Genomic DNA, 57,671 nt, shown 5'->3' with positions numbered 1-57,671 from the left:
CAATCCATAACAGCCCGGAGCCTGAAAAACCCGCCCAATGCTGCCCGAGCATGCCCAGCCATTGCCCCAACACCCCGCCGGAAACGCCCGGCAGGTATTTTTCAACGCCATACAAGCGGCTCCACTCCAGCGCACACGACGCACCCAGCAGCAGCACAATGCCAACACATACACGCCAGTGGATAACGGTGGCTGCGCCATGTTTACGGAAAACACGGATGACGGCTTTTGCCCACAGAATACACCCGACCAATGGCAGCCACCAGACAGAATAGCCAAAAAAGTAATACAGCAGGTCGGAAACCCAGGCACCGGCCACACCAACGCTGTTGGCAGTATCCACCCCCTGAATGCCTGAAGTAGACCACGATGCATCCTGCAAAGAATGGGTTGCCAGCATTAAAACGACCAGCACGCCCAACAGACCAGTCACTAACAGAACCAGTTCTTCTGTGAAGCGAAAAGCCGGCCCTGCAGCCGGCAATTCCTGTTTTTTCCCTTTTGCGCGGGATGATCCTACCTGATAAGAAGCCATTCAATCTCGGTCAGTTGTGAATATGAACTACACGCCATTGCTGTATATTCATACAGTTTATCATACTTCTGCTCACCTATTCTAATTTAAGACAGCGACAATTTATCACTTGTTTCATGGCGCAGGCACAGACTCCCGTTTTCCAGCACTTCAAAGTAACCGTTATTCTCCAGCTCCCGCATCACACGGCTGACCATTTCCCGCGATGCGCCCACCATCTTGGCAATATCCTGCCGGGACAGCTTGCCACTGATAATCAGTTCTCCATCGCGCTCCTGCGCCACATCCCGCAGCACATGCTCAACCCGCTGGTACACATCCAGCAAAGCCAGCGACTGAATCTTTTTGTCGGCCTGCCTCAAACGCGCCACCAGTCCCTGCAACACACCGTCAGCCACTGAGCCTGAAGGCGGTAAATGGCGCTTGAACTCTTCCCGTGGCAAGGCCAGCACATCAGACTGCGTTTCAAACCGGATCGTTGCAGATGCCGGATAACCGTCAATGATGCTCATTTCCCCCAGATAATCTCCTGGGCCAAGGGTTGCCAGAATCACTTCACGATCGCGCTCATCTGAGGAGATAACCCGTGCTTCTCCTGTCATGATGATGTAAAAAGCCTGACATGCCTGCCCCTGCCTAAACAGCAACTGGCCCTTACGGAAACGTTGTTTCACAATGACAGACGCGATGTCCTGCGCAGCTTCATCGGGCAGCATTGAGAAGAAGGGAACACGCCGTAATAACTCGAGCTTAGATACCATAGCCATGTGTCAATTCCTTCACTGCAGAAAAATGAGGTTTACAAAATGCTTATTTTTCGCATTCACAAACAAAATAACATAGGTTAGGTCGCTTATGGCTCTTAACCCGCGGGTGCCCTCATAAATAATAGACCAGTGCATTATAAATAAGAGTTTAAACTCATGTTGTAAAACCATGGCACTGTACTTTCAATGATATAAGGCCTCAAACCTCATTTTCAACATGAATTCCATCGCGCCATCTTGGAAACAAACCTGTCAACCGGCATACTTTGAAAATAACAGGCACAATTCTGTCTTAACTTTTACAAACAATGCATATCAATTTTGATAATTAAAAATACCATGGCGCAACACGCAAAAATCCTGATTCTCGGCTCTGGCCCTGCCGGCTATACAGCAGCAATATACGCTGCACGAGCCAACCTTTCACCCGTGCTGGTTACTGGGCTGGCACAAGGCGGCCAGCTCATGACCACCACCGAAGTAGATAACTGGCCTGCAGATGTCATGGGCGTCCAGGGCCCGGACCTGATGCAAAGGTTCCTTGAACATGCCGAGCGTTTCAAAACCCAGATTATTTTTGACCACATTCACACGGTAGACCTGCAACACCGCCCGTTTACCCTCAAAGGTGATGGCGACACATACACATGCGACACGCTGATCATTGCCACCGGCGCATCTGCCCGTTATCTCGGCCTGCCCTCGGAAGAGGCATTCAAAGGCAAAGGTGTCTCAGCATGTGCGACCTGCGACGGTTTTTTCTACCGTGAGCAAGATGTATGCGTAGTAGGCGGGGGCAACAGCGCCGTGGAAGAGGCACTGTACCTCTCCAATATCGCCAAGCTGGTGACCGTGATTCACCGCAGAGACAAATTCCGTGCCGAAGCCATCATGGTTGACAAACTGATGGACAAAGTCAAGGAAGGCAAAATCAAACTCATGCTCAATGCCGAACTGGACGAAGTCCTGGGCGACCAGACAGGCGTCACCGGAGTTCGGGTGCGCAACAAAGACAGCGGGCAAACGCAGGACCTGAAAGTTCAGGGCTGTTTCGTTGCCATTGGGCACCACCCCAATACAGAAATATTTGCCAACCAGCTTGAAATGAAAAACGGCTACATCACGACCCGTGGTGGCGGCGAAGGTCATGCCACCATGACATCCGTTCCGGGCGTTTTTGCTGCCGGTGATGTACAGGATCAGGTCTACCGCCAGGCCATTACCAGTGCAGCCACAGGCTGTATGGCCGCTCTGGACGCACAGCGCTACCTGGAAGAAAACGGGCTGGATAACTGATTTTTGACCTTTGCTGCGGTGTGGCACACATACCGCACTGCAAAGGTAAAACCATTGCCTTTGATTTTTTTTGTAAAACACATTATAATCTGCTGTTTTGCAAGTTTATCGTTTATTCATTCATTTAAAGATTTCGGAGAGTGCTCATGGCACGCGTCTGTCAAGTTACGGGCAAACGCCCACAAGTGGGGCATAAAGTTTCCCACGCAAACAATAAAACCAAACGTCGTTTTCTGCCCAATCTGCAGTACCGTCGCTTCTGGCTTGAGACTGAAAACCGCTGGGTGCGCCTGCGCGTCAGCAATGCAGCTCTGCGCTTAATCGACAAAGTCGGTGTAGAGCAGGTTGTGGCTGATCTGCGCGCTCGTGGTGAAATTTAATTCATAGGAGAATTCATCATGGCGGCCAAAGGTACAAGAGAAAAAATCAAACTGGAATCCACTGCTGGAACCGGTCATTTCTATACCACAACCAAAAACAAAAAGACCACGCCTGACAAGCTTGAGATCAGCAAATTTGATCCCAAAGCCCGTAAGCACGTGATCTATAAAGAAATCAAGCTGAAATAAGCTTACCCTTGAACGGGCGTGCCATCCTTTTGCCGGATGGCGTGTTCGTTCAACTGCATTGTTCAGCTTAAGAAGCAAAAGCCGCCGAAATACGTTTCAGGCGGCTTTTTCTGTTGGCCTTTCCTTTCGGTTTTCGGTTCTGCCGTCATATTCCCGGGTTGTCAGATTACTATGGTGCACAAAGTTATCAGCACAACACACAACCCCTCGCTACAATGGTATATTTACCAGTTTTTACACTGATACACATAACACTCAAGCATTCATGACACGCCAGATCTTTGTTACCACAGCCCTTCCCTATGCCAACGGCAAATTCCACATTGGCCATATCATGGAGTACATCCAGGCCGACATCTGGGTTCGCGCCCAGCGCATGTGCGGGCATCAGGTCTATTTTATGGGCGCAGACGATGTGCATGGTGCGCCCATCATGCTGGCAGCCAGCAAAGAAGGCAAAACACCCCAGCAGTTTGTCGCGGAAATTGCCGCTGGCCGTAAACAGTATCTGGATGGCTTTTTCATCGAGCACGACCACTGGTACAGTACCGACAGCCCTGAAAATACCGAACTGGCCTGCGAAATCTATAAACAGCTCAAGACCAGCGGGCTGGTTTACAGCAAAGACATCGAACAGTTCTATGATCCGGTAAAAGGCATGTTCCTGCCGGACCGTTATATCAAAGGAGAGTGCCCGGTTTGCGGCGCCAAAGACCAGTATGGCGACTCCTGTGAGGTATGCAGCTCTGTCTACTCTCCAACCGAGTTGAAAAACCCTTACTCTGCCCTTTCGGGCGTCAGGCCGGAACTGCGGTCTTCAGAACACTTTTTTGTCAAACTCTCCGATCCCAAGGTGGTCGAGTTCCTGCAACAGTGGACACAGGATGGCCGCCTGCAACCTGAGGTCGCCAAAAAAGCCAGCGAATGGTTTGAAGCCGGCCTGGCCGACTGGGATGTTTCCCGTGACGCACCCTATTTCGGCATCGAAATCCCCGATGCGCCAGGTAAATATTTTTATGTATGGCTGGACGCACCCGTCGGTTATCTGGCTGCCTTAAAAAACTTTTTCACCAGCGGCAAAGCCAAACAAAGCTATGGCGAAACACGCAGCTTTGAAGACTATATGGCAGACCCGGCGGTTGAACAATATCACTTTATCGGCAAAGATATCATTTATTTCCATACCCTGTTCTGGCCGGCCATGCTGAAATTTTCCGGCCGCAAGACACCGGATTCCATATTTGCGCACGGCTTCATTACCACAGCCAGCGGCGACAAAATGAGCAAAAGCCGAGGCACCGGCATTGATCCGCTCAAATACCTCAATCTGGGCCTGGATGCCCAGTGGCTGCGCTACTATATTGCGGCCAAACTCAATGCCAAGGTCGAAGACGTTGCATTCACGCCGGAAGATTTTTTTGCACGCATTAACGCCGACCTGATTGGCAAATACATCAACATCGCCAGCCGCGCCTCAGGATTTATCACCAAACGATTTGACGGACAACTGACCGCAGAGCTGGATGCAGAAAGTACCCAGCTCCTGCAACAGTTGCAACAGGTCAGTGGTCAAATCGCTGAGCTTTATGACAGCCGCGAATTTGGCCGTGCTTTGCGCGACATCATGGCACTGGCCGACCGTGTCAACGAATACGTGGATGCCAACAAACCATGGGAACTGGCGAAACAGGAAGGGCAGGAACAGCGCCTGCAGGAAGTTTGCACCACCTGCGTTGAAGCATTCCGTCTGCTGACCATCTACCTGAAGCCGGTATTGCCCGCACTGGCCACCCAGGTGGAAAGCTACCTGCAAGTCGCCCCGCTGAAATTTGCCGACAGCGCCAGACTTCTGGGCGCACACCGGATTGCAGCCTACAACCACCTGATGCAACGAGTTGATGCCAAAAAACTGGACGCCCTGTTTGAGCCTGCGCCTGCAGCGCCTTCTGCATCAGCATCTGCCCCAGCACCCACATCCGCCAGCAGCACTGAAAACGAAGCACTGCCCGGCGGTGAAGCCCTGGCGCCAACCATTACGATTGACGATTTCGCCAAAATGGACCTGCGCATTGCCAAAATTGTCGACTGCAAAAACGTGGAAGGCTCCAGAAAACTGTTGCAATTGAGCCTGGACGTGGGTGAAGCCCGCCTGCGCAACGTGTTTTCCGGCATCGCTTCGGCATACAAGCCAGAACAACTGATCGGCAAACTGACCGTGCTTGTCGCTAACCTGGCACCAAGGCAAATGCAGTTTGGCATCAGCGAGGGCATGGTCCTGTCGGCATCACACGCTGACAGAAAAGCCAATCCGGGGCTTTATCTGCTTGAGCCATGGGAAGGCGCCACTCCCGGTATGCGCATCCATTGATGGCTGATTAATACGGAGCCCACTTTTCTTCCCTGCCATGCAAATGAACCTGTATGGCAGGCTTTATACATATAGGATCATTCCCCCTTTTAGCCCCAGCGCACATGCCAAAACCAGGGGTATGAGAAAATAGCCCCATACAGTTGTCTCAAAAATCAGGCCCTCTGTGCCTGCATATGATCATTCTTGCCGCCCTGCCATCATGTTTACACCCAGCCAAAACGATGTGCGTCACTTCTTTTGTGAAACATACCGGAAACTGACACACCATATTCCATTAACACCCATGGAAGCCCTGGCTGCACAATGGGTGGAACAGCATCCTGAGTACCATGCCGATCTGGCTGATGAAAACGCAGCGCTGGCAGCCGTTTTTACAGTTGAAGAAGGCCGAGTGAACCCCTTCCTGCACCTGTCCATGCACCTGAGCATTACCGAGCAGATCAGCATCGACCAGCCCATTGGCATTCGTGATGCCGCAGAAAAACTCAGCCAAAAATTAGGCAGCCTGCATGAAGCGCACCATGAAATCATGGAGTGCCTGGGCAAGATGATCTGGGAGTCACAGCGCAGCGGCCTGCCTCCCGACGGGCACAGTTATATCGACTGCGTACGGCAAAGAGCCACCAGGCGCCCTTGAGGCTTCCCCTGAAACCAAAGGGGCATCCACCTTCGCTGGCTGGCTTTTTAGCATGACAACTCCTGCTGTAACGCATTTCCCGGTATGATCTGGCATACAACCCCGAATGCTTGGATCGCATTCGGGAAGAAAAAACAGAACATCGTATATGGAAAAAAAACATTTTGTTCTTCCCGTTACGCTTGAGGGCTATGGCGTATGTCTCCAACCTTTAAGTCTGGAGCACCAGCAGGCGCTGGCGGCGGCAGCTGCCGATGGCCAGTTGTGGAACATCAGAATCACCTCTGTTCCCGAGCCTGACGATACCAAGGGCTATATTGAACGGGCACTCACCATGCGCGAACAGGGCAACCGTTTTGCTTTTGCCGTCATCAACCAAAGCACCGTCGAGCTTGTAGGCACAACCGGGTACCATGACATTGTTCCTGAACTCAAACGCCTGGAAATCGGCTATACCTGGTATGCCAAACGCATGCAGAAAACGTTCCTCAACACTGCATGCAAATTCCTGTTGCTCACACATGCTTTTGAAACCCTGCATGCCAATGTCGTTGGCTTTCGCACCGATATTTTCAACCATGCATCCAGAAGAGCCATTGAGCGCTTGGGTGCCAAGCTGGACGGTGTTTTACGAGGCCACGCCATGCGGCGCGACGGTACCATTCGCGATACGGTCATGTACAGCATCACCGCAGGCGAGTGGCCGGAGGTCAAAGCGCATTTCCGGGATCTCATGAGCAGATAATGGGGCAATTACCAGTATGGTTATTCTGGCAGCAGCCATTTTGTCATAATGGTGCGAATAGACCTTTTTGTATACATCCACTTTCATGTTTGATTGCTTTTGCTTTATCTGAGTTTGTGTAGAACGGCCCCATGCGCACTTATATACAACGCCTATTCGCCAATCTGCCCAAAATGACCCGGCACCTGAATCAATTGGCTCAGCTATGCATCATGGTGGTCGTCAGCATAGGCAGCCACCATGCCATGGCGCAGGAAAGTGCGCCGAACACCCCGCCGCCAGCGTCTGTAACACCGGAAAATGCGGCAGAGGCCTCAGATCAAACAGATGCATCGCCAGCAGCAGAACAGTCCGAAGACGAGCAGACCACAACGGATCAAGATCAGGATCAAAACCAGTCCAATATCGACTGGGCAGACTCTGCAACATCAGACAAGCCCAATTTCGATATCACCGTTGAATCCAGCAATAAAGAAATCCAGTCCATGCTGGAAAAATACCTGGAGCTTTATCGCTACCGCATGCTTTCCGACCTGACTTCGCTGGAATTGCGCCGCCTGCTCGAGCATACCGAAAACAACATCCGCTCTCTGACCAGTACCTTGGGCTATTTTTCACCTGAAATCAAAATTACCGTCATTCCGGCAGACCAGCGCGATCCCGCAAGTGAATTGCCCTTAATTCAAATCCAGGCAGAGCCAGGCCCGATTACAACGGTGAAAGAAATGCGCCTGCAGTTTGAAGGCGATATACAGAACCGCCAGACCGATCTGCTGATTTCATCGCAGCGCCGCCGGCTGCAATGGAGCTGGGCCATGCGCGAGGATGACCCTTTTACACAAAGTAACTGGTCCAGTGCCAAATCCAATATGTTGCAGCGCCTGACGTCGCAATACTATCCGGCCGGCAAAATCAGTGCCAGCCAGGCTGCCATCAACCCGCAGGACAACACGGCCGCACTCTCAGTCACACTGGATTCCGGCCCGCGGTTTTATCTGGGAGAACACTATATCCTGGGGCTTGAGCGCTACAGCGAGCGCATGGTGCGCAATTTCACCCGCCTGCACGCCGGAGACGACTTCCTGCTGGACAACCTGACCAAAGCGCAGCGGCGGCTGGCTGAAAGTGGTTACTTTGATGGCGTCTTTTTGTACGTTGATCCGACCGACCCCAATCCTGAGGCCGCCAAAATCAACATCATTGTGCGCGAAGCGTACTACCAGTCCATGACCATCGGGCCGGGCTACAGCACCGACAATGGGCCGCGCCTGACTTTTGAATACCGCAACAACGAAGTCCCCCTGCTGGGCTGGCAATCTGTCACTGCGCTGAAAGTAGACCAGGACAACCAGAAGGCAGAAACGACCCTGTCGGCCATTCCCGATGATGATTACTGGCGCCTGGTAGCCTACGGCAAACTCGAACACCTGGAAAACAGCGACGAAAAAACCACCAGTGCCCAGGCCCGCTTCGGAAACTCATTTACCAGCGACCCGATCGACAAAAGCTACTTTGTTCAGTATGACAAGGCACGCACAGAAAACCTGAACGGCATCAATGACCTCCAGTCAGTCACCCTCAACGGGGCCTGGACCTTAAGAAACTTCAACAACTTCATTATGCCTACACGTGGCTGGGGGCTGGGGGTTGAGCTGGGCGTTGGCAGTACGTTTGGCTCGGAAACCAACCCGTTTATCCGTGTCCGCACCCGCATGTTGGGTTATCTTCCGATGGAAAGCTGGCGTAATGGGCGATTTGAATTGCGCGGTGAATTCGGCGGGGTCTTCATTAAAGAAGGGGCGCTGATTCCTTCCACGCTGATGTTTCGTACCGGCGGCGATACCACCGTGCGTGGTTATGCTTTTCGCTACATCGGCGTCAACGAAGAAAACCGTGTCACTTCCTCCGGTAAATACATGGTCATTGGTAGCGTAGAATATCAGCGCCCGATTTTTATCAATGACCGCCCTACCGCATTTGACTGGGCTGTCTTTGTCGATACAGGTGCGGTCAGTAACCGCATGCAGGATCTTAACCTGTACACCGGCGTAGGAGCAGGCGTGCGCTGGCGCAGCCCGGTCGGGCCACTTAAATTTGACCTCGCTTACGGCTTGAAAACAGAACAGATTCGGCTGCACTTTAACGTAGGATTTGTTTTCTAAGGGCACGATCAGCCTCCTGCTATGAAAGGCCTCTCGACACTTTAAAATGATTTTGACCACCTTTTTGACAGAGTACCCCATCCCTTCCACCCTATGACTTCTATGCCATAATTTATCCAGCCTGAGTTCAGACCCAACCGACTGAACCTTGGCAAAAAACAAATTTTGAAAAACAGATGAGCCAGCCATCCGAACGCCACACAGAACCCAGCCTGCAGCACAGCACTGCTGCCCAGGCCGCATCGGCTCACGCACCTGTGGCACGCTCATCTGCCTCCACCTCCGCCCCATCAGGGCCTCCTGCGGGCAAAAAGAAACGACGCTGGCTGCGCTGGATTGGCGGTTTTTTTCTGATATTGCTGATTCTGATCGTGCTGGCCCTGGCTGCACTATGGATCTGGAGCGGGCGTGAAGGCTCGCTCGCCCAGGCCATTACCCTGGCGCAACGCTATGTTCCTGTCGTCGGCCAATCCTTGCAGGCAGACAATGTACAGGGGTCGATCCGCCACGGCGGGCACATCAGCCATTTGCGCTGGCAACAGGAAGCCATTGATATTCAACTGACCGAACTCGATCTGGCTTGGCAATCTTCTGCATTGTTTACAGGCAAACTGCTGGTCAACCATATTACAGCCGACAAGCTGCAAGTCATTACCCATCCGGTAGAAAAAACAGAACCCTCATCCCCCTCTGCCCCCCCTGCTGATGTTGGTTTGCCCATCCAAATTGAGTTGGGCGAACTGAAAGTCAATACCTTTATTTTTGGAGAAGAAGCGCAGGGACTGGTTGTTTCCAATATTGCCGTCAATTACCGTTTTGACGGCAACGCCCACCACCTGGGACTCGACAGCCTGCATTTTGCGCAAGGCAACTACCAGGCACAAGTCACCTTGAGCGCAGCCAACCCCAAACTGGACGCCCAGTTGCTGGGTCAGTTGATATCTGCCGTACCTGGCAGCGAACAACAGGCACAGGTCAATGCAGCAGTCAAAATCAATGGCCTGTTGACAGAGCTGCATATCCAAGCAGATGCCCAGGCCACGGTCATTCCTGCGGTATCGGCCGAAAGTCCGGAGGCCAATTCAGAGGCAGCTTCAACAGAAAGCCAGGCAGAAGAAACCCCTGAAAATGGCACACAGGCACAAACGCAAACAGCCCTGCCTGCATCTGACAACCAGCCGGCCAGTGAACAAAATGCAATCCATTTGCAGGCCACAGTCACCCCCTGGCAGCCCATGATTTTGCCGCAGGCTGATCTGACGTTGCATACATTTGATGCCAGCGCTTTCTGGCCGCAAGCGCCACATACAGCCCTGTCAGGTGCTGCCCATGTCACCACCACGCGCAACGAAACCACGCAACAGGATATCTGGCAACTACAGGCCCAGATCAACAACAGCGTTCCAGGCGTATTGGACCAGGGGCTGCTGCCGGTTTCCGGGTTGGATGCCCAAGCTGCATGGCAGGGGCAGACCATCACAATCGATCAACTGCATATCGGCATTGGCCAGGGCGCCATCACGGCACAAGGCCAGCTCCAGCTCCCGGCACAGGAAAACACCGCCATTCCGGAAAACGCTTCTGAGGCACAACCCGAAAGTACCGCATCCACCCCTCTGACATGGCAAATCCAGGCTGACATCAGCCCCATTCCGCTGCAGTCTATTCACAGCCAGTTAGGCTCAGAGCAGATTTATGGCACCTTGCAAGCCAGGCAGCAGCCCCAGGACATCACATTTGATGCTGCGCTCAAACTTGCCGAAGCCACGATCAACGGGCAAGGCACATATATTCTGCAAAACCATGCCGCCAATGGCAAACTGGATTTGACAGCCCCCGGCCTGCTTTTACATGCACAGGCCGACCAGTTGAACGCTACGTCAGGTGCCGCACAGGCTACCCTGGAACTCAGCGATGCACAGAAAACACTGGCCTGGGTACAGGCCACCATCCCGTTACTGCCGGAAAGCGTTCATGCCTTGGATGCCAAAGGCAATGCCAATGTGCAGTTCAAAGCTGAAAACGGCTGGCAGAATCCACTGCTGGATGCACAGATCAATGTCGCTGATCTGCTGTTATCACAAAAAGGCCCCCAACCCAGAGCCACAACAAAAGAGCTGGTGCACCTGCAAGACACCCTCCTGAGCCTGAAGGGAAACCTCAGCCAGGCCACACTGGAAGCACAAATTACCGCCGCACTTGAACAACAGCAGGTACAGCTTCAACTGCAGGCCCAGGGCGGACAGCAGAACAACCAGATCATTATTCATGTCAATGAACTGGGGGCCGGGCTGGCCAAACTCGTACCACGTCAAAACGCATCGCCACAAGTCAAACCGCTGTTGAGTTTGAACAGCGCGCAACCTTTCCAGGTCAGTTGGCAGACAGATAACCAGCGCCTTGAAGTCAGCCCGGGTACACTGGACATTCAGATTGCAGAGCATACCGATATCACACCTTCGCTGGCCTGGGAAAAAAGCTCCTGGCAGGCCGGTGAAATCATCTCCAGCGGCAAACTGGCGGCATTCCCCGTGACATGGCTGACATCGCTGGCACCAACCGGGCTGTCGGACCTCAACCTGAGCGGTGACCTGATGTTTGAAGGCTCCTGGCAAATCCGCATGGGCAGTGCACTGGACTTTTCCATAGAAATTGCCCGCAGCGGTGGCGACCTGACCCTGGAGCCCGACAGCAATGCCTTCTTCACGACCAGTACCGAAAGGCTGCAAGCGGGCATCAGAGATGCACGCATCAAACTCTACAATGAAGGACGCAATGTCCATGCTGAATTGATCTGGGACAGTGAAAACGCCAGCGTGATTCAACTGAAAGCCACCACGGTCATGCAGCAGGTCAACGGCCAGTGGGGCATCTCTGAGGACGCCCCCCTTTCCGGCGAGGCCGTCATTCAGTTGCAACAAATCGGCATTGCCTCCGCCCTGGCCCCCACGGGCTGGCGTTTTAGCGGTGCTGCAATCTTAGATTCACAGTTCAGCGGCACGCTCTCACGCCCGCAACTCAAGGGCCGCCTGACCGCCATGGGTATTTCGCTGCGCTCTGTCCTTGATGGGGTGGAGTTTACCGATGGCACCGTACAGATGACTTTTGATGGCGACCATGTGAAACTGAATGAATTTTCCATCCAAGGCGGTGGAACAGACGGCGGCATTGTCAAAGCCCAGGGTGAGTTTGACTGGTCAGGCCAAACACCATTGGCCAGCCTCAAAATTGTGATTGATAAGCTGCGTGCCAGTATCCGAAATGACCGCCAGTTGACAGCGTCCGGCCAGGTCAATATTGACCTGAAAGACAACCAGTTGAACGTCACTGGCAATGTCGGTGTCGACCAGGCACTGATCATTCTGGGCGACAGCGGCGCCCCCGCTCTTGATGACGATGTCGTCATCATTGACCCTCGGGCACAGGCGCAGCGCACTGAAAGCAAAGATACCGATGACTCGCGCACTGCCGCTACGCCCGGCATTGTTCCGCACATCGCACTCACCTTCAATATGGGACGCAATTTCAGGGTACAGGGCTATGGCCTGCAAACCTATTTGCGGGGAGAACTGGCCGTTGGCAACCAGGGCTTTACGCCCCGCCTGATTGGCGACATTGAAACCTTCAATGGCCGTTTCCGTGCTTATGCGCAGAACCTGAACATTGAAACCGGTATCATCCGTTTTTCAGGCACTTATAACAACCCGACACTGAATATACTGGCCATACGCCCCAACCTCTCAGAAACCGTTGGCGTCAAAGTCACCGGCACCGCCATGCAGCCCAGCATCCAGTTGTATTCTGCTTCGGGTCTGCCGGACAGTGAAATCCTGTCATGGCTGGTACTGGGCCGCCCGGCCTCTGCCGATGGCAAAGAAGCGGCTATTTTGCAGCAGGCTGCGCTGGCACTGCTCAGCGGTGGCGGTGGCACAGGCGTCACCGAACAATTGGCCAATACGCTTGGGCTGGATGAAATCTCATTTGGCAGCAGCAACAGCACAGCCAGCAGCGGCAGCGAAGATGACACGCTGGCCAATGCCACAATTACACTGAGCAAACGCCTGTCGGACAATTTTTATGTCTCATACGAGCACAGCCTGACAGGAGCCATGGGCACTTTCTACGCGTTTTATGAAATATCGCGCCGGCTGACATTGCGCGGTGAAAGCGGTGAAAATACCGCAGTCGACCTCATTTACACGTTCCGCTTTGACGGCAAATAAGCGCCGGGGTAGCCTCCTTACTTTTGCCGCCCCGAAAGTCCGATGCCCATGAAAATGGCGCCAATGCCAATCAGGTGATACAAGTGCAGTTGCTCGTGTAAAAACAGAACCGAAAGCAGTGCGCCAAATACCGGCATCAGGTGAATGAACACGCCGGCTCTCGCTGCCCCCACACGCGCCACCCCGATGTTATACAACACATAAGCCAGCACAGAAGGGAATATGCCGACATAGGCCAAAGCAGCAATCGAGCCCATGTTCCAATGCGGCCTGGCACCGGTTGACCACTCCCACAGGAAAAACGGCAATAAGACAACGACGGCAATCACAATCTGAATGGCAGTCAACCCCACCCGGTCAACCTGCGGCGGAATCACCCGCAGCCACAGGGTATAAAACGCCCAGCAGACCATGGCCGAAAAAATAATCAGATCGCCCCGGGAAAAAGACAGCGACAGCAAATTATCCCAGCGGCCATGCACAATGATAATCAGCACCCCAGTAAATGACAGCAACAACCCGCACAGTTGAATCACGCGCAAACGGTGCCCATAGAACAGCGCCCCGAAAAACACAATCAGAATCGGAATGAAAGAATTCAGCAAAATGCCATTGGTTGCCGTTGTTGTCTGCAAACCGGCATAGACCAGTGAGTTGAACGCCGTGACCCCGGCCAGCGCCACACCCAGCACACGCCAGCGATACTGCCAGTACAAAGGCATGTCTTTTCGCATTGCTTTCCAGGCAAACGGCAGCAGAAAAACCAGTGCAATGACCCAACGGCCAAATGCCAACGACACCGGTGGCATCGACTCGCGCACCGCACGTGCCACCACAAAATTGCCCGCCCAGAACAAGGGCGGCAGCACAAGAATCATCAGGCCGACATAATCAAAATGCTTGTCGGCATCAGGGTTGTTATGGTTCATAAGGTGAAGATGGTGCCACGGTCACAGATGAAATGCAACCTCATCACACTGCCATGGCTGCGTCAGAGACATATTGACAACGGCCCCACCCGCTTGTACTCTTGACACGGTATCAAGGTCTAATTGCACGAAATTGGCGGGGTATCGCCTTTATTCAACAACTTACACTAAAATGGTCAATGAACCGCGGCTGCATGATCAGGCTTGATAATGGCTTTGCAGCCCATTGGTCATATTACGGGAGAAGCGCACGGATGTCTCAGTTGCAAGACCTGACTCAACGGGTTGAACACCTGCTATTACGATACGAAGAACTGCAACGCACCAACCGGCTCCTTGAGCAGCAGGTTGCTGATCTGCAGCAGGAGCGTCATCAACTGGAGCTTCGCCTGAATGCTGCGCGTACGCGCATTGATACGCTGTTGTCTCGTATCCCTGCTGCAGAAGGTACCGACCGCTCGGTGGCCGAATTTCCGCAGATATCTGGAGAATAAGCATGAGACAAATTGAAGTGCGTATTATGGGACAAAGCTATCTGCTGGGTTGCGCCGAAGGGGCAGAACAGGAATTGCTGGAAGCCGTTGCCAAAGTTGACCGCGAAATGTGCACCATCCGCGATGGCGGTAAATTGCGTGCACGCGAACGCATTGCCGTGCTTGCCGCCCTGAATCTGGCTGTCATGCTCAGCCAGAAAAGCAACGCCCCTGATGAAATGGCGCTGACACTCCCACTGGAGCCTGCAACAGCCCCTGAACCCAACGCAGAATATGAAGCCTTGATTCATCGCATTGACCAGGTACTGGGCCGTGACGGGCATCTGATCTGAGGTAGATTCGGCGCCACTCTCCCTTTGCATCCTCACGGCAACTGCACAAATGGCACAACCATGATCTCAAATAAACAGATGCTCTGCCCCTCAATCATCGCAGAGCCCGTTATAATGGCACAGATCATCAGGGCCCCTATCCTGCCATGTTTTTTATGTTGATATGCGGTTCTGTCTTATCTGATCAGATTTTTTATTTTTCATGACATCCGTAACTCCTGCCCCATCAACCATCCCTGGCAACCTGTATGTCATTGCGGCCCCCAGCGGGGCTGGAAAATCCAGCCTGGTTAAAGCACTGCTAGAACTGGACTCAGGCTTGACCCTTTCGGTTTCTCATACCACGCGGCCACCCCGGGGACAGGAAAAAAATGGCCGTGAATACTGGTTTGTTGAACACCAAACCTTCCAGGAAATGATCCAGCGGGAAGAATTTGTCGAGTGGGCCAATGTTCATGAAAACTGTTATGGAACATCCCGCCATGAAATTGAAACCCGTCTCAAAGAAGGACGTGATGTTATTTTGGAAATTGACTGGCAGGGTGCGTTGCAGATCAGAAAAATATTCCCTGCTGCCGTCCTGATTTTTATTCTGCCCCCATCCATGGATGAATTGCGTGCCAGACTTGAACGGCGTGGAGAAGACAGCCCGCAAGTCATTCAAACCCGGCTCAATAACGCCCGTATTGAGATGTCCAAGGCGAAAGAGTTTGATTTTGTTATAATAAACAGTCTTTTTGAAACCGCGTTATTTGATCTGAAAACGGTTGTGCACTCGCAGCGCCTGCGCTACATGTGCCAGAAACACCGTTATGCCGAAGTATTCCGGCAGTTGGAAATCAATTAACACGCCTGAATTTTCACTTTTCCATTGCATATCAAGGTAAAAACATGGCCCGTATTACTGTTGAAGACAGCATCAAAAAAATCCCGAACCGTTTCCAACTGGTGCTTGCAGCAACTTACCGTGCCCGCATGCTTTCTCAGGGACATGCACCCAAAATCGAAAGCAAAAACAAGCCTGAAGTTACAGCTTTACGCGAAATTGCTGCCGGTGAAGTTGGAGTTGAAATGCTGAAAAAAGCACCAACCTGATCATAGAGCCCATACGGCATTCGCACCTGCAGTGATGCCGTTGTACGCTCAGAGAATGCGGTGTTTCCTTATCCATAAAATGGCGTCATTTAAGGCGCCATTTTATTTAAAGCTATCTGACTTTGCATAAAGCTTGCTGCCTGGAGGAACGTTAATACTGATGGACTGGTCATGGTCAACCATTTACCTGCTGACAGAATGGCTGATTCGCATCTCCATGCTGATCTATGTACCCCAGCAACGCACCCCCAATGCAGCACGTGCGTGGCTGCTGCTGATTTTCTTTTTGCCGGTACCGGGCCTGCTTTTATACGCCTGGATTGGCCGTATCTATGTCCCCCAACAGCGACTACAGCTTGCCCGTGAGGCTGAACTGCACATACAGGAAGCAGGGGAACAACTGATTCACAGCACCCCCGGCGGTTTTACGCCCTACCGCTCACCGGATCCCCAGTTACAGCATCATATCGATCTGGCAACCGCTTTGGGAGAATTTCCCGCAACAGAAAACAACCGGATTGAAGTCCTCTCAGGCTATGACATCCTGCTTGATCGTCTGTTGCAGGATATTGAAGCGGCACAACATTCAATCCATCTGCTGTATTACATCTACGGCAATGATCAAACCGCCCAGCGCTTTACCGATGCCTTGTGCGCAGCCGCTCGCCGTGGCATCAGTGTCCGCATTCTGCTCGATGCCGTAGGGGCACGGCATGGCCTGAAGCACCAGGCACCCCAACTGCGTGCTGCCGGCGCTGAAGTGTATGGCGCGTTGCCGGTCAGCCTGTGGCGCAAAAATGTGGCCCGCTTTGATTTGCGCAACCACCGCAAAATCGCGGTAATAGACGGGCAGATTGCCCATATGGGCTCACAGAATCTGGTCGACCCGTCGTTTGTTCCAGGCTTTCCCAATGAAGAGCTGAATGTGCGCGTAACCGGTCCGGTGGTTTCCCAATTACAGGCGGTATTTCTGGCTGACTGGTATACCGAAACCCGTCAGGCGCTTGACGACAGCCAGACACAGAACCTGTTTACCCTGCTCAAGCCTGAAACGCCTGCATCCGGCAGCGCAGCCCAGGTTGTTCCCAGTGGTCCTGGGTATGGACATGAAAATAACCGTGATGTCATGATGGCTTTTATCTATGCCGTTCAGAAATCCATCTGTATCGTCACTCCCTATTTCATCCCTGATGAGCCTTTCTTAACCGCATTGATCGTGGCTGCACGACGCGGCGTACAGGTACAACTCATTTTCCCGCAGCACTCCAACCATTTGATCACCAACCTGGCGCAACAATCCTATTTTGACCAGTTACTACAGGCCAATGTTGAGATTTACCTTTACCGCCCGGGGCTGCTACATGCCAAACATATGACTTTTGATGACCAGGTCGCGCTGATTGGCTCTCCCAACATTGATGTGCGCTCATTCGCCCTGAATGCAGAAATCAGCCTGGTTATTTATGACCGCCAACTGACCAACCAGGTTAAAACCATACAAAATACCTACATTGAGCACAGTTCGCGCCTGAATTTTGCTGACTGGCAGCGCCGCCCGCGCATCCGGAAAATAGCCTGCAATCTGGCCCGGCTGGCAGACGCTGTGTTGTAGTACACGGAATAAAGCGTTGCGTGAATGTGTCAAATATTTCAGTTTATACGAGCGAAAATCTTTAAAACAATAGATACTTATACTAGTCAAGCCTAAAAAATAAGGATAAGGATTGGATTTGCGGGCATCATCAGAACAACCCTCCTCCGTCAATAACGATATTTCAGCCGCTGCTTTTGCTGTTCTGGTGCAAAAAGTAGGCTATTTAAGTGCCGCTGATGCAGGCCTGTTACGCTCTGCCTACAACTTTGCTGATCGCGTGCACCAGGGGCAGTTCCGCTCAAGTGGTGAACCTTATGTCACCCACCCCATTGCAGTAGCCGGCATTTGCGCCGAATGGAAACTCGATGTCAATACCCTGATGGCTGCCCTGCTGCACGACAGCATTGAAGACTGCGGCATCAGTAAAGAAGAGATCATGGAGCGGTTCGGCATTGCCACTGCAGACATCGTCGATGGTGTCACTAAGCTGGACAAAATGCAGTTCAATACCCGCGAGGAAGGGCAAGCAGAATCCTTCCGCAAAATGCTGCTGGCCATGTCACGGGACGTACGCGTCATTCTGGTCAAACTTGCTGACCGGCTGCATAACATGCGCACACTGGGCGGACTGCGGCCAGACAAGCAGCGCCGTATTGGCAGAGAGACCATGGATATTTATGCCCCCATTGCCAACCGGCTGGGCATCAACCGCTTGTACCGTGAACTGCAGGACCTGTCCCTGAAAAGCATCTGGCCCTGGCGCTCCAAAACACTGGAAAAAGCGGTCAACAATGCATTCAGCATGCGCAGCGACATGATGCAGCGCATCAGCGCCGAGATCAGCCAGATGCTGAAAAACGCCAACCTGCCGGTACAGATTATTGGCTGGAAAAAAAACCTTTACTCTCTGTACCGCAAAATGGACGACAAGCAGCAAAGCTTTGCCCAGGTGACAGACCAGTTCAACTTTCGCATCATCGCTAAATCGGTCGAACAATGTTACGCTGTCATGGGTGCGCTACACCAGCTTTACCGCCCTTTAACCAGCCGCTTTAAAGACTACATTGCCATTCCCAAAGTCAACGGCTACCAATCGCTGCATACCACACTGATCGGCCCGGCAAGTGCCGTCATCGAATTTCAGATCCGGACCGACTTCATGGATCATGTTGCGGAATGGGGTGTCACCACCCATTGGCTGTATAAGGCTACCCACAGTGATGGTAATGACGAATACGCCAATGCCAAGTGGATGCAATCGCTGCTGGATATTCAAAGCGAGACACGCGATGCCAATGAATTTCTGGAAAACGTCAAAGTTGACCTGCATCCAGATGCCATTTATGTCTTCACACCGCAATCCCGCATCACAACGCTGCCACAAGGCGCAACCACCGTCGATTTTGCCTACGCCATCCACAGTGATGTAGGAGACCATTGCATTGCAGCCAAGGTCAATGGCGAACAGGTGCCTTTGCGTACCGTGCTCAGCAATGGCGATGTGGTTGAAATCATCACATCCCCTGTCTCACATCCCAACCCGGCATGGCTGACGTTTGTACGTACTGGCCGGGCCAGAGCCAAAATCCGTGCACATCTCAAAACACTGGCCCAGGATGCCGCCGTCAATATCGGCGAAAAAATGCTGGCGCAGTCATTGCGTGCAGAAGGCTACCCGGCGCTGCCCCCCAATGACAACGAGAATACAGCCATTTGGGAAAAACTGGCACGCATTACCGGCAACACATCACGCAACGAACTGCTTTCAGACATTGGTTTAGGCAAACGCGTCTCCCACCTTGTAGCCAAACACCTGGTCACGCTGCTAACCGAAAAAGGTGCCCGGCCAGACATGGTGCTGCTGAGCATGGGCCGCTATTCCGGCAGCGAAGACGCCATTCAGCAATCCTCTTTGTTGCTGGACGGCACAGAAGACATCTCGATCCAATATGCCCGCTGCTGCTTTCCAATTCCGGGGGATGAAATTGTCGGCTATCTGGGACATGGAGAAGGCCTGACCATCCACACCGCTGACTGCAGCATTGCGCACCAGCTCCACCAAAGAGACAGCGAGCGCTGGTTAAATGTTGCCTGGGCCGATGAAACCAAACGCATGTTTGAAGTGGGGGTATGGGTTACGGTCAAAACGCGCCAAGGCTTGCTGGTGCGCATCAGCGCCTTGCTGGCCGCCATTGGCGCTGACATTGTACGCATTGACATGGGCGAAGGGCCACTGGATGCACCGGACACATTCCGCATGGTGCTGAGTGTCCGTAACCGTATCCATCTGGCTTCTGCACTCAAAACACTGCGGCGCGAAGCCCTGGTGCTTAAAGCCGGGCGCATTAAACCCCCGGCCCTGGCTGCCTGACCCCTTAAAATCCGTACACAACACACAAAACTATATGCATGACAGTCAGCTGGTTGTCGTTATCTGATATGTGTTTAATTTGATGCAGAGTGGTCAGATGAGGGAGCAGGATATGACACATCAACCACTTCAATCATTTCAATACCGGCAGGCGTCATCAACCTGATTTCATCACCTACGCTGGCTTTCAGCAATGCTCTGGCGACTGGAGCAACCCAACTGACCTGCCCTTGCAGCGGATCTGCCTCATCAACGCCCATAATGGTAATCGTCTGCTCAGAACCATCATCTCTCACATAAGTGACAGTTGCGCCAAAAAAAACCTGCTCCTTGCCATGGTGCACACTGGGATCAACCACCTGTGCAATCTCCAGCCGCTTGGTCAAAAAACGAATCCGGCGGTCAATCTCACGCAGGCGCTTTTTCCCGTACAGGTAATCGCCATTTTCTGAACGGTCCCCATTAGATGCCGCCCAGCTGACAATATCCACAACTTTAGGGCGCTCACTTTCAACCAGCGTTTTCAATTCCAGTTGCAAGCGGGCATAACCGGCTGGGGTGATGTAATTTTTACTGCCCTTTGGCAGCAACACCTGCTGCGGCTCTGCATCGTCATCTTCCGCATCTGATTCTTTGACAAAAGCCTTATTCAATTCATACTCCCATTGCCTTTACCATGACCCGCCACTAGCAGTTATTGTAATACGGGCATAAGCCATGATACATGCAAACGCATATCAGCTGCCATACCCACTTGCATGACAAAAGGGCCGCCAGAACGGCAGCCCTTCTTTGCTCTTCAGCCTGTTACAGCTAGCTTTGTATCAGAACATCTGAGTCCAGGTGCTGGTGTCAAATGCTTTTTTACAGCTGGCAACACCGCCCACACTCATTCCCACATAGCCATTGGGACATCCAACACCAAGCGCATCACCTCCAGTTCCACTGCCCAGCCCCGGGTTGTACCCAATGTAGGAAGGGCCACTGGAATCCGTACGATAACCAATATAGTACCCGTCTTCATCATTAATCACACCGTCTCCATTGGTATCCCACCGAATCGACGGCAAGCCGCCGCTGAACAGGTTAACAATGATGGAAATACCCTTGATGCCACCAATCTCGCAGCTTTCCGCCAGACTGCCGGTATCGGTATCCATCGTTGTCAGCGATGTATCAAACACCACATCGGTTCCGATGACAGTCGGTGTATACAGGCTGCGCTGCCCATCTTCCATCGTCAGCGGCAAATCCCAGCCTCTCTGCGTTGTCCAGTTGATCGTCGCATCCGTCACGGTATAGTACGAGCCTGATTGTACCCAGCTCCTGTGCAGCAGTTCGTTATATGTTACCGCTGATGGTGTCGGTGTGATGTGAGAACGGTCCCAAACACCATAGATGGCATCTGTCCCAGTGTCTCCCGTATCGGCCGTGTCATAGAATTTACCGGTACCAAACAGCACCATCCTGCCGCCATTCGGATGTGGATATAGCGCCGGTGCCTGTGTGATTGGCCGATTGTTCTGCGTGGTGAATACCTTACGCGAACTCCAATTGCTGGCACTGATCTGGCTGGAAAGGTCAAAATACCATATCCGCCCTTTCAAGTCGCCGGCATACGCCCCTGTAATGATCTGACTGGAGTTCCTAACCAGCGTCACCCCCATCAGGCCATTGCCGATGGTGGAATCTGTGGCGATTTTCTGAATGATGCTGCCGTTCTTCAGGTTCACCACATACAGGTAGGCCTGACCTGAATCACTATAGGGCCCATTGCCGAATATGCCTACCCAGTCACCGGTTCGGGTATACCCAGCCTGAATTGGCTGCATCACAAATCCCATTTCACTGCCTGCGGTATCTGGCGTCAGCTCCCACAATACCGTATTCTTAACGCTCCCCGTACTGGGGGTGTTCGTGCTTGTTTTGGCATAAGCATTCGGATCGGTCACATCCAGTGCAAATATGGTTTTGCCGCCAGCTCCGGCTGACCCCAGCAGAACATTGCGCCAGCATGATACTGCGCTGCAACCATTCAGGTTGGCATCGGTCAGCGTCAGGTAACCATCCACATAATACCTGTGGTTTTTATCATAGTTCAGCGATGCCAACTGTCCCAGTTTAGACAAAAGCCCATTGGGAATAAAAGCAAACACTTCCTTGCCCGCATCCACCCCGTCGGTCGCAAAGGCATGCAGCATGCCGTCATTAGCGCCAATAAACACTATACCGGCCCGGTTCGCTTTTTCGCTGTGGTACTCTGAATACACACTGCCACCTGACGTATGGGAAAGTGCCCCATATCCCAGGCTGACAGCATCTTTCACATACAGCGGGTTGGAATTCACAATGTCACCCAACACACTGCTGCGCTGGCGGAATGTCACATTATTGGCATAGGTATTATCTCCACGCAGGAATTTCACCAGGTCTTCTGCTGAATTGAGTGTCTGTGCCTGTAAAGCAGTCCGCATGCTGGAAGACAGCGAACTCCACTGGAATTCGACCGCTCTGTCTGCCCCTCCTGTACCAATCCAGATATTGCGGTTTGCATACGTCGGTATATTGCTGCTGGCATTCCACAGGAGTGCCCCCAGGCCTCCGCCACTGGCCAATTTATAAGCAGACAGGTCGCCGGTCCATGTCCCTGTGACATAGCTGGGTGCAAAAGCCGTATTGCCTGCCTCCAGATAATCACTGGATAACACAATGTGCGGTGAAGGCTGGCTCGATACAGCCATACTTTCCATCATGGCAGCCAGGCTGTCGATCAGCAGGTTAACGTCGCTGGCAGATGCATACTCTCCGTGCCCATTGATAGCGGCATGGTACAAGTCGTCAATACGCCCGATACTTGCCGAATCACTCCCCACACTGGGCCAGGTTTTGCTTCCGGCAGCAATCAATGCCAGATCGTCCTCTGTAATATCGCCCTTCACCCCAAAGCCGATCGTATAAGTCGTCATGTGTTGCCACCATGCCGGGTCAGAATCAGAGGTTGGCACCTCATTGGCCAGGGTTGGTCGCAAATCCCGGTTCCAGAAATACATGGCAACGTCTGCCATAGAACCGCTATTCGTCGCGTCACGGTAAATTCTGTTTTCAGGCGCTGTAGCAATGTATTGGTAAGTTCTGCCATCCGGCCCTTCAATCGGCAAGCCGTTGGTATTATCCGCATTGCCCACTTTTGAGGTTAAAGCCGATTCATTCCAACCGCCGTCCGTCACCATCAGGGTATAACTCTTGCGGCATGCCAGATGAGGAGTATTGTTATTTGATCCGGGTTCAGCGCCCCATGGCCCTCTGTTGTCCGCCTGAGAGTAATACGTCCCAACTTCATACAGTGCAGAAAGCGTTGGCGTGCTGTTACTGGTTCCTCGTTCAAAAGCAAACAGCCATTTGTAAAATGTATTGCGGAACGCATCCTCAAAAGGCCTGACCCCCTGCTTGACGTAAGAGTAGGTACCTACGCTGTCAATGTTTCTGGAACTGGCTGCCAGGTTAGCCCAGCCCAGTCGAAAGCGCATGCCATAATCTCTGGCAAACACATGGCTCAATGCGCCAATAGCTGTACGGGCTCTGCCGCGATAATAAACATACCAGTTGGCAAAATTCTGGAACTCCTGTTCCTTGCTGCAGGTATAGTCTCCCCCGCTTTGGGTGCAATCCGTTCGTTTGATTTCAATGTAATTGCTTTGTGACGGATCGCTGGTGTTATACCCGGCATCCCGATACATCTGGGAGATATTCAATCCCGATGAAGGGATATCGGCCACAATAACATGGTTATAGTTATTGATATTTCTGATGTTGGTATTGGTCGTGGAATAAGTGAAATTATCGTTATGTGCATCGGGCCCCTTGTATATAAAATAAATGGCCGGCGTGAAAGGCATTACCCTTCCTGATCCACGTGTACACCCGTAGCTTCCACCATAAAGGCCACAGTAATAGTTTGTTGAAAACGTATAATTTGTATTTTTAAAAGTCAGGTCAATACGCGGTATGGTGGTGTTGTTCACTGTCTCCGCCGCAGCTCCTGCGGTCGTTACGGCATAAATCGGCGCCGCAGATGCAGAATAGGTTGGCATGGGTGTGCCGTCTGCATAAAGCCAGGGGCTGTAAGTTGATGCAGGATTGTAGTACAACTTATTCACCTGCGGAGATCGCCCCATAGCCGCAAAATAATCATTGGTCGCCGTCGAAAGCACATATCGTGCCGTCGAGGTTGACAACAACCCACTTCCGTTTGATGCGCGGTCATCCGGGTGCAGCATCGCGTTATACATCATCGCAGTGGTATTGTTTGTAAACAAGGTGGATGCCAGCGAATCCGGAACTGCCACAGCCCCCATCGACCCGGAATCATCAAAAATCAGCATGATGTTGGGCGAAGCCATGGTACGCGAAGCAACCAGGGGCGTTTGTGCTGGTTCTGCCTCGGATGTCGTCTGAGCATATGAGGCAAAAGGCATGGTGATCATTTGGGCGCTGATCAGCAATGCCAGTGTCGTTTTAGTGGCTTTTCTCCTGGTCTGAATAGACGGAAAAAACTGATTGATGGTTTTCATAACCGAACTCCCTTTTGAGTAAGTTCAAAGGTGCTTTTACTACTCTGTCGCCTGCACCTGAGCATTCAATAAAATATGAATTTATATCTTTGGTATATAACAAAAGGATAACTTCTACGATCTGCAGGCTCAACCCTGATTACAACCGTTTATCGGGAAAATACGACCATCTGTCAAATTATCATGTCACACCTTAAAACATAACAACACTTCATATAAGCCGGCATTTTGCTGGAATCAGAAAACCATTACGCCCCCTTGGTCTAAATAGACACTTGCATACAAAAATGAAAAAGGCCGCCGTTCTGGCAGCCCTTTTTCGCTCAAGCCTGTTACAGCCGTGTGTCAGAACATCTGGGTCCAGGTGCTGGTGTCAAACGCTCTTTTACAGCTGGCGACCCCACCCACACTTGCCCCCACATATCCGTTTTCACATGCAATAGCAAGCGGATCATTTCCAGAACTACCCAGTCCTGGGTTATATCCGATGTAGGATGGACCGCTCGTGTTGGTGCGGTAACCAATGTAATACCCATCCTGATCATCAATCACCCCGTCTCCATTGGTATCCCACTTCAGTGATGGCAAACCACCGCTAAACAGATTGGCAACGATCGTGATTCCTTTTACCCCCCCAACATCACAGCTTTCCGCCAGACTGCCGGTATCGGTATTCATTGTTGTCAATGTAGTATCAAATACCACATCGGTCCCGATCAACTGCGGTGTATACAAGCTGCGCTGCCCGTTTTCCATCGTCAGCGGCAAATCCCAGCCCCTCTGCGTTGACCAGTTGATCGTCGCATCCGTCACCGTAAAATACTGGCCTGACTGTGTCCATGACCTGTGCAGCAAATCGCTATAAGTCACTGCTGCGGGTTTGGGTGTGAGATGGGAGCGGTCCCAAACACCATAGATGGCATCTGTCCCGGTGTCTCCCGTGTCGGCGGTGTCATAGAACTTCCCGGTACCAAACAGCACCATTCTGCCACCATTGGGATGCGGATACAGTGCCGGTGCCTGTGTGATCGGCCGGTTGTTCTGTGTGGTAAATACCTTGCGCGAACCCCAGTTGCTGGCACTGATCTGACTAGAAAGGTCAAAATACCATATCCGCCCTTTTAGGTCTCCTGCATATGCGCCGATAATGATCTGGCTGGAGTCTTTAACCAACGTTACTCCCATCAAGCCATTACCGATAGTGGAATCTGTAGCGATTTTCTGAATGATGTCACCGTTCTTCAGGTTCACCACATACAGGTAGGCCTGGCCTGAATCACTGTAGGGTCCATTGCCAAAAACGGCTACCCAGTCACCGGTTTTGGTATACCCGGCCTGAATCGACTGCATCACATACCCCATCTCACTGCCTGCGGTATCTGGCGTCAGCTCCCACAATACCGTATTCCTGATACTCCCTGTACTGGGAGTGTTCGTGCTGGTTTTGGCATAAGCATTCGGATCAGTCACATCCAGTGCAAATATTGTTTTGCCACCAGCCCCGGCTGACCCCAGCAGAATATTACGCCAGCACGATACCGCATTACACTTATTCAGGTTGGCGTCTGTCAGCGTCAGATAACCATCCACATAGTACTGATGGTTCTTCTCATAGTATAACGAAGCTAAATTTGGCAGTTTGGATAAGAGCGCATTCGGAATGAAGGCAAACACTTCCTTGCCCGCATCCACCCCGTCGGTCGCAAAGGCATGCAGCATGCCGTCATTGGCGCCAATGAACACCATACCGGCCCGGTTCGCTTTGTTACTGTGGTACTCTGAATACACACTGCCGCCTGACGTGTGGGAGAATGATCCATATCCCAAACTGGTCGCATCTTTTACCACAAGCGGATTGGAGTTCACAATATCACCCAGCACGCTACTGCGTTCACGGTAAATCGCTGCCCCGCCTGTTGCCTTGCTGCTATCGCCACGCAAGTAATTCACAAGGTTTTCGTTGCTCAAAGCTGTCTGCATGGACGGCGATAACGACCCCCATTTGAATTCAACCACCTTATTGGCAGAGCCGGTGCCTATCCAGATATTGCGGTCTGCATAAGCAGGAATACCATTCGATGCTTTCCATACTTCAGCCCCCACGCTACCGTTGTTTCCCAGCGCATAGGCAGAAAACTCCCCGGTCCACTGCCCGGTGACATAAGTTGAGCCATAAACCTGATTGCCTGCTGTCAGGTAGCCACTCGCCAAAACCACATGAGGTGCTGGCTGATTGGTCACAGAAATACTTTCCATCACCGTTCCAAGACTGGTAATCAGATTGTCCACATTATTAGCAGACGAATATGAGCCGCGTCCGGTCACCCCGGCATGCCAGTTATCGTTTGCGACGGCAGCTCCCCATTTGGTGGTGCCGGCGACCAGTGCATCCCAATCAGAGTCTTTCAGCGATCCACTGGTACCATACCCTACTGTGTGCGTCACCATGTGCTGCCAGAAAGCAGGGTCCCCGGTGCGCGATACACTGCTCGGACCTGAGGTAGGCACCATGTTCTCAAGATCTGGCCGCAAGTCTGTAACCCAATAATAGTGGGCCACATCGGCCAGCATACCGGTAACATTCGGGTTCTGATAAGGATACTCCGGCGTATAGGCATATGTGGTGCCATCTGGCTTGCTATGCGTGGGACCATTCACGTTGACGCCATAAGTAGGATAGATTCTGGCTCCGTTCCAGCCCCCGTCAGTCATCAGAATGGTAAAACTCTTCCGGCATGCCAGATGTTCTGTTTTGTTATTCACATTGCCAGGCTCTGCACTCCAGGGGCCACCATCGGATCTATCCGTATAATATGTCCCGATAGCGTTCAGCGCCTGCAGGGTTGGGGTATTGGTATTCATCCCCTGCTCCAGGCCATACAACCATGTATACAGTGCTGTCCGATGTGTACCCTCATACAGGCGCACCTGCTGGGCAACATAACTGGTAAAAGTCCCCCAGCCCAAACGGTACTTCATATCATAGTCTTTGGCGAATACGTGCGTCATTGCCCCAATGGCTGTGCGCACCCGACCACGATAAAATACATACCAGTTGGTAAAGTTCTGAAACTCTTCTTCCTTGGTACACTGCCGGGTTCCATCGGCATTCTCTCTTGCACAATCAGTCCGGGTTGATGCCTGTGTAATACCCGATGCAGGAATATCTTCAAGAATAACGACCCTGTAATTACTCAGTGTTCTCTCTGCGGTTGTATTTGAAGAAACATAATCCGGATTATTCTCTGCGGGCGTGTAGATATAATAAACCGCCGGCGTAAATTTAAACGTTCCGGTACCATAGGTGCTATTACACACATCGTTATAAGTTGTGTCCGTCGACCCTCGGCAATAATAGCGCGCAAAAGGAATACCCCCGGTCACATTTCTGGCACCAAACTTAAACTCAACATTTTTCCCGCGTAAATTCACCGTCGGACTGCCAGCAGTGCCAGCCAGAATCGGCGCCGCTTCTGGCGAAGGGGTGGCCATTAAGGAACCATCCGCTCTTGCCCACGGTTTATAGGTAATGGTCGGGTTATAATAGATTTTGTTGATCTGCGGCGACCTCATTCTCATATTGGCAATGTTATTAGGGGTGCCATGGTCGTCCAGGCCATCGCCACCCACATATACATAAGTTGTCGCTGGAATATACCCTCTATAACTGGCATTGGTTGAACTGTAATCATCCGGGTGGAAAGAGCCTACGCTTTGGCTCGTGGCATAGGCACTGCTGAGCCCATCAGGCATCGACAGTGCCACCATGGATGTCGACGTATCAAAAGACAACATGATATTGGGTGACGCCATGGTCCGCGAAACAATCAAAGGCGCTTGCGCCGGCTCAGTTGCAACCACCGTTTGCGCGTATGATGCAACAGGCATTGTGATCATTTGCGCACTGACAAGCAGCGCCAATATGGCTTTCCCAGCCTTTATCCTCATCTGTACAGATGAAAGAATACAATTAGAATTTTTCATGCCCTAAACCTTCCATTTCACAATGAAAATGAATTTAATTTATTTTTTATATGATGTGTATGCCTGTTATATAGCGGCTATTTCCAGCACTTGTCAACATCCCCTGCGGCACCGCGTACGCCCGCAGCCGTCAGGGTTAAAGTACCGCAATCATCAGCAAAATTGGGCACGGCCTGAACCTGAAAGTCTGTCGCCGTCTGGCTTGTAATACTGATGGTATAACGTTGTGTACCATTTTCCGGTGATCTTGTTAAGTTGGCAGGTAATGCAACGCCTGCATAGGTATTTTTAACGCTGTAGGAACGCTGCAAGGTATGAGCAGCCTCCATCAACACGGCACGTGCGTCTGTACGGTAGCCTCTCTTGAGAAACTCCACAAAAGAGGGATATGCAAAAGCAGCCAGAATTCCCACAACCGCCACAACTATCATCAACTCAATCAGCGTGAATCCTCTCGCTCTTTGTTGAATTACCTGTTTCATTTTGTTTTCCTTAAAAACGGATTATCTGGAAGAGATAAAAGCCTAAATTTCAGCCCACCACCCCATGCTTAACTGACAACGCGCCCAACCACAATCTGCATCCAGACCTGGGCCCCTGTTTTAGAAAGGCCATTGCTATCTTGTGTGAAATTGGGGCTGTATCCACGTGTTGTAATTCTGTAGGCAACTGAACGGCGACCAGAAACTTCGGAAGTTGAATTGAACTCCACGTAGGCCGTAATATCTTCAATCAAACAGTCGGACTGAATAGAAGTAGACGTATAACCAGTCATGCTGCCACCCAGATCGGCCAGATCCAATTGATGGTAGCCAGAGTTCCCGCCTCCCCAATAGCTCATCGTCTGCCACCGGGTTCCTGTATACGTATTCAGATTCGTTACACCTGCTGGTGCACTTGCTGCACTTAAGGTCCCGGCAAATACACCTGCCTTGCAATAATTCATGGCTGACTCGGCAGCCTGTGTGGCCATGGCTCTGGCACGGGTATTGTTATTGACCAGTTCATCTACGCCTGACAGACGGATAGCTGCTACAGCAGTAACGGCCATCACAACCATCAAAACCAAAGCGATAACCAGAATAACGCCTTTTTGCTGATCGGTACGGATTGTCTTTTTCATTTTAGAACTCTCTGTTTAAAGTCGTTAGAACCCGGCACCTACGTTGGGAATTTCCACCGTTGTGAACATTGCTCTGTGCAAATAACCAGTCCCTGGATCTGGCTGAGCGACACCATCGCAATCAGTGTAATCAAAGCTGGGAGCCGATGAAACGGGTTCCCGGCTGCGTACCAGCACGCATACCCGAACAGACGTTACGCGGTTCCAGCGGTCATACCCTTCTGTGCCTGAAACGGTTTCATTGGGAAAGCTACTGGCCACCTGCGATGCCGTCATATAGCCAGAAGTAACTTTAGCTGTGGTAACAAAACCGCCGCTATCTTTCACCCGCTCTGCAACACCGTACCAGAGCTTCATCTGCACAATATTGGAAACCAGCTCCGTTGCACCGTTCTTGCCATTGCCCCAGCACATCAGGGTGTTGCCGCTGATATAAAAGCGGTTATCGACAATCATGATTGTTGAACCATCAGCCCTTGTCAACTCATTGGCAGAACCTGTCACTTCTTCTCCGGAACAGTCCCGGGGATCCAGATCGGTCGCTGACACGGAACCAACCGGTATTTGTTGCAGTTGCCCACCCTGATAACGCAGTGCAATTGAATCACTGCCAGTACCAACGGCAGGACACGCTGCCCCCCAGTCAGCTACGCTGGAAGAGACTGTAGTTGAAACATTTGCCCCCTGGCACCCCAGCAGATAGGGACTATCCAGTAAAGTAACGCTATTTCTGAGGCGTGGCCTGTCTTTCAGGGGGTCCGGCACTTCGGTAAACTCTTCATAGCCGGCGTTACGCACCCCTCTGGCAATGGTGTTCAGTGCAATTTGCCCGTCTTCCATCATCTGGGAAAGACTTTGCTGCAAGCGTCCGCTCTTGGTTGAGCTGGATACATTTAACAAAATAGCAGCCAGAACAACCATCATGATCACCATGGCAACCATGATTTCAATGATCGTCATCCCTTTTTGCTTGCGCAATGTCGCCACAGAAAAAGCAGAAGGTTTTAATTGTATGTATCTCATATTTTCACCCTCATGCTCAGGCATTGTGTATTAGCAGTTATCCCACTTATCCCGGTTCCAGCACACGACCCCAAGTCCACAGTACCTTTGCTGGCAGGCTCCTGCCACACCAGGATTACATCTACATAATCCGCACCGCTTTTAACCTGCAAATCACCTTCCGGCAACTGCGCACGGGCACTCTGCCGCGCCCAGGCGATATCAGATGCGGCAATCTGAGCAGTACCGCAGGTATATGAATTCTGGCAGCCAGGGGTGCTCACTGCCGCTCCAGCGGAATATGTGTAATTGTAGCTAGAGAGTCCATCCGGATTGGCCCGAATACTTGCTGCCAGCCCATTACCAACCTGTGAAGCAATGCCGCGATAGTAAGCCATTGAACTGTATTGCATGGAACTGGCCTGTAATGCAAGCATTGATAAAAAACCCAGTGTGATCAGCACAATCGCCACAAGGACCTCCAACAGAGAAAACCCCTTTGCTTTGTTTCTTTTTAAGTTCATCATTTTCTGCTGCCTATATGCAAATATTAAGTTAAGCCGGTTATGATGCACCGTCCGCCACCGCCAACCCGGTTGGAGTTACCGTGATGGTTTTCCCCAGGTTCGCTTCATTAGAGGTGGGCAAGATTTTGACAGTGCAAGAGGGGTAGCGCCCCATAGCACTCACTTTGATAGCGCCGCAGCTAGATGTCACCGATACGCCAGAACTCTCATAAACCTGAATGACTCTGAGTACACTTGATCCATCTGGAATATAGACCATCCACCGATCACCAAAAGCGTTGCCGCTTGTCGAGCAGGCTGATCCGGCAGCATTGGCTCCGCAAACCGCGACTTCCCGCCCCACAGTCATTGCCTCTGATCTGGCCAGCTGCAGGCTCGCAGCCATTTGTACTGCTGCTGAATTGGTCTGGCGCTTTTTGACAAAATCAAAATAGGAAGGCACTCCCCACAGCGCAATAATCGCAACAATTGCAAGCACTGTCATCAACTCAATCAGAGTAAAACCGCGTTGCCTTCCCTCATCATGCACCCAATGAACGTGTTTCATCATTTTCCTTAAATATACGGCATGGTTATGCTTTCTTTATGCCCTTAGCATATCGACGCAGCCATACGGCTTCAAGTATGCGTTTCGCCGCTCATCGGGGAAAATCTACCGTTTATCGGATTGGCTCCCTATTCGTGAACATATTCACACCAAATCAGGCAAAACAATTTGTCCCGGATATCGGGATTATTTTCCTAACCAATTGAAAATAAACGTTAAAAATGATCAGTCCATGGGCAAGGTACTGTGGGGCAGCCAGGGCACAGGATAAGATGGCAGCTCTTTCCCTGTGGATATGGCTTGTTGCAGGTCTGCAATAGCCTGCTCTGGGTTGGCGGCCTGGGTAACCGCGCTGACCACCGCAATACCCTGCGCACCGCAACGTACCGCTTCCCGGCTGCGGGCTTCATTCAGCCCGGCAATTGCCACTACCGGCTCGCGTAACACCTTACACCAGTACGCCAGATTCCCCTCGCCTTGCGGAATCCAGGGCATTTCTTTGGTTGAAGTGGCATGAATCGGCCCGCAGGCGATGTAACTGGGCGCTACCGCACGCGCCCGGCACACCTGCCAGATGCTGTGGGTAGACACCCCCAGCCGCAAACCTGCTGCGCGAATGGCATCCAGATCAGCCGTTTCCAGGTCTTCCTGCCCCAGATGCACGCCATAAGCACCATGCTCTATAGCCAGCTTCCAGTGGTCATTGACAAAAAACTGAACCCCTGCCTGCTGCGTGCAAGCCACACTGCGCTTAACTTCCTGGGCCAGAAAACCTGCATTTTCCAGCCGTTTGTCGTCCGACTTGATACGCAACTGTACCGTTTTAGCACCCGCTTGAACCACCCGTTCAACCCACTCCGCGCTTTCAACCACAGGGTAAAGCCCCATCCAGTTATCGCTCAGCGCAGGAAATGGCTGCACAACCTGCCCCTGCGACGAGCGCAGAAATGGAATCAGGTCGCTTTGCCACGTAAAGTCTGGCGCAATACACACCGTACCGGCCCCTGCGCCTGCCGGGTAGCCATGTGTTACCGCACTGGTGGTTGCCATTTTGGCCAGAATAATCGCATCGGCAGCACAAAACCCCAGCGCCATGGCTGCGGTAACGCTCGCCGTAAATGTGCACCCGGTACCATGGGTGGTGGTGCTGACCACGCGCGGCAACCCCAGCCATCCGCAGGCCTGCGGCGTATCCATCCAGTCATCGGCCCACGGGGTCAGCGGGCCGTCCACCCCACCCCCAACATCGCCCCCGGTCACCACCACAGACTGCGCGCCTAAAGCACGAATGGCCTGTGCCAGTTCCGGCACACTGACGCCAGCGGATACCGCGCTGCCTGCATCTTCCCCCGTCACCAGCCACAAAGCCTCGGCCTGGTTAGGTTTAACCACAGTGGCTCTCGGCAACAGCTCACGCAGCATGGCTTCACGCAGTGTTTCTCCGGCAAGCTCGGCCCCGGTACTGGCACGGCGGATCGGGTCCACAACCAGTGCAATATGGCGCTCAGGGTGATCGGCGCGCAGCCTGTCCACCCACTTGGCAACCACACCCACATTTTCCGCACTGGCGAGCATTCCTGTCTTGATCGCTACCGGCGGCAGGTCTTTGGCCAGCGCATTCAGTTGTGCATCCAGCATTTGCGGAGAAACCGCCTCAATGCGTTCAACCGCCACCGAGTTCTGCGCGGTTACCGCAGCAATCGCGGTACACCCATGCACGCCGAACAGATTGAATGCACGCAGATCAGCCTGAATACCGGCGCCGCCCCCACTGTCGGAGCCTGCAATTGACCACACCACCGGGCGGGCGGCTGAAGGAAATGCTGTTGATGAATTTTTAATGCTGCTCATGGTTGCTTGTTCGGAGTTTTGCATGGTCAATTTTATATACAGGCCGATATGTTACAGAAATATACTACAGCGTAAAGGGTTGCCCGGTGACAGGGGTGGTTGCCACCGCCATGTCCTGCCTGGCAATGATGCCGGCCTGATACGCAATGCGCCCTGCCTCGATCGCCAGTTTAAACGCCCTTGCCATCTGCACCGGGTCACTGGCCTGTGCCACTGCCGAATTCAGCAGTACCGCATCAAACCCCAGTTGCATGGCCTGTACCGCATCTGCCGGTGAGCCGATACCGGCATCCACAATCAGCGGCACATCCGGCAGCCTGGCTCTGAGTGTGCGCAACGCAAACGGATTGACCAGCCCCTGCCCGGAGCCGATGGGCGCCCCCCATGGCATCAAAATACGGCAGCCCACATCCAGCAGGCGCTGGCAGGTCACCAGATCATCGGTACAGTATGGGAATACCTCAAACCCGGCATTCACCAGCTCCTGCGCGGCCTTGACCAGTTCAAACGGATCGGGCTGCAGTGTGTAATCATCCCCCACCACCTCCAGCTTGATCCAGTTGGTATCAAACAGCTCACGCGCCATCTGCGCCAGCGTCACCGCTTCACGCGCACTGCGGCACCCTGCTGTATTGGGCAGCAAACGCGCACCCGAAGCGCGAATGATGTCATAAAAACCATTCGCTCCCGCACCATGCGCAAGCTGGCGCTTCAACCCTACCGTCACCACCTGCACACCGGCAGCGGTAATCGCCTGGCGCAACACTTCGGGCGACGGATATCCGGCCGTCCCCAGAAAAAAACGGCTTTCCAGTTCAACATCTGCAATTCGAAATTTCATCATAATTCCTTCCTAAAGGGTTCCATCAGCCACCGGTAATCGGCTGAAACGTCATCACTTCATCGCCTTCTTTCAACTGATACGCAGCACGTGCATCGCGCGCGACAAACTCCCCGTTGACGGCGGTAGCAAGCGACGCCGCCTCCCCGATCAGAGAAACAAATGCCGCCAGCGTCATGGCCGGCAAATGCTGCGGCTCACCATTGAGCATGATTGTGATCGTTGTTCCCATACCTGTTTCCTCCTGCTGCATCAATGGCTTTCAAACGCCTGAAACGCTTGCAGCGCATCCTGCACCATCGCTGGCGCCATCAGCCAGCCATGCCGGAACAACCCGTTAATGCGGCTGATGCCATCTTCAGTCCGGATCAGCGGCAGGTTATCAGGCAACGCCGGCCTTAAATTGGTTTCCATATGCACAATCCGCGCCTCTGCCAGTTCCGGCAAAATGCTGTGTGCAGCAGCCATCAGTTCAACCGCACTGCGCACCGACATCGGGCCACGGTCTTCGCTTTCGATTTCGCTGGCACCAATAAACACCACATCTCCCGGCCTGGGCACAATATAAACACGGTAACGTGGGTGCAACAGGCGCAAAGGCCGGTTCAGCACCACGCCCGGTGCATGCAGCCACAACACCTCGCCACGCACACCGCGTACCGGCAGTTCGGGCCGGGCTTCCAGCCCGCGCGCATCAAACACCCAGTCCGCTTCAATGCTCTGCCCGTTTTCTGTGTGCAGAGCACCTGCTTCCATACGGGTAACACGCTCTCCCCAGTGCCAGTGCACGCCTTGTTTTTCAGCCGCATCGGCCAGCGCCACCATCGCCTGCCGGGTATGAATCTGCCCCTCACCCGGCAGCATCCACGCCTGCTGCACACCGCTGAGCGAAGGCTCCAGTTGTGCAAGCTCTTCCATCGATATGCGCTTAATACGCTGCTGCAATGCTTCGGCGTTTTGCGCCTGCCCAGCCTGCCGGAGCTTGTATACCAGCAGATCGGTCATGCGCTGCGCCGAACCTTCATCCCCCTGGTGCGCCAGCATCAACGAGCCCTGCTGCGCATGCACCACCGGCAACGACAGCGATGCCACAATCTGTGGCCACAACGCCAGCGACCGCATGCCCAGTTGATACACGCCTGCATCGCCACTTTCCAGTTCCGACACCGGGCTGAGCATGCCTGCTGCCGTCCATGCCGCCGCATGGGGTGGTGAAGAAATCCCCTCATGTTCATACACAGACGGATCCTGTGGACCGGGCACCGGATCGTAAACATGCACTTCATAACCGCGCTGTACCAGTTGAAACGCCAGCAAACGCCCCACCAGACCCGCACCGGCAACAGCCACTTTTTTTGTATTCACCATAATTTCAAAACTTTGTCAGTTAATGATTAATCAGTTTCACTGCACAACCAGAGCACGTTTCACGCCCTCTGACGCGCTCTGGTCCATGCGTTGATTACAGATCACACTTTACAGGCCGCACCTATTCCTGCACCAGATAAATCTCACCGCCTGCGCGCTGGAACTCCTGCGCCTTCTGCGCCATACCCTGCTGCAATGCGGCATCCTCGCTCACTCCCACCTGTGCAGCGTATTCGCGCACATCCTGCGTGATCTTCATCGAGCAGAATTTAGGGCCACACATTGAACAGAAATGCGCCACCTTGGCCGAATCCTTCGGCAAGGTTTCATCGTGCATCTCACGTGCCGTTTCCGGGTCCAGCCCCAGATTGAACTGATCAGTCCAGCGGAATTCAAACCGCGCCTGCGACAGCGCATCATCACGCGCCCGTGCTCCCGGGTGTCCCTTGGCCACATCTGCTGCATGTGCTGCAATTTTGTAAGCGACAATGCCCTGCTTCACATCTTCACGATCCGGCAAACCCAGATGCTCTTTGGGTGTGACATAACACAACATCGCAGTACCGTACCAGCCGATCATCGCCGCACCAATAGCACTTGCAATATGGTCGTAGCCGGGAGAAATATCCACCGTCAGCGGGCCCAGTGTGTAAAAAGGCGCTTCATGGCACAGCCTCAGTTGCTCATCCATATTCGCTTTGATCATGTGCATAGGCACATGCCCGGGGCCTTCAATGATGGTCTGCACATCGTGCTGCCATGCCACCTGCGTCAACTCACCCAGTGTTTTCAGTTCTGCCATCTGCGCTTCATCATTGGCATCCGACAGCGAGCCTGGGCGCAGGCCATCGCCCAGCGAAAAACTCACGTCATACGCCTTCATGATTTCGCAGATTTCTTCAAAATGCGTATAAATGAAATTTTCACGGTGATGCACCATACACCACTTCGCCAAAATGGAGCCGCCGCGCGAGACAATACCCGTACGGCGTTTGGCGGTAAGCGGAATAAACGGCAGCCGCACCCCGGCATGCACCGTGAAATAATCCACCCCCTGCTCGGCCTGCTCAATCAGCGTATCGCGGAAAATCTCCCAAGTCAGGTCTTCGGCAATGCCGCCCACTTTTTCCAGCGCCTGATAAATCGGCACCGTACCAATCGGCACCGGCGAATTGCGGATGATCCAGTCGCGCGTGGTATGGATATTTTTGCCGGTGGACAAATCCATCACCGTATCCGCCCCCCAGCGAATCGCCCACACCAGCTTTTCCACTTCTTCCTCAATGCTCGAAGTCACCGCCGAATTGCCGATATTGGCATTGATCTTCACCAGAAAATTACGCCCGATGATCATCGGCTCGAGTTCAGGGTGGTTGATATTGGCCGGAATAATGGCCCGCCCGCGCGCTACTTCATCGCGCACAAACTCAGGCGTGATCACCGCCGGAATAGCTGCCCCCAATGAGTTGCCAGCCAGACGCTGCTCGCGCTGCGCATCGGCCAGGTATTCACGCATCCACTCGCGCCTGCCATTTTCGCGAATCGCCACATACTCCATTTCCGGTGTAATGATGCCGCGTCTGGCATAGGCCATCTGCGTCACAGCCTGGCCTTTTTGCGTTGCGCACCTGGGCTGGCGCTGCAGGGCCTGAGCCTGCTGCCTTAAAGCCATCAGCGACGGTTGCTGACGCTCTTCATTTTTAAAACCATCATCCAGCGCCGCGGCATCGCGCCCGGTATACGCCTGTGTGTCTGCACGCGCTTGCACCCATGCACTGCGCGCCTGAACCGGCAGCCCCTTGAACACATCAATCGCCACCTCCGGGTCGGTATAAGGGCCTGATGTATCGTACAGCGCAATCTGCTCACCGTTGGTCAGTTCCACCTGCCGCATCGGCACCTTCAACTGTGGATGAATCTGCCCGCTCTGGTATACCTTCTGCGACGCAGGCAACGGCTTGCACACCTGCTGCATCGAATCCGGTGCGGCCTGTGAAGACGCTGGTGGGGTGGGGTTAGAGGAATCTGTGTCAAACATGGCGGCTCTCCTTGTCCATTGAACGAATGCTCCGGACAAGCGCGCCTGATATGAGACACAGCAATGCACTGCCGGTCTATCAACATAGACTGGACAAAACAATGCCGGGAAAAATCAGATGTGCTCAATCAGCTCTCCTTCCGCCGGTATTAACCGGATCAAGTTCAGCGGGACTGCCTGACCAACTCAGACGATCTCAGCACCATGCATACGGTGCGCCCCGGAGCAGTTGCCATTGTAGACCAATTCACCACTGCCTTGACAAAGTGTTTTGCCAATAACCACGCTCTGTTTGATGCAGATTAACTTTTCACACGCCAGTTTCACCATCACCGATCACCTCTTTATGCGAGGCCATTGCAAATGCAAATGTTATCCAGAAGCATCTTATCCACACCTGTGCATAAATCTGGTGCCCATTACATACATTCAAGAATGTATTTTTTAAATGCTTGATCTTGGCATCGCCAACAGGCTAATGCCTATTTATTAAGCATTCTATTGGAAACCTTATCAAACAGACCCTTCCGCAACATTATTCAAGCATTCCCAACAAACTTACCCACAAAGCCTGTGACTTATTCGACAACACCGCCGCAGTTGAAACAGGCTGTGGATAAATTAAAAACAACCCCAATGCAGCAGCACCATAACCTCGCTATACTTGCTTTCCATGGATGAAATGAAATGGCACTGGTACACATTTGAAGAGCTGCCCGTCAGCGCACTGTACGACTACCTGCATCTGCGCCAGCAGGTATTTATCATTGAACAGCAATGCATTTATGCCGACCTGGACGATAACGACCAGCTCGCACAGCATCTGCTCGGTTTTACACCGGAAGGCCATCTGGCCGCCTGCCTGCGTCTGCTCGCCCCCAAATCAAAATACCCCGAGCCTTCCATAGGCCGCATCATCGTTGCACCAGAGCAGCGCGGAAAAAAACTCGGGCACCAGCTCGTTGAAGCCGGCCTGAAACAGGCGCGGCAACTCTACCCAGGACAGCCGATACGCATTCAGGCACAGTCCCGCCTGACAGATTTTTACAAACAGCATGGATTTGACGCGCATGGCAAACCTTATGACGAGGACGGCATGGAACATATCGACATGCTGACCACCTCTTAACACCGAGCACAATGCCACAGACATTAGGCCATATCACACACCTGCTGTGCGGCAGCGTACAGCCTTTCCATCTACCCGAAACATTCAGCGCCATTGCCAAGCAGCCTGTTCAAGGCCTTGTTCATGCCGGCCCGCTCGGATTGAATGGTGACCAGCAGGCCGATCAGCGCGTACATGGCGGTGTTGATAAAGCCATACACCAGTACCCCTCAGAACACTACGCCTACTGGCGCAAGCAGTTTGGTGAGCTACCTGTTTTACAGGCTCCCGGCGCATTTGGCGAGAACATCGCCAGCACCGGCATGACAGAGGCCGATGTCTGCCTGGGCGATCAGTTGCAGATCGGCACCGCTTTGCTCGAAGTCAGCCAGTCGCGCCAGCCCTGCTGGAAACTCAACCTGCGCTTTGACACCGCAGACATGTCACTGCGGGTGCAGCAGACCGGGAAAAACGGCTGGTATTACCGCGTTTTGAAGGCGGGTGACATCCATGCCGAAGACGCCATCTGCCTGACACAACGCCCGTTGCCTGACTGGCCTTTGACGCGGATTAATGCATTGATCTTTGCCACAACCATCAATACGGCGGAATTGCAGGCTTTCAGCCAACTGCCTTTGCCGCCCTCATGGCGCAAGCTGGTAGAGCGGCGTTTAGAAAGCGGGCAGATTGAAGACATGCACAAACGCCTTTACGGTGCCTGAAACCTGAAAAGCCGGGGTCAGCGCGTCAGAAAAAACTGCAGCCCCAGCGTCACCAAGGCCGCCAGCCATGACAGCCAGATAGCGGCACGGCGGCTGACATCATCCCATTTATAAACCATGTCCGGGTGATCAGGGAAAAAAGCCGCCTCCATTTCATCGCCCGGCTGATACTGCAGGTAGCCTTTGAATGGCTGGCAATAGGCAGAGAACATCTGGCCCTGGTAGTCATACGCCACTTTCAGCATCATGCGCCCTTTTCGCCCTGTATTCCACTGCTCACGCTCGACCACCCTGGCCTGCACACGAATGCCCAGCGTTTTCAGTCTGGCCTCCAGGCGCATGTAATAAAGGCCCAGCGCAATCAGGCCAAATACGCAAACAGCACCAAATATGAACAAAGCAGGCTCTTGCATCGTTTCCCTTACCTGCGGCAAACAGCAGACGCAACGGTCCGAAACACAGTGCCGCTGTTTTCCAGCCCACAAATAATCATGTTGCGGTCACACATTGCGCATCATATCGGCAACCTGTGCAAAACTGCGCTTCATACGCTGTTGCAGTTTCGGGTCAACTCCAATTTCGCCCATCGCCTGATCCATACACGCGACCCATTGATCCCGTTCCGGGATGCCAATGCGAAACGGCAGGTGCCGCGCACGCAAACGGGGGTGTCCGAAACGCTCCACAAAATACTCAGGGCCTCCCATCCAGCCGCACAAAAACCAGAACAGGTGCTGCCGGGCACGCTCCAGCGTAGGGCCATGGGCGGCGCGCAGTTCTGTGTAAACCGACTCCAGATCCATCAGGTCGTAAAACCGGTCTACCAGTTCCTGTATCCTTTCCTCTCCGCCGATCCATTCAAACAAAGAATCATATGCCGGTTTTTCCTCAATCTGAACCATGCCTGCCCACGTGCCTTTCTTTCTGTATTCTTTTGTTCAATACTGTCATCATGGTACAGGATAGCTGCACCCGATGTAGATTACCTTGCATGCCGAAGCGCCACGCTCCGCACAGGCCTGTATGGCGCCACGCCCGGCCAGATCAGGCGTAACATCCACATGCAGTTGGTATACCTCTTTTTCATTGAGCGCAATCGCCAGACAGCGGTTGGAATATGTCGTTTCAACCATACATTCGCGCCCACCATTGTGCTCACAGGCGATCAGCGCGGCCGCGGCTGCATCTTCCTGAAACAGCCTGTTGTTGCTCACCCCCATGCCCATCACGCCCGGCACACTGTAATCTTTGGCCACGGCACCCCAGGTTGGTGTTCCCTGAGGAACAGCCGTACGGTATGGCGCGGGCTGCTCACTTTGACGCACTGGCGGAACCGGTGCCTGCAAATCATTTCCCAGCAAAGGCGGTAATTCCAGCGTATGGTCCAGCCCGTCACCGGGTTCCAGTTGGCGGTCACAATAAGGCGCAGAAGAACCGGGCGGACATGACGGCTGCGCCCCCGCAGAACTGACAAAAGCCACCCCAAGCACCAGCGCTGCCAAATGAATATATTTCATGACCCCTCCGAGACAAAATATGCCATTTTTATGCCATTTTGATACCATGCACCTACGGCATACATCTGCTTAAGCTGCTCATTATCGCAAAGACAACGCCGATTTTCAGCCAAAGGGTATGTCATACGCCTTAAAGTGTTGCAAAAGGATAAGCAGGAGATAACCGGCAAGGCATACCAAGTGCAGTGTAGTGTATTTACATCCGCAAGGCATAACACAACTGGGCGCTCATGGTCTTATCTGCCTGCGGGTTCCCGCCAGGCGTAATGCCCCTTTCATTGCGTGATCGGCTTAATCCAAAACAGTCCTCAACGTCTGAATAACCGGTCGCCTGAGCACCGAACGCAAACTCAGCCACCCGGCCAGCCATGCCAGCACAATACCGGCCAGCAATCCGCCGGCAGGCGCCCACCATGGTGGTGTCCAAACAAAATCAAACGCGTACCGGGCAAGTGCGCCGGCAATCACCATCGCAACCAGAGAAGCCACCAGCCCGGCAATAGCCCCCGTGCCCATGAGCTCGGCATTCTGTACCTTTTGCAGCAGCCTGTTACTGGCACCCAATGCACGCATGATGGCAAAATCATGCGCCCGCTGTTCGCGTGTGGCTGCAATCGCTGCAAACAACACAATCAAACCGGCCAGCAGCGAAAAAGCAAACAGAAATTCCACCGCACGAATCACCTGGCCCAGCACCTGCTGAATTTGCATCAGCATGGCTGAAATATTGACATTGGTGATGTTGGGAAAATCCCGCGACAACTGATCGTCAAAACGCAGATCATCCGGTGCCCTGAAAGCCGTGATATAGGTTTCGGGGTACTGCGGCATCTGTGCCTGAGGATACATCACAAAAAAGTTCACATGCATGGATGACCAGTCCAACTGGCGCACACTGGTGATACGACGCTCCAGCAGCACGCCCGCCACATCAAAACGCAATGTATCACCCAGCCTGAGCCCCAGGGTATCCATCAGCCCCGACTCCACCGATGCGCCATCCGCTTCATCTGCCACCCATTGTCCTGCCACAACCTGGTTATGCACTGGCAGTTGTGATGCATAACTCAGGTTAAATTCCCGGTCCACCAGCCGTCTGGCGCGGTCATCAGCATAATGATCCAGATTCACCGGCTCATCATTGACAGCCACCAGCCGCCCCCGGATCATCGGGTACCAGTCATAATCTTTGACGCCCGCCTCCTGCAACCGCTGCTGAAACGCCTGCGCCTGATCAGGCATGATATTGATCACAAAACGGTTCGGCGCATCTGGCGGTGTAGCCTGTTGCCAACTGCTGATCAGATCGGTACGTAGCAACACCAGCAAAATCAGCGCCAATAAACCAATCGCCAACGCACTGACCTGCGTAACCAACACCATGGGGCGCGCCGTCAGCGAACGCACCGCCAACCGCAGCCACGATGGTGCTGCCGCGGCATCTCTTAACGGGCGCAGCAGTAATACAATGCCATACGCCAGCAAGGCAAATATCGCCACGGCCAGCGCAAAACCACCCACGGTAATCATGCCCAAGGCAGCATCGCCACTGACCACCAGCAGCAAAATCATGAAGCCCACCGCACCGGCCAGCAAAACGGCCAATGCCGCTGGCTGCATTTCGCCCATATCACGGCGCAATACCCGCAGTGGCGGCACACGGGCCAACTGCAACACAGGCGGCAAACCAAATGCCACCAACAAAGTCAACCCGACCCCCAGCCCCAAAAACACAGGCAGCATACTGGCCTGCGGCAGGCTTTGCCCCAGCAACTGCGCCAGCAACGCAATAAACACATAATGCAGCCCATAACCGGCAGCCACACCTAAAACAGAAGCAATGATGCCGGCCAAGCCAAATTCAACGAGATAACCCCAGGCAATCGCCCGCTGCGGCTGCCCCAGCACACGCAGCAGCGCGCAATCATCCAGATGCCTGCGGGCAAAATCACGTGCAGCAATGGCGACCGCTACAGCGCTTAAAAGTGCTGCGAGCAAAGCCACCAGATTCAAAAATTTCTGTGCCCGCTCCAGCGTTTTCTGCATCGTCGGCTGCCCCGTATCCAACTGCTCCATGCGAACACCCCGCAAGGGTACGGCAGAATCCTCCACATGACCGGCACGCTGAATATAGTCTGCCGCCCATTGCTCATAGGCCTTGACCCTGGCAACGTCATCAGACGCCAGCGCAAAACGGTAATTGATACGGCTGGCCGGCTGCACCAGCCCGGTGGCCGGCAAATCAGCCGCATTCATCAATACGCGGGGAGAAAAACTCATGAAGCCGCCCGTCCCCCGGTCCGGCTCAATCACCAGCAATGCTGTCACCGGCAACTCCGCATCCCCCAGCATCAACGTATCCCCTGGCTGTAACCCCAGCGAAACCAGCAGCTCAGGGCTGATCCAGACCTCACCCGGCGCGGGCCCGTGCGTGACCGCTCTCAGCGGGGCTTCCAGATGGCTTTGCACCTGCAGTTCACCGCGCAGCGGATAAGCACCATCGACCGCCTTGACCGTCACCAGCCGCGTACTGCCACCCAGTTCATCCGGCGCCCTTGCCATGCTGGGAAAAGATGCAATCTGTGTCGTTTCCAGCCCCTGTGCCTGCTGCATAAATACAGCAGGCAGCGGTTGGTCACTGACAATCACCACATCGCCGCCAATCAGTTGCTGCGCATCGCGCACCAAAGAGGCATTCAAGCGATCAGCAAAAAAACCGACCGCACACAGCGCCGCCACGGCCAGAAAAACCGCCACCATCAGCAAACGCAATTCTCCTGAACGCCAGTCGCGCCAGGTCATTTTCAAGGCTTGTTTTATCATTCTTGCAAGCATAAGGGTAAACACTGACTCCTGCAGGGGTGCATCACCAATGGTTGTGCCTGTGTCATGGATTGCAGGTACAATCAACTACCGGGCCCAAATACTGGCGTCCGGTTTTTTGTTTCCGGATTTACGCGCATTGAAATAACCATCCAAATGCGCATTCCGGAAACGGCAGACCGAACTTTCAGGTCAAGTGCTCATTTTCGATTTTGACAGTATAGCCTGCTGTAGTTTTGCCGTATTTACTCTGACAAACTATATGGCATGCCTTTTCGGACTGGAGCCCAATTCATGGAAATCTTTGATTACGAGAATATCCTTCTATTACCGCGCAAATGCCGCGTGGATAGCCGTTCCCAATGTGACACATCCGTCGTTTTTGGAGGCCGCACATTCAAACTGCCTGTGGTACCCGCCAACATGAAAACCGTGGTGGACGAGCGTATTTGCGAATACCTGGCTTCCAATGGATATTTTTATGTGATGCACCGGTTTGACCTGGACAGCGTCGCCTTTGCCAAACGCATGCACAAAAAAAGCCTGTTTGTATCCATCAGCCTGGGCGTTAAACCGCACGACTGCAAAGTAGTCGAGCGCCTGGCCGCAGAAAACATTCCCGTTGACTACATCACCATTGATATTGCCCACGGACATGCAGACTCGGTACAGCGCATGATTGCGTTCATCAAAAAAACACTGCCACAGACTTTTATCATTGCTGGCAATGTTGGCACGCCGGAAGCTGTCATTGACCTGGAAAACTGGGGAGCAGATGCAACCAAAGTCGGCATCGGCCCCGGTAAAGTCTGCATCACCCGCATGAAAACCGGCTTTGGCACCGGCGGCTGGCAACTTTCAGCGCTCAAATGGTGTGCGCGTGTGGCCACCAAACCCATCATTGCCGATGGCGGCATCCGTGAAAATGGCGACATTGCCAAAAGCATACGGTTCGGCGCTTCCATGATCATGATCGGCTCGCTGTTTGCCGGACATGAAGACTCACCCGGCAAAACCGTAGAGATCGATGGCCGCCTTTATAAAGAATACTTTGGCAGCGCCTCAGACTTTAACAAGGGCGAGCGCAAGCATGTGGAAGGCAAACGCATTCTCGAACCTATCAAAGGCAAGCTGGCCGACACGCTTCAGGAAATGCAGGAAGACGTGCAAAGCTCTATCAGCTATTCAGGCGGCAAACAGCTCAGCGACATCCGCAAAGTCAATTATGTGATTCTGGGCGGAGACAATGCCGGCGAACACCTACTGATCTGAGCACAAGGCGAAGCTGTTCATGAAAAAAGGCTTATTCATTTGAATAAGCCTTTTTGACATCAGACACTTCTTGACCTGGAACCATCACTGAATCCAGCCATACATTTCCACTTTGCTGCGACTGCTCATTTGCTGCGGCGGGTCTTTGTAAATATATTCGACTAATTTGTCACCCTCATATACTGAATAAGGCCCCAGCAGCACTTCAGGGGGGGCATATCCAAATGGTACGGCACTGTACATCACCGTCTGATACGTATGCTGATCCTGCGTATCATTCAGAATAAAGACATGTACTTGTCCCAACTGAGGTTCAAGCATAATAGCCTGGCCATTTTTGAATACAAACTCCGAAGAAAATAACAACAGCTTTTCGTAATAACGCTCTGCTACCGACTCATCAAGCACATATACACGGTTTGGCAATGAAAAGAGCACGCCTGCAGATAATGCGGCAAAAATTATAAAGCCGGTAAACCGGTGTTTAGAACGCCTGAGCAAAGCAAACCAGATGCTGCCCAACACAACGGCAACAACAGCACAAACACCTGCTGCTACACCTATCGAAAACATGATTCTGCCTTTAACTTGCAGCCGGTTTAATGAATCCAGCCACGCTCGGCTCTGTTGCCCTTAACGCGAATGCTGCTTGGCGGATTTTTATAAATATAGTCCACAGAATAATTCACTGTATTCATGGAATAAGGCTGCAAGCGTGTTTTTTGCGGGTCATAGCGTCCCCCGGACGTACTGTACACCACAATTTCAAAAGTGCGGCGCTGTTCCGTATCATTCAAAATGATGGCGCGTTTACCAAACCCCCACTGCGGCACCACAGTCGCAGACTCACCATTTTTAAAAGTGAATTCGGATGAAAACAAGGCAATGCGTTCATAATAGCGCCCTTCCACCGACTCATCCAGCACATACACATGGTTAAGCAGGAATAAATAACAAACTGCCGCGATCACACCAAACACGACAAACCCGGCGAATTTCTGTTTTGTTTGACGCAGCAAAATAAACCAGACCACACCTAAGATAATCGCAATGACCGCAAGAATACCGATCGCTACGCCTACAGATATCACGTGAAACTCCTCTGATAACTTAATGGAACTGGATTATAGAGGGGGTTGTTTTATTTCCTTTTATAGATTGTCTGCTTTTCACAACTCCCCTATTCGCCAGCCCAGGTTACCTCAGGGAAATGCACTTTCTTTTCGCACGGCCATGCTCAGGTAATACAAGCTATCACACAACATGCTTGTGTCATCCCAACACAATATGTTCCCGGTAAAACGCCCGGCAACACCTTGACGGATGTCTCTTAAAACTTGGAGAAATCCGGCCAGCGTTTTTCAAAAAAAGCACTTAATGCTTCTTTGACTTCTGCACTTCCCACGCATGCATTAAAGGCATCGGCTTCTGCTTCAATGGCCACATCCACTTCCTGCCGCCAGCTCACCTGCAACAGGCGCTTGGTTGCACGCACAGCAGCAGGCGCCAGCTTGTTAAAACGCTCAGCCATACGGCGCGCATGGTTCACCACTTCATTTGCCGGCAGAATTGCATTGATCAGCCCCATCTCCAACGCCTCCTGCGCATTGAAGGGTTGCGCCAGCAGCAGTTTCTCAGAAGCTCTGGCCCTACCGGCCAACCGCGGCAACAAGTAGCTGGAGCCAAACTCCGGCACCACCCCTAAAGAAACAAATGGCAATGCAAAGTGTGCAGTATCGCCCGCATACACCAGATCGCAGTGCACCAGCATGGTGGTTCCAACACCAATGGCAGGCCCGTTCACTGCTGCGACCACCGGCTTTTCAAAATGGCACAGTGTGTGCATGAACACACGCAGCGGCGAGCCGTCCTCCAGAACTTTACCGGCGACAAAATCCTCCAGGTCAGCACCTGCAGTAAATACCTCGGGTTGCCCATGAATCAGCACAGCACGAATCTGCGGATCGTCTCCGGCAGTCTTGAGTACTTCCGTCATCTGCAGATACATTTGTGCATCCAACGCATTTTTCTTTTTCGGCCGTGCCAGTTCTATACTTGCAACCCCGTTAAGAACAGCTGTTTTGATACCCATGACTCTTTTACTCCTTCTCGATGCAATTTTTACTCGACAGGCCAACTTGAATGTCTTTGCCTGACTCATCAATCAAAAAGCCCACTTACAGCGGGCTTTTTCTTTATCCAATCCAACGGCGGGCATTACGGAACATACGCATCCACGGACTCATGGATGATGTATTACCGGCTGTCCAACTCATCTGAATATTGCGGTAGACCCGCTCCGGGTGCGGCATCATCACTGTGAAACGTCCATCAGCCGTTGTCACTGCGGTTAACCCATCCGGACTACCGTTCGGATTCAGCGGATAAACTTCGGTGCCCTGCCCGCTGCCATCCACGTAACGCATGGCGCGAATCACCTGGCCCGCGTCCCCCTGGTGCGAAAAGTTGGCATAGCCTTCGCCATGTGCCACCACAATTGGCACGCGAGAACCCGCCATGCCGGCAAAAAACACAGAAGGCGAATCCAGCACCTCAACCATCGAAAGCCGTGCCTCGTACTGCTCACTGAGGTTACGCGTGAAACGCGGCCAATACTGTGTTCCCGGAATAATTCCGGATAGCGCGGCCATCATCTGGCAGCCATTGCAAACCCCCAGTGCAAACGTGTCGCCCCGCTGGAAGAAATGCGCAAACTGGTCATGCAGCGCCGTATTAAACAGCACCGAACGTGCCCAGCCTTCACCGGCACCCAGCGTATCGCCATAACTGAAACCGCCACAAGCCACCAGCCCGGCAAAATCTGCCAGCTTTGCACGCCCAGCCTGCAGGTCTGTCATATGAACATCGTATGCATCAAACCCGGCCTGCGCCATGGCCCATGCCATTTCCACGTGAGAATTTACGCCCTGCTCACGCAGAATAGCCACTTTGGGTCGGGCCGCTACATTCAGGAACGGTGCAGCCACGTCCTCCTGATCGTCAAATGTCACATGCCAGTGCAGGCCCGAATCTGTGCCGCCCGCCAGTTCATGCTCAGACTGTGCGCACACCGGGTTGTCGCGCAGCATATTGATGCGCCAGGACACCTGATCCCATACTTTATGCAAAGCCTCGCGCGGCTGGGCATACACTGCCTTGGCGTCGCGCCATACTTCAATGCGGTCGCTCTGGTTGGGTTTGCCGATCACATGGCTGCATGTAGACAACCCATGCGCTCTCAGCACATTCAGCACGGCATCACGCTCAGCGGTACGCACCTGCAATACAACGCCCAGCTCTTCGGCAAACAGCGCATGCAACGTCAGGTCGTTGCGGCGTTCTCCCACCTGCGTTGACCAGTTTTTCGCTTCGCCGCTATCCATGCGGCCATCAGTAACGCCGTCGCCTTCCAGTATCAGCATATCCACGTTGACCGCTACTCCGATATGGGCAGCAAACGCCATTTCGCACACGGTAGCCCACAAACCGCCATCAGAGCGGTCATGATAAGCCAGCACCCGCTGCTCCTGGCGTAACTGCGTCAATGCCGCCGCCAGTTGAGTGATCAGTTTCGGGTCGTCCAAATCAGGCACAGAATGCCCCACCTGGTTCAGCGTCTGTGTCAGTATAGAGCCACCCAAACGGTTCTGCCCGCGCCCCAGATCCACCAGGATCAAAGTCGTATCGCTATCAAGCGCTTTCAACTCAGGCGTCCAGGTCTGGCGCACATCATCCAGCGTGGCAAAAGCCGACACAATCAGTGATACCGGTGCGGTAACCTGCTTCGCCTGCCCCTGGGCGTCCTGCCAGCGCGTGCGCATGGAAAGTGAATCTTTCCCCACCGGGATCGAAATCCCCAGCGCCGGGCACAATTCCATCCCTACCGTTTTGACCGTTTCATACAAAGCGGCATCTTCACCCGCCTCACCGCAGGCCGCCATCCAGTTCGCTGAGAGCTTGATCTGCTTTAACTGGGCCGGGGCTGCCAGCAGGTTGGTAATGGCTTCACCTACCGCCATACGGCCAGACGCCGGAGCGTTCACAACCGCCAGCGGAGTGCGTTCGCCCATGCTCATGGCCTCTCCTTTAAAGCCCGCATAATCGGCCAGCGTTACCGCACAGTCCGCCACGGGAATCTGCCAGGGGCCAACCATCTGGTCACGGTGGCTCAGCCCTCCTACCGTGCGGTCGCCAATCGTCACCAGAAAACGCTTGCTTGCCACGGTCGGATGTTTCAGCACATTGATACATGCGTCTTCCAGCGTCACACCCGTCACATCTATTGGCTGCACCACAGGCGTTGTGCGCTTGACATCACGCAGCATCTTGGGTGGTTTGCCCAGCAGCACATCCAGCGGCATATCCACCGGCATATCTGTTGCAGCAGAATGCTGCGAATCTTCCACAATCAGTTCGCGCTTTTCGGTAGAGCGGCCAATCACGGCAAAAGGTGCGCGCTCGCGTTCGCATATCGCTTTGAATTTTTCCAGCGACTGCGGCGCAATTGCCATCACATAACGCTCCTGGCTTTCATTGCTCCAGATCTCTTTGGGCGACATGCCGGACTCTTCCAGTTGAATGGCCCGCAAATCAAACCGCGCGCCGCGTCCGGCATCGTTCACCAGTTCAGGGAACGCATTGGAAAGGCCGCCGGCCCCCACATCATGAATCGCCAGAATCGGGTTTTCCTGCCCCAACGCCCAGCAGGCATTGATCACTTCCTGTGCGCGGCGCTGAATTTCAGGGTTGCCACGCTGCACCGAATCAAAATCCAGTTCAGATGCATTGGCACCTGCCGCCATGGAACTGGCTGCACCGCCCCCCATGCCGATGCGCATGCCCGGCCCGCCCAGTTGCACCAGCAAAGTACCTGCCGGAAACTGCACCTTGTGCACCTGCTCGGCCGCAATAGCGCCCAGGCCACCGGCAATCATGATCGGCTTGTGGTAACCGCGCCGCTGTCCGGCCACATCCTGCTCATACACCCGGAAGTACCCGGCCAGTGCCGGACGGCCAAACTCATTGTTGAACGCAGCGCCGCCCAGCGGACCTTCAATCATAATCTGCAACGGGCTGGCAATATGATCCGGCTTGCCATACGCCTGCTGCTCCCAGGGCTCCTGAGTATCAGGCAAATTCAGATTGGATACCGAAAACCCTACCAGCCCGGCTTTAGGCCGGGAACCACGCCCGGTGGCCCCTTCATCGCGGATTTCCCCGCCAGACCCCGTAGCCGCTCCCGGAAAGGGTGAAATCGCCGTGGGATGGTTATGCGTTTCCACCTTCATCAGCACATGTTCTGTACGCGGCTGTGCCACATAAAGCGCTACCGAAGGCATATCTCCCTGCCTGGGCAGCCAGCTTGTCACCTGCCCGCCTTCCATGATCGCTGCATTATCCGAATACGCTACGACGGTTCCCTGTGGATTCAACTGGTGCGTGTTGCGGATCATCTGAAACAGCGATTTATCCTGCGCCACACCATCAATGACAAACTCGGCATTAAAAATCTTATGCCGGCAATGTTCACTGTTGGCCTGCGCAAACATCATCAGTTCCACATCGGTCGGGTTGCGTTTCAGCCCGGTAAATGCATGCACCAGATAATCAATCTCATCGTCTGACAATGCAAAACCAAACTGCTTATTGGCCTGCACCAAAGCCTGCTTGCCGCCGCCGAGAATATCAATGTGCGCCAAAGGCGCCGCGCTGACCTCCTCAAACAACGCCTTTGGCGCATTTTCATCAAACGCCACACTTTCGGTCATACGGTCATGCAGCAAGGCGGCAATACCCTGCAACTGCTCTGCCGTGAGTGTTTTCGGCTTGCCCAGCAAGCCGTTTTGACATTCAAGCACATAGGCCGTCACCCGTTCGATGCGGTGCACCGCAATACCACAGTTATGGGCAATATCGGTTGCCTTGGATGCCCAGGGCGAAACAGTGCCCAGGCGCGGCATCACCACAATCTGTGCAGGCGTATCGGCCCCACCCAGATACGACTCAAAGTCCCCATAGTGCAGCAACGTCTGCAACGTTTTCTGTAATGCCTCATCAGGCTGCTGCTCAAGCGCTACCCAGTGCACGTAACGGGCATGAATGGCACTGACTGCCGGCGCCAGTTGCTGCACGCGTGGCAATAATTGCTGGGCACGAAAGGCGGATAAGGCATTCGCACCATGAAAACTCAAAAGATGGTATGTCACGATAAAAAGCTGATGTGGTTGAAATGATAAAATATGTGCATACAGAATATGGGCCCATATGCCCCGCTTGCCTGCAATTTTACTAAGCTGCTGCCATAATCTGTCATACTATGACTATTAAGATCAAAACCGAAGCTGAAATCCAAAAAATGCGTGTCGCTGGCAAACTTGCCGGCGAGTTGCTTGACTATCTGACCGATTTTATCCAGCCAGGCGTCACCACCGAAGAAATTGACCGCCTTGCCTATGAATATATGGTCAACGTTCAGGGCACCATTCCGGCACCCCTTAATTATGCCCCACAAGGTTATAAGCCGTATCCAAAATCAATATGTACCTCGATCAATCATCAGGTATGCCACGGCGTGCCCAATGAGCGCCCGCTGAAAAAGGGCGATATCGTCAATATCGATGTCACCCCGATCAAGGATAGCTGGCACGGTGACAGCAGCCGCATGTACATAGCCGGTAAAGGCTCAATTGCCGCCACGCGTCTGTGCCAGGTCACTTTTGAAGCCATGTGGCTGGGCATTGACATGGTGCGCCCAAATATCCATCTGGGCGACATCGGGCACGCCATACAGGTTTATGCCGAACGCAACGGCTACTCTGTGGTGCGTGAGTTCTGCGGACACGGTATCGGGCAGGGTTTTCATGAAGACCCGCAGGTATTGCATTATGGCCGCCCTGGCACACGCGAAATTTTGCAGCCCGGCATGATTTTTACCATTGAGCCCATGCTCAATATCGGCAAAAAAGAGATCAAGGAAGGCAACGACCCGTTTGGCTGGTCAATTGTCACCAAAGACCATTCTCTGTCAGCCCAGTGGGAACACACCATTTTGGTCACAGAAACAGGTTACGAGGTACTGACTTTTTCTGCCAAATGCCCGCCGCCGCCCGGTTTTGTCAAACATTTTGTCCCCAATCAGCTGGTTGTGCCCGAACTGGGTCGTGCCGCCACTGAAACATCCTCATCCTCGTAGAGGCTGATGAACCCGATGATCCGTGATATATGAACACAGAAGCCCCTGCCAGTACCCTGCTTCGCGACCACCACCGGCAAGCGATCAGCCAACTGGTAGCGCAATTTGATGCGACCAGGCCTTCAACACGGATCATTCACAACTTTCTGGCGCAGATTTCCCGTACCACCGACCAGACACTGACCGCTCAGTGGCGGGCCAGCGAACTTCCGGCCGGGACAGCGCTGGTGGCCGTAGGCGGCTATGGCCGCGCCGAGCTGTTTCCCTTCTCAGATGTGGATGTCCTGATTCTGCTGCCGCAGGGTACCGACCTTGAGCAGGATACGGCAACCCGCACAACCGTTGAAAACTTCATTGGCAGTTGCTGGGACCTGGGGTTGCACATCGGCTCCAGCGTACGCACCATTGAAGAATGCCTGAAAGAGGCTGCCAATGACATCACAGTGCAGACCGCCCAACTGGAATCGCGGCTGGTGACCGGCGATAAAACCCTCTACCAGGATTTTCGCCAGCAATTTGAACAGCAGATGGACGTTCGCGCCTTCATTCAGGGCAAGCTGGGCGAAATGCGCCGCAGGCACCAGAAATATGAAGACACGCCTTATGCGCTGGAGCCCAACTGCAAAGAAAGCCCTGGCGGGCTGCGTGATCTGCATGTGATTTTATGGATTACCAAAGCCGCACATTTAGGAACCAACTGGACTGAACTGGCTCAAAACGGGCTGGCAACTGCCTGGGAAGAACGCCAGTTGTACCATAACGAAGCCTGGCTCAAACTGGTACGCGCCCGTTTACACCTGATTGCCAAACGGCATGAAGACCGCCTGGTTTTTGACGTGCAGGAACAACTGGCACAGGCACTGGGGTATGAAAGCGATGGTGAACGCCGTGCCTCCGAAGTATTCATGCGCCGTTATTACCGCACGGCCAAAGCCATCTCGCAGCTCAACCAGATTCTGATGCTCAGCATTGCCGAGCGCATGTTGCGTGAACACACACGTCCGCCGCGCCCGCTGGATGGCTACTTTCAAGACCAGAACGGTACACTGGATATCATTGACGACAACATTTACACCCAGGACCCGCATCAGATTCTGCGCACATTTCTGGTGTACGTTCAGCACCCGGGCATCAAAACCTTTTCCGCCCGGACGTTTCGGGCCCTGTACAACGCCCGCAGCCTGATGAACGCCTCTTTTCGCAAAGACCCGGTCAATGCGCAGACATTCATGGCCATCCTGAAATCGCCGCAGGGTATCACGCACGCGTTCAGACTCATGAACCAGACCAGCGTACTGGGCCGCTACCTGTGGACATTCCGGCGCATTGTCGGGCAAATGCAGCACGACCTGTTCCATGTCTACACCGTAGACCAGCATATTCTGATGGTGCTGCGCAATATCCGCCGCTTCTTTTTGCCCGAGCATGCGCATGAGTATCCGCTATGCTCGGAAATCGCCGCCAGTTTTGACAAGCCATGGCTGCTGTATATCGCCGCGCTGTTTCATGACATTGCCAAAGGCCGTGGCGGCGACCACTCGGAATTAGGAGCCGAAGAAGTCAGGCGTTTTGCCCGTGCCCACAATATTCCGGCAGAAGACAGCCGGTTTATTGAATTTCTGGTCGCCGAGCACCTTACCATGTCACGCATTGCGCAAAAAGAAGACCTTGGTGACCCGGACATCATCCACCACTTCGTCAACATTGTTGGCGACGAACGGCATCTCAATGCGTTATACCTGCTCACGGTTGCCGACATCCGGGGCACCAGCCCCAAAGTCTGGAACAGCTGGAAAGGACGGCTGCTCGAATCTTTGTACCGCATTTCTTTGAGCGTAATCGGAGGCAACATCTCCGATTCAGACGCGTTGGTGGCCACCCGCAAACGCGCAGCGCTGGACATTCTGAAAAAATCCCAGTTCATCCCTGGCAACGAACAAAGACTATGGTCTACCCTGGGGGTCAGCTATTTCATGCGCCATGAACCGGCTGAAATCGCCTGGCACACACAACTGCTATGGGACAAGGTGGAATCCCCCGACCCTATTGTTGACGTGCGCCTGAGCCCGCATGACGAAGGCATACAGGTTCTGGTCTATGCATCAGACCAGCCCGACCTGTTCGCCCGCATCTGCAGTTACTTCAGCTTTACCGAACTCAGCATTGTGGATGCCCGCATCCACACCACCATGTCCACCAAAGGCGGCCCCGGCTGGGCGCTTGACACTTTTCAGCTATTGCCTGTTTCCGATATGGACGAACAGCCAATCCCCAAAGAACACCTGAGCAATGTCATTTCACACGAGTTGCACGAGCTTTTGCTGAAAAATGCGCCTTTGCCGGAAAGCCGGCCATCGCGCCGCATATCCCGCCGGGCCAGGTATTTCCCACTGCCCCCGCTGATCGAGCTGGTGCCCGACGAAAGCCGGCAGCGCTGGCTGCTTAATATCGTTGCCGGAGACCGCGTTGGCCTGCTTTATGCCATTGCACGGGTACTGGCAGCCCGGCACATCAATGTCGAACTGGCCAAAATCCTCACACTGGGAGACCGGATTGAAGATACATTCCTGATTTCGGGAGACAAGCTCGACCACCCGGCTTATCAGGCAGAACTGGAACAGGAACTGGCCAAAGCCATACAGCCCTAGCCTATTTCAGCAGATAAGTCCCCGTTTCGCCCCGTTGGCTGGTTACTCAGAATCACTTCAGCCGGTAATCCAGCAAATTCAGCTTGGGATACACCTTTTGTATCCGCGCAACGATTAGACGGTAGGCATCCACCCCGGAAACATCTTTCCAATGCACCTGCTTTTGCTCCAGCATTTGCAGTGAAAGCTCCAGCAAAGCAATCAAAATGGGCTTGTTGATGCCGACGACGTAACTTCTTCTCTCAAGCCTCTCAACGTCAAACTCAGCACAAAACCTGGCCATCAGCAACTCCAGCCGGCTCCACCGGCGAACCCGCTGGATATAACCTTCTGCTTTTAAACGCTCTTTATAGGTTTCAATGAACTTATTGGCTTCATCAGGCGCTTTAGGTACCTGGTAATCCGGAATTTTCCAAAAGGCAAAAAATGCCTGTTGCATATACTGCACAGATGTATTGGCGTTGCTCTTGGTTGCCCCTCTGCCAGTATCCTGCTTGTCATCATAATCCCCATACATGGTGTTGAGAACTTCATGATCATTAGAGAACAGTGTCATGGCATTGCTCCATGCCTCCTGCTCTTTGGCCTTGGTCTTTTTAATATATTTGGCCATCTGCACCATATCCATATTAAAGGAACGGCGCTCTTTTTTATCCTGAGTCAGCACAGACCGCGCATATAAAACCACTGCCGTCAAAGCAGCAAGCACGCCAACCAGCAGCAGTGTTGGCCATATTATGTCCATGCCCACATCTCCCTCATCACAGCTTCAATGATCTGTTGATACTGAAATTCATTTTTCATGCGTTCATGCTTATTTTTTATTCATTTCAAGTATCAATTATGCCCGAAGTCCATGCATTTCATGATAAATAAAACCACTTTGGCAGGCTATCCGCCTTCCAACATACTGACAAATTTTATATGAATGTATGTTTATATACAAACCCCGAAGATAAAATTTCAATGACACATACCTGTTTACCTATGTAAAATCAAAGCCATACCTTATCTGAAACAGAAAAGTGAGCACGCCTATGCCAAGCCGGTTTTACCTCAGCCTTTTATTGAGCGCATCTCTCGCATTCCTTGGCGCCTGTACCACGCCAGTCAATAAGGAATACACCGTTTCCGGCGGCAACAAAAATGCAGGGCTGATAGAGCTTTCGCTTCAGTACACAACCAGAGAAGACCCGCAGGTCTCCCCTGACCAGCCCGGCCAACTGGCATCAGAACGCTGTCAAATGTGGGGATACACCGAGGCTCAGATGATCGGCATACCTGAATTGGGATGCGCCTTGCAGGACGGGAGCAAATGCCTGCGCATGCGCTCCACCATCAAGTACCAATGCCAGTGAGTACCTGTTCTATTGAAGCAACGCTTGCCTGCCGGACATGAACTCACCCTAGAAAAAGGAAAAAGCAAAAGGGACCTGCCGGTCCCTTTTGTCCTTTTGCAACAGCCAACTCAACAGCACTTCTTTATTTACTGCTGAATCCGCAACTGCCCTTCCGGCACACGCTGATACTCAACCTCGCCATGCCCATACAACTGGACAAACTGGGCAATATTGGCCTGAATCGCACGGTTCAAAGACACGCGGTCACGTGCGCTCTGTACCGGCTCCTGCTGATAAGACACCGTGCTGGAGCTGGAAATACCCCGTACCCACTTCACCTCACCGGTCGCAGAGTCAATCACTTCATAACTGGCAACTGCTGTGGTTGAAACACCCAGGTCAGGGTTACGTGTCTGACTGAGCTGGATGATTTTGACCCGCACATCCATTTTCTGGGTTGCGCCCACAGTAAACACCTGGGAACGTGTCAGTGAGTCCATCACGCTCTCACGCCACATGGGAACCAGTGCCTGAACCTCCGGCCGCATGTATCCCTGCTGCTCGCTCACAGGTGCAATCGAAACCAGTACCTCTCCCAACTGTGCATTGACCTTTTGTGTACTGAGCGGCACATTGCTCACGGTTGCGCTGACATGGGGTTCAGACTGGCAGCCAGCCAGCATCAATGCCAAAATTCCCAATCCGACAAACCAACGACGCATCATGCATTGCTCCTTTAGATATATATTGGACCAAAGTATAAACACATACAGACATTGTGCACACTGGTGCATTGAATGACCAGATTTCTTTGCCGTTTCTATGCAGCAAATGATGCGCTGCACCCACAGTCACCTGCCAGTGACATGTCTGACATGCTGTGCAACCATTGACCCATCCGGTAGCCAGGGGAAAAATAAAGCAGCGTCAGGCCTTACCACTGCCAGCCTAGGCCGAGCTGGATTTCATAGCGTTTGAAGCTTTCACTGCCATGCTGCAAGCCGATATGCCCCCAGGTGCTCAGGCGCTCGGTAAGCTCTCCCTGCACCCCGATCTTGACTTCCCCGACGTTCCTGC

The 57,671-nt window shown here is 53.1% G+C and carries 47 protein-coding genes and 1 riboswitch (1 of these 48 running past the window's edge); of the genes, 20 read left to right on the top strand and 27 right to left on the bottom strand.

Annotation, left to right across the window (positions count from 1 at the left end; translation table 11 throughout):
• Window positions 1-535, bottom strand: partial view of a DNA translocase FtsK gene (locus tag AACY98_RS06170; RefSeq protein ID WP_339802918.1) — the start only. It extends 1,781 nt beyond the left edge of the window; only the first 535 of its 2,316 coding nucleotides appear in the window; it begins with the start codon at window positions 533-535; the stop codon falls past the left edge of the window.
• 86 nt (window positions 536-621) lie between these two features.
• Window positions 622-1,302 (bottom strand): Crp/Fnr family transcriptional regulator, encoded by a 681-nt coding sequence (locus AACY98_RS06165; RefSeq protein WP_339802915.1) that lies wholly within the window; start codon window positions 1,300-1,302, stop codon window positions 622-624.
• Window positions 1,303-1,641: 339 nt separating this feature from the next.
• Here AACY98_RS06165 and trxB point away from each other — a divergent pair, with 339 nt between their 5' ends.
• From trxB to AACY98_RS06125, 8 genes are all read left to right on the top strand, one after another.
• The gene (gene trxB / locus AACY98_RS06160; RefSeq protein ID WP_339802912.1) at window positions 1,642-2,598 is read left to right on the top strand and encodes a thioredoxin-disulfide reductase; all 957 of its coding nucleotides are present in this window, start codon (window positions 1,642-1,644) and stop codon (window positions 2,596-2,598) included.
• A gap of 146 nt (window positions 2,599-2,744) precedes the next feature.
• Window positions 2,745-2,978, top strand: a complete 234-nt coding sequence (gene rpmB, locus AACY98_RS06155; protein WP_126980722.1) for a 50S ribosomal protein L28 — start codon at window positions 2,745-2,747, stop codon at window positions 2,976-2,978.
• Between the two features lie 18 nt (window positions 2,979-2,996).
• Window positions 2,997-3,167 (top strand): 50S ribosomal protein L33, encoded by a 171-nt coding sequence (rpmG, locus tag AACY98_RS06150; protein WP_126980721.1) that lies wholly within the window; start codon window positions 2,997-2,999, stop codon window positions 3,165-3,167.
• Between the two features lie 265 nt (window positions 3,168-3,432).
• Window positions 3,433-5,535 carry a methionine--tRNA ligase gene (gene metG, locus AACY98_RS06145; RefSeq protein ID WP_339802908.1) on the top strand — a complete coding sequence of 701 codons (2,103 nt, stop codon included), beginning with the start codon at window positions 3,433-3,435 and terminating at the stop codon, window positions 5,533-5,535.
• 202 nt (window positions 5,536-5,737) lie between these two features.
• On the top strand, window positions 5,738-6,175 hold the full coding sequence (locus tag AACY98_RS06140) for a DUF1841 family protein (RefSeq protein WP_339802905.1): 438 nt from the start codon (window positions 5,738-5,740) through the stop codon (window positions 6,173-6,175).
• 148 nt (window positions 6,176-6,323) lie between these two features.
• On the top strand, window positions 6,324-6,920 hold the full coding sequence (locus tag AACY98_RS06135; RefSeq protein ID WP_339802902.1) for a GNAT family N-acetyltransferase: 597 nt from the start codon (window positions 6,324-6,326) through the stop codon (window positions 6,918-6,920).
• 131 nt (window positions 6,921-7,051) lie between these two features.
• A complete protein-coding gene (locus AACY98_RS06130; RefSeq protein WP_339802900.1) occupies window positions 7,052-9,082 on the top strand; it encodes an autotransporter assembly complex protein TamA in 2,031 nt (676 codons plus the stop codon).
• A gap of 176 nt (window positions 9,083-9,258) precedes the next feature.
• Complete coding sequence (locus AACY98_RS06125) at window positions 9,259-13,305, top strand: translocation/assembly module TamB domain-containing protein (RefSeq protein ID WP_339802897.1); 4,047 nt, start codon at window positions 9,259-9,261, stop codon at window positions 13,303-13,305.
• A 17-nt stretch (window positions 13,306-13,322) separates the two neighbouring features.
• On the opposite strand, the gene AACY98_RS06120 is transcribed toward AACY98_RS06125, so the two are convergent.
• On the bottom strand, window positions 13,323-14,234 hold the full coding sequence (locus tag AACY98_RS06120; protein WP_339802894.1) for a DMT family transporter: 912 nt from the start codon (window positions 14,232-14,234) through the stop codon (window positions 13,323-13,325).
• 254 nt (window positions 14,235-14,488) lie between these two features.
• On the opposite strand from AACY98_RS06120, the gene AACY98_RS06115 reads away from it, so the two are divergent.
• The 6 genes from AACY98_RS06115 (at window position 14,489) to AACY98_RS06090 (ending at window position 20,120) form a co-directional block, all read left to right on the top strand.
• On the top strand, window positions 14,489-14,728 hold the full coding sequence (locus AACY98_RS06115; RefSeq protein WP_339802891.1) for a DUF904 domain-containing protein: 240 nt from the start codon (window positions 14,489-14,491) through the stop codon (window positions 14,726-14,728).
• A gap of 2 nt (window positions 14,729-14,730) precedes the next feature.
• Window positions 14,731-15,060 carry a cell division protein ZapA gene (locus tag AACY98_RS06110; protein ID WP_126980713.1) on the top strand — a complete coding sequence of 110 codons (330 nt, stop codon included), beginning with the start codon at window positions 14,731-14,733 and terminating at the stop codon, window positions 15,058-15,060.
• 202 nt (window positions 15,061-15,262) lie between these two features.
• Window positions 15,263-15,907: a guanylate kinase gene (gene gmk / locus AACY98_RS06105; RefSeq protein ID WP_339802888.1), complete on the top strand. Its 645-nt coding sequence runs from the start codon at window positions 15,263-15,265 to the stop codon at window positions 15,905-15,907.
• A 44-nt stretch (window positions 15,908-15,951) separates the two neighbouring features.
• Window positions 15,952-16,155, top strand: coding sequence for a DNA-directed RNA polymerase subunit omega (gene rpoZ / locus AACY98_RS06100; RefSeq protein ID WP_126980711.1), 204 nt, complete (start codon window positions 15,952-15,954; stop codon window positions 16,153-16,155).
• A 160-nt stretch (window positions 16,156-16,315) separates the two neighbouring features.
• On the top strand, window positions 16,316-17,767 hold the full coding sequence (gene cls, locus AACY98_RS06095; protein WP_339802884.1) for a cardiolipin synthase: 1,452 nt from the start codon (window positions 16,316-16,318) through the stop codon (window positions 17,765-17,767).
• 118 nt (window positions 17,768-17,885) lie between these two features.
• The gene (locus AACY98_RS06090; RefSeq protein WP_339802881.1) at window positions 17,886-20,120 is read left to right on the top strand and encodes a RelA/SpoT family protein; all 2,235 of its coding nucleotides are present in this window, start codon (window positions 17,886-17,888) and stop codon (window positions 20,118-20,120) included.
• 74 nt (window positions 20,121-20,194) lie between these two features.
• Here the strand turns inward: AACY98_RS06090 and greB are convergent, their stop codons facing one another.
• From greB to thiC, 13 genes are all read right to left on the bottom strand, one after another.
• Window positions 20,195-20,773, bottom strand: coding sequence for a transcription elongation factor GreB (gene greB / locus AACY98_RS06085; RefSeq protein WP_339802878.1), 579 nt, complete (start codon window positions 20,771-20,773; stop codon window positions 20,195-20,197).
• Between the two features lie 171 nt (window positions 20,774-20,944).
• Window positions 20,945-24,691: a pilus assembly protein gene (locus AACY98_RS06080; RefSeq protein WP_339802875.1), complete on the bottom strand. Its 3,747-nt coding sequence runs from the start codon at window positions 24,689-24,691 to the stop codon at window positions 20,945-20,947.
• Window positions 24,692-25,036: 345 nt separating this feature from the next.
• Window positions 25,037-28,579 (bottom strand): pilus assembly protein, encoded by a 3,543-nt coding sequence (locus AACY98_RS06075; RefSeq protein ID WP_339802871.1) that lies wholly within the window; start codon window positions 28,577-28,579, stop codon window positions 25,037-25,039.
• Window positions 28,580-28,752: 173 nt separating this feature from the next.
• Window positions 28,753-29,157 (bottom strand): type IV pilin protein, encoded by a 405-nt coding sequence (locus AACY98_RS06070; RefSeq protein WP_126980705.1) that lies wholly within the window; start codon window positions 29,155-29,157, stop codon window positions 28,753-28,755.
• Window positions 29,158-29,225: 68 nt separating this feature from the next.
• Window positions 29,226-29,798 (bottom strand): pilus assembly PilX family protein, encoded by a 573-nt coding sequence (locus tag AACY98_RS06065; protein ID WP_339802867.1) that lies wholly within the window; start codon window positions 29,796-29,798, stop codon window positions 29,226-29,228.
• A gap of 24 nt (window positions 29,799-29,822) precedes the next feature.
• A complete protein-coding gene (locus AACY98_RS06060; RefSeq protein ID WP_339802864.1) occupies window positions 29,823-30,821 on the bottom strand; it encodes a PilW family protein in 999 nt (332 codons plus the stop codon).
• The gene (pilV, locus tag AACY98_RS06055) at window positions 30,818-31,327 is read right to left on the bottom strand and encodes a type IV pilus modification protein PilV (protein WP_339802861.1); all 510 of its coding nucleotides are present in this window, start codon (window positions 31,325-31,327) and stop codon (window positions 30,818-30,820) included. The genes AACY98_RS06060 and pilV overlap by 4 nt, the downstream gene beginning before the upstream one ends.
• A gap of 37 nt (window positions 31,328-31,364) precedes the next feature.
• On the bottom strand, window positions 31,365-31,877 hold the full coding sequence (locus tag AACY98_RS06050; protein ID WP_339802858.1) for a GspH/FimT family pseudopilin: 513 nt from the start codon (window positions 31,875-31,877) through the stop codon (window positions 31,365-31,367).
• A 222-nt stretch (window positions 31,878-32,099) separates the two neighbouring features.
• Window positions 32,100-33,725 carry a bifunctional hydroxymethylpyrimidine kinase/phosphomethylpyrimidine kinase gene (thiD, locus tag AACY98_RS06045; RefSeq protein WP_339802855.1) on the bottom strand — a complete coding sequence of 542 codons (1,626 nt, stop codon included), beginning with the start codon at window positions 33,723-33,725 and terminating at the stop codon, window positions 32,100-32,102.
• A 64-nt stretch (window positions 33,726-33,789) separates the two neighbouring features.
• Window positions 33,790-34,566, bottom strand: a complete 777-nt coding sequence (locus AACY98_RS06040) for a thiazole synthase (RefSeq protein ID WP_423817536.1) — start codon at window positions 34,564-34,566, stop codon at window positions 33,790-33,792.
• A 25-nt stretch (window positions 34,567-34,591) separates the two neighbouring features.
• Window positions 34,592-34,798: a sulfur carrier protein ThiS gene (thiS, locus tag AACY98_RS06035; RefSeq protein ID WP_339802849.1), complete on the bottom strand. Its 207-nt coding sequence runs from the start codon at window positions 34,796-34,798 to the stop codon at window positions 34,592-34,594.
• Between the two features lie 20 nt (window positions 34,799-34,818).
• Window positions 34,819-35,934 (bottom strand): FAD-dependent oxidoreductase, encoded by a 1,116-nt coding sequence (locus AACY98_RS06030; RefSeq protein WP_339802846.1) that lies wholly within the window; start codon window positions 35,932-35,934, stop codon window positions 34,819-34,821.
• 121 nt (window positions 35,935-36,055) lie between these two features.
• The gene (thiC, locus tag AACY98_RS06025; protein WP_339802955.1) at window positions 36,056-37,909 is read right to left on the bottom strand and encodes a phosphomethylpyrimidine synthase ThiC; all 1,854 of its coding nucleotides are present in this window, start codon (window positions 37,907-37,909) and stop codon (window positions 36,056-36,058) included.
• Window positions 37,910-38,090: 181 nt separating this feature from the next.
• A riboswitch (TPP riboswitch) is annotated at window positions 38,091-38,205 on the bottom strand.
• Between the two features lie 440 nt (window positions 38,206-38,645).
• On the opposite strand from thiC, the gene AACY98_RS06020 reads away from it, so the two are divergent.
• Window positions 38,646-39,101, top strand: a complete 456-nt coding sequence (locus AACY98_RS06020) for a GNAT family N-acetyltransferase (protein ID WP_339802843.1) — start codon at window positions 38,646-38,648, stop codon at window positions 39,099-39,101.
• 11 nt (window positions 39,102-39,112) lie between these two features.
• Entirely contained in the window at window positions 39,113-39,802 is a 690-nt protein-coding gene (locus AACY98_RS06015; protein ID WP_339802840.1) for an MOSC domain-containing protein, read from the top strand.
• A gap of 17 nt (window positions 39,803-39,819) precedes the next feature.
• Here AACY98_RS06015 and AACY98_RS06010 read toward each other — a convergent pair whose 3' ends face one another.
• From AACY98_RS06010 to AACY98_RS05995, 4 genes are all read right to left on the bottom strand, one after another.
• Window positions 39,820-40,215, bottom strand: a complete 396-nt coding sequence (locus AACY98_RS06010; RefSeq protein ID WP_339802837.1) for a DUF3592 domain-containing protein — start codon at window positions 40,213-40,215, stop codon at window positions 39,820-39,822.
• 87 nt (window positions 40,216-40,302) lie between these two features.
• Window positions 40,303-40,704 carry a group II truncated hemoglobin gene (locus tag AACY98_RS06005; protein ID WP_339802835.1) on the bottom strand — a complete coding sequence of 134 codons (402 nt, stop codon included), beginning with the start codon at window positions 40,702-40,704 and terminating at the stop codon, window positions 40,303-40,305.
• A gap of 48 nt (window positions 40,705-40,752) precedes the next feature.
• Window positions 40,753-41,319 carry a DUF4189 domain-containing protein gene (locus tag AACY98_RS06000; RefSeq protein ID WP_162615344.1) on the bottom strand — a complete coding sequence of 189 codons (567 nt, stop codon included), beginning with the start codon at window positions 41,317-41,319 and terminating at the stop codon, window positions 40,753-40,755.
• Between the two features lie 291 nt (window positions 41,320-41,610).
• Entirely contained in the window at window positions 41,611-44,121 is a 2,511-nt protein-coding gene (locus AACY98_RS05995; protein ID WP_339802952.1) for an ABC transporter permease, read from the bottom strand.
• 315 nt (window positions 44,122-44,436) lie between these two features.
• On the opposite strand from AACY98_RS05995, the gene AACY98_RS05990 reads away from it, so the two are divergent.
• Window positions 44,437-45,414: a GMP reductase gene (locus AACY98_RS05990; RefSeq protein WP_339802831.1), complete on the top strand. Its 978-nt coding sequence runs from the start codon at window positions 44,437-44,439 to the stop codon at window positions 45,412-45,414.
• Window positions 45,415-45,498: 84 nt separating this feature from the next.
• Here the strand turns inward: AACY98_RS05990 and AACY98_RS05985 are convergent, their stop codons facing one another.
• The 4 genes from AACY98_RS05985 to purL form a co-directional block, all read right to left on the bottom strand.
• Entirely contained in the window at window positions 45,499-45,987 is a 489-nt protein-coding gene (locus AACY98_RS05985) for a hypothetical protein (protein ID WP_339802829.1), read from the bottom strand.
• Window positions 45,988-46,013: 26 nt separating this feature from the next.
• Window positions 46,014-46,505, bottom strand: coding sequence for a hypothetical protein (locus AACY98_RS05980; RefSeq protein ID WP_126980690.1), 492 nt, complete (start codon window positions 46,503-46,505; stop codon window positions 46,014-46,016).
• Between the two features lie 239 nt (window positions 46,506-46,744).
• Window positions 46,745-47,506: an enoyl-CoA hydratase gene (locus AACY98_RS05975; RefSeq protein ID WP_126980689.1), complete on the bottom strand. Its 762-nt coding sequence runs from the start codon at window positions 47,504-47,506 to the stop codon at window positions 46,745-46,747.
• 103 nt (window positions 47,507-47,609) lie between these two features.
• Window positions 47,610-51,620 carry a phosphoribosylformylglycinamidine synthase gene (gene purL / locus AACY98_RS05970; protein WP_339802827.1) on the bottom strand — a complete coding sequence of 1,337 codons (4,011 nt, stop codon included), beginning with the start codon at window positions 51,618-51,620 and terminating at the stop codon, window positions 47,610-47,612.
• 110 nt (window positions 51,621-51,730) lie between these two features.
• On the opposite strand from purL, the gene map reads away from it, so the two are divergent.
• Both map and AACY98_RS05960 read left to right on the top strand, forming a co-directional pair.
• On the top strand, window positions 51,731-52,606 hold the full coding sequence (gene map / locus AACY98_RS05965; RefSeq protein ID WP_339802824.1) for a type I methionyl aminopeptidase: 876 nt from the start codon (window positions 51,731-51,733) through the stop codon (window positions 52,604-52,606).
• Between the two features lie 29 nt (window positions 52,607-52,635).
• Window positions 52,636-55,254: a [protein-PII] uridylyltransferase gene (locus tag AACY98_RS05960; RefSeq protein ID WP_339802821.1), complete on the top strand. Its 2,619-nt coding sequence runs from the start codon at window positions 52,636-52,638 to the stop codon at window positions 55,252-55,254.
• A 52-nt stretch (window positions 55,255-55,306) separates the two neighbouring features.
• On the opposite strand, the gene AACY98_RS05955 is transcribed toward AACY98_RS05960, so the two are convergent.
• Complete coding sequence (locus AACY98_RS05955) at window positions 55,307-55,999, bottom strand: hypothetical protein (protein WP_339802818.1); 693 nt, start codon at window positions 55,997-55,999, stop codon at window positions 55,307-55,309.
• 292 nt (window positions 56,000-56,291) lie between these two features.
• Here AACY98_RS05955 and yecR point away from each other — a divergent pair, with 292 nt between their 5' ends.
• Window positions 56,292-56,612: a YecR family lipoprotein gene (gene yecR / locus AACY98_RS05950; protein WP_339802815.1), complete on the top strand. Its 321-nt coding sequence runs from the start codon at window positions 56,292-56,294 to the stop codon at window positions 56,610-56,612.
• Between the two features lie 128 nt (window positions 56,613-56,740).
• Here the strand turns inward: yecR and AACY98_RS05945 are convergent, their stop codons facing one another.
• Window positions 56,741-57,319, bottom strand: coding sequence for a hypothetical protein (locus tag AACY98_RS05945; protein WP_339802812.1), 579 nt, complete (start codon window positions 57,317-57,319; stop codon window positions 56,741-56,743).
• A 209-nt stretch (window positions 57,320-57,528) separates the two neighbouring features.
• Window positions 57,529-57,671, bottom strand: a 143-nt coding sequence (locus tag AACY98_RS15025) for an autotransporter outer membrane beta-barrel domain-containing protein (protein ID WP_423817514.1), incomplete at its 5' end; no start/stop codon positions are given.

Origin of the sequence: Saezia sanguinis (assembly GCF_963921665.1) — a bacterium.
In the GTDB taxonomy this organism is placed as follows: domain Bacteria; phylum Pseudomonadota; class Gammaproteobacteria; order Burkholderiales; family Burkholderiaceae_C; genus Saezia; species Saezia sanguinis.
This window is presented reverse-complemented; position numbering and strand designations above follow the sequence as displayed.

Coding starts and splice junctions, on each gene's coding strand:
- AACY98_RS06165 (WP_339802915.1), bottom strand. CDS start 1,302: ATGGCTATGGTATCTAAGCTCGAGTTATTACGGCGTGTTCCCTTCTTC.
- trxB (WP_339802912.1), top strand. CDS start 1,642: ATGGCGCAACACGCAAAAATCCTGATTCTCGGCTCTGGCCCTGCCGGC.
- rpmB (WP_126980722.1), top strand. CDS start 2,745: ATGGCACGCGTCTGTCAAGTTACGGGCAAACGCCCACAAGTGGGGCAT.
- rpmG (WP_126980721.1), top strand. CDS start 2,997: ATGGCGGCCAAAGGTACAAGAGAAAAAATCAAACTGGAATCCACTGCT.
- metG (WP_339802908.1), top strand. CDS start 3,433: ATGACACGCCAGATCTTTGTTACCACAGCCCTTCCCTATGCCAACGGC.
- AACY98_RS06140 (WP_339802905.1), top strand. CDS start 5,738: ATGTTTACACCCAGCCAAAACGATGTGCGTCACTTCTTTTGTGAAACA.
- AACY98_RS06135 (WP_339802902.1), top strand. CDS start 6,324: ATGGAAAAAAAACATTTTGTTCTTCCCGTTACGCTTGAGGGCTATGGC.
- AACY98_RS06130 (WP_339802900.1), top strand. CDS start 7,052: ATGCGCACTTATATACAACGCCTATTCGCCAATCTGCCCAAAATGACC.
- AACY98_RS06125 (WP_339802897.1), top strand. CDS start 9,259: ATGAGCCAGCCATCCGAACGCCACACAGAACCCAGCCTGCAGCACAGC.
- AACY98_RS06120 (WP_339802894.1), bottom strand. CDS start 14,234: ATGAACCATAACAACCCTGATGCCGACAAGCATTTTGATTATGTCGGC.
- AACY98_RS06115 (WP_339802891.1), top strand. CDS start 14,489: ATGTCTCAGTTGCAAGACCTGACTCAACGGGTTGAACACCTGCTATTA.
- AACY98_RS06110 (WP_126980713.1), top strand. CDS start 14,731: ATGAGACAAATTGAAGTGCGTATTATGGGACAAAGCTATCTGCTGGGT.
- gmk (WP_339802888.1), top strand. CDS start 15,263: ATGACATCCGTAACTCCTGCCCCATCAACCATCCCTGGCAACCTGTAT.
- rpoZ (WP_126980711.1), top strand. CDS start 15,952: ATGGCCCGTATTACTGTTGAAGACAGCATCAAAAAAATCCCGAACCGT.
- cls (WP_339802884.1), top strand. CDS start 16,316: ATGGACTGGTCATGGTCAACCATTTACCTGCTGACAGAATGGCTGATT.
- AACY98_RS06080 (WP_339802875.1), bottom strand. CDS start 24,691: ATGAAAACCATCAATCAGTTTTTTCCGTCTATTCAGACCAGGAGAAAA.
- AACY98_RS06075 (WP_339802871.1), bottom strand. CDS start 28,579: ATGCCTGTTGCATCATACGCGCAAACGGTGGTTGCAACTGAGCCGGCG.
- AACY98_RS06070 (WP_126980705.1), bottom strand. CDS start 29,157: ATGAAACAGGTAATTCAACAAAGAGCGAGAGGATTCACGCTGATTGAG.
- AACY98_RS06065 (WP_339802867.1), bottom strand. CDS start 29,798: ATGAAAAAGACAATCCGTACCGATCAGCAAAAAGGCGTTATTCTGGTT.
- AACY98_RS06060 (WP_339802864.1), bottom strand. CDS start 30,821: ATGAGATACATACAATTAAAACCTTCTGCTTTTTCTGTGGCGACATTG.
- pilV (WP_339802861.1), bottom strand. CDS start 31,327: ATGATGAACTTAAAAAGAAACAAAGCAAAGGGGTTTTCTCTGTTGGAG.
- AACY98_RS06050 (WP_339802858.1), bottom strand. CDS start 31,877: ATGATGAAACACGTTCATTGGGTGCATGATGAGGGAAGGCAACGCGGT.
- thiD (WP_339802855.1), bottom strand. CDS start 33,725: ATGAGCAGCATTAAAAATTCATCAACAGCATTTCCTTCAGCCGCCCGC.
- AACY98_RS06040 (WP_423817536.1), bottom strand. CDS start 34,566: ATGAAATTTCGAATTGCAGATGTTGAACTGGAAAGCCGTTTTTTTCTG.
- thiS (WP_339802849.1), bottom strand. CDS start 34,798: ATGGGAACAACGATCACAATCATGCTCAATGGTGAGCCGCAGCATTTG.
- AACY98_RS06030 (WP_339802846.1), bottom strand. CDS start 35,934: ATGGTGAATACAAAAAAAGTGGCTGTTGCCGGTGCGGGTCTGGTGGGG.
- thiC (WP_339802955.1), bottom strand. CDS start 37,909: ATGCAGCAGGTGTGCAAGCCGTTGCCTGCGTCGCAGAAGGTATACCAG.
- AACY98_RS06020 (WP_339802843.1), top strand. CDS start 38,646: ATGGATGAAATGAAATGGCACTGGTACACATTTGAAGAGCTGCCCGTC.
- AACY98_RS06015 (WP_339802840.1), top strand. CDS start 39,113: ATGCCACAGACATTAGGCCATATCACACACCTGCTGTGCGGCAGCGTA.
- AACY98_RS06010 (WP_339802837.1), bottom strand. CDS start 40,215: ATGCAAGAGCCTGCTTTGTTCATATTTGGTGCTGTTTGCGTATTTGGC.
- AACY98_RS06005 (WP_339802835.1), bottom strand. CDS start 40,704: ATGGTTCAGATTGAGGAAAAACCGGCATATGATTCTTTGTTTGAATGG.
- AACY98_RS06000 (WP_162615344.1), bottom strand. CDS start 41,319: ATGAAATATATTCATTTGGCAGCGCTGGTGCTTGGGGTGGCTTTTGTC.
- AACY98_RS05995 (WP_339802952.1), bottom strand. CDS start 44,121: ATGACCTGGCGCGACTGGCGTTCAGGAGAATTGCGTTTGCTGATGGTG.
- AACY98_RS05990 (WP_339802831.1), top strand. CDS start 44,437: ATGGAAATCTTTGATTACGAGAATATCCTTCTATTACCGCGCAAATGC.
- AACY98_RS05985 (WP_339802829.1), bottom strand. CDS start 45,987: ATGTTTTCGATAGGTGTAGCAGCAGGTGTTTGTGCTGTTGTTGCCGTT.
- AACY98_RS05975 (WP_126980689.1), bottom strand. CDS start 47,506: ATGGGTATCAAAACAGCTGTTCTTAACGGGGTTGCAAGTATAGAACTG.
- map (WP_339802824.1), top strand. CDS start 51,731: ATGACTATTAAGATCAAAACCGAAGCTGAAATCCAAAAAATGCGTGTC.
- AACY98_RS05960 (WP_339802821.1), top strand. CDS start 52,636: ATGAACACAGAAGCCCCTGCCAGTACCCTGCTTCGCGACCACCACCGG.
- AACY98_RS05955 (WP_339802818.1), bottom strand. CDS start 55,999: ATGGACATAATATGGCCAACACTGCTGCTGGTTGGCGTGCTTGCTGCT.
- yecR (WP_339802815.1), top strand. CDS start 56,292: ATGCCAAGCCGGTTTTACCTCAGCCTTTTATTGAGCGCATCTCTCGCA.
- AACY98_RS05945 (WP_339802812.1), bottom strand. CDS start 57,319: ATGATGCGTCGTTGGTTTGTCGGATTGGGAATTTTGGCATTGATGCTG.